At 66.5% G+C, this 54974-nt stretch carries 62 protein-coding genes, 1 tRNA gene and 2 pseudogenes (1 of these 65 cut by a window edge); 51 read left to right on the forward strand and 14 right to left on the reverse strand.

The features are described 5' to 3' along the window. The first annotated feature begins 14 nt into the window (after positions 1-14). The 9 genes from ACILR9_RS07715 (at position 15) to rpoC (ending at position 12212) form a co-directional block, all read left to right on the forward strand. Positions 15-90, forward strand: a tRNA-Trp gene (locus ACILR9_RS07715). Between the two features lie 61 nt (positions 91-151). Beyond that, complete coding sequence (gene secE, locus ACILR9_RS07720) at positions 152-343, forward strand: preprotein translocase subunit SecE (protein WP_395709327.1); 192 nt, start codon at positions 152-154, stop codon at positions 341-343. Position 344: 1 nt separating this feature from the next. After that, on the forward strand, positions 345-881 hold the full coding sequence (nusG, locus tag ACILR9_RS07725) for a transcription termination/antitermination protein NusG (RefSeq protein WP_395709328.1): 537 nt from the start codon (positions 345-347) through the stop codon (positions 879-881). A gap of 210 nt (positions 882-1091) precedes the next feature. Next, a complete protein-coding gene (gene rplK / locus ACILR9_RS07730) occupies positions 1092-1520 on the forward strand; it encodes a 50S ribosomal protein L11 (RefSeq protein ID WP_395709329.1) in 429 nt (142 codons plus the stop codon). Between the two features lie 4 nt (positions 1521-1524). After that, positions 1525-2217 (forward strand): 50S ribosomal protein L1, encoded by a 693-nt coding sequence (gene rplA, locus ACILR9_RS07735; RefSeq protein WP_395709330.1) that lies wholly within the window; start codon positions 1525-1527, stop codon positions 2215-2217. 295 nt (positions 2218-2512) lie between these two features. Further along, positions 2513-3037 carry a 50S ribosomal protein L10 gene (gene rplJ / locus ACILR9_RS07740; protein WP_395709331.1) on the forward strand — a complete coding sequence of 175 codons (525 nt, stop codon included), beginning with the start codon at positions 2513-2515 and terminating at the stop codon, positions 3035-3037. 75 nt (positions 3038-3112) lie between these two features. Then, positions 3113-3487: a 50S ribosomal protein L7/L12 gene (gene rplL / locus ACILR9_RS07745; RefSeq protein ID WP_395709332.1), complete on the forward strand. Its 375-nt coding sequence runs from the start codon at positions 3113-3115 to the stop codon at positions 3485-3487. A gap of 279 nt (positions 3488-3766) precedes the next feature. Next, the gene (gene rpoB, locus ACILR9_RS07750; protein ID WP_395709333.1) at positions 3767-7936 is read left to right on the forward strand and encodes a DNA-directed RNA polymerase subunit beta; all 4170 of its coding nucleotides are present in this window, start codon (positions 3767-3769) and stop codon (positions 7934-7936) included. 85 nt (positions 7937-8021) lie between these two features. Then, positions 8022-12212, forward strand: coding sequence for a DNA-directed RNA polymerase subunit beta' (gene rpoC / locus ACILR9_RS07755; protein WP_395709334.1), 4191 nt, complete (start codon positions 8022-8024; stop codon positions 12210-12212). Positions 12213-12313: 101 nt separating this feature from the next. Here the strand turns inward: rpoC and ACILR9_RS07760 are convergent, their stop codons facing one another. Then, positions 12314-12952, reverse strand: coding sequence for a GNAT family N-acetyltransferase (locus tag ACILR9_RS07760; RefSeq protein ID WP_395709335.1), 639 nt, complete (start codon positions 12950-12952; stop codon positions 12314-12316). 780 nt (positions 12953-13732) lie between these two features. Here ACILR9_RS07760 and rpsL point away from each other — a divergent pair. The 32 genes from rpsL to ACILR9_RS07920 all read left to right on the forward strand — a co-directional run bounded on the left by rpsL (position 13733) and on the right by ACILR9_RS07920 (position 32944). Further along, positions 13733-14104: a 30S ribosomal protein S12 gene (rpsL, locus tag ACILR9_RS07765; protein ID WP_395709336.1), complete on the forward strand. Its 372-nt coding sequence runs from the start codon at positions 13733-13735 to the stop codon at positions 14102-14104. A gap of 17 nt (positions 14105-14121) precedes the next feature. After that, the gene (gene rpsG, locus ACILR9_RS07770) at positions 14122-14592 is read left to right on the forward strand and encodes a 30S ribosomal protein S7 (protein WP_395709337.1); all 471 of its coding nucleotides are present in this window, start codon (positions 14122-14124) and stop codon (positions 14590-14592) included. A gap of 29 nt (positions 14593-14621) precedes the next feature. Further along, entirely contained in the window at positions 14622-16727 is a 2106-nt protein-coding gene (gene fusA / locus ACILR9_RS07775) for an elongation factor G (protein WP_395709338.1), read from the forward strand. 45 nt (positions 16728-16772) lie between these two features. Then, positions 16773-17963: an elongation factor Tu gene (tuf, locus tag ACILR9_RS07780; RefSeq protein WP_395709339.1), complete on the forward strand. Its 1191-nt coding sequence runs from the start codon at positions 16773-16775 to the stop codon at positions 17961-17963. 29 nt (positions 17964-17992) lie between these two features. Further along, positions 17993-18307, forward strand: coding sequence for a 30S ribosomal protein S10 (gene rpsJ / locus ACILR9_RS07785; protein WP_395709340.1), 315 nt, complete (start codon positions 17993-17995; stop codon positions 18305-18307). 43 nt (positions 18308-18350) lie between these two features. After that, complete coding sequence (gene rplC / locus ACILR9_RS07790; RefSeq protein ID WP_395709341.1) at positions 18351-19067, forward strand: 50S ribosomal protein L3; 717 nt, start codon at positions 18351-18353, stop codon at positions 19065-19067. Positions 19068-19089: 22 nt separating this feature from the next. Continuing rightward, entirely contained in the window at positions 19090-19710 is a 621-nt protein-coding gene (rplD, locus tag ACILR9_RS07795; protein ID WP_395709342.1) for a 50S ribosomal protein L4, read from the forward strand. Further along, on the forward strand, positions 19707-20021 hold the full coding sequence (locus ACILR9_RS07800) for a 50S ribosomal protein L23 (RefSeq protein ID WP_395709343.1): 315 nt from the start codon (positions 19707-19709) through the stop codon (positions 20019-20021). Before rplD ends, ACILR9_RS07800 begins: the two co-directional genes overlap by 4 nt. 16 nt (positions 20022-20037) lie before the next feature. Continuing rightward, positions 20038-20871 carry a 50S ribosomal protein L2 gene (gene rplB, locus ACILR9_RS07805; protein ID WP_395709344.1) on the forward strand — a complete coding sequence of 278 codons (834 nt, stop codon included), beginning with the start codon at positions 20038-20040 and terminating at the stop codon, positions 20869-20871. 20 nt (positions 20872-20891) lie between these two features. Next, positions 20892-21170: a 30S ribosomal protein S19 gene (gene rpsS, locus ACILR9_RS07810; protein ID WP_395709345.1), complete on the forward strand. Its 279-nt coding sequence runs from the start codon at positions 20892-20894 to the stop codon at positions 21168-21170. A gap of 4 nt (positions 21171-21174) precedes the next feature. After that, a complete protein-coding gene (rplV, locus tag ACILR9_RS07815) occupies positions 21175-21561 on the forward strand; it encodes a 50S ribosomal protein L22 (RefSeq protein ID WP_395709346.1) in 387 nt (128 codons plus the stop codon). Further along, the gene (gene rpsC / locus ACILR9_RS07820; protein WP_395709347.1) at positions 21561-22280 is read left to right on the forward strand and encodes a 30S ribosomal protein S3; all 720 of its coding nucleotides are present in this window, start codon (positions 21561-21563) and stop codon (positions 22278-22280) included. The genes rplV and rpsC overlap by 1 nt, the downstream gene beginning before the upstream one ends. A gap of 6 nt (positions 22281-22286) precedes the next feature. Further along, a complete protein-coding gene (rplP, locus tag ACILR9_RS07825; RefSeq protein ID WP_395709348.1) occupies positions 22287-22700 on the forward strand; it encodes a 50S ribosomal protein L16 in 414 nt (137 codons plus the stop codon). Between the two features lie 17 nt (positions 22701-22717). Continuing rightward, a complete protein-coding gene (gene rpmC / locus ACILR9_RS07830; protein WP_395709349.1) occupies positions 22718-22909 on the forward strand; it encodes a 50S ribosomal protein L29 in 192 nt (63 codons plus the stop codon). Between the two features lie 10 nt (positions 22910-22919). Continuing rightward, on the forward strand, positions 22920-23168 hold the full coding sequence (rpsQ, locus tag ACILR9_RS07835; RefSeq protein ID WP_395709350.1) for a 30S ribosomal protein S17: 249 nt from the start codon (positions 22920-22922) through the stop codon (positions 23166-23168). 18 nt (positions 23169-23186) lie between these two features. After that, positions 23187-23555: a 50S ribosomal protein L14 gene (rplN, locus tag ACILR9_RS07840; protein ID WP_395709351.1), complete on the forward strand. Its 369-nt coding sequence runs from the start codon at positions 23187-23189 to the stop codon at positions 23553-23555. A gap of 8 nt (positions 23556-23563) precedes the next feature. Further along, positions 23564-23887 carry a 50S ribosomal protein L24 gene (gene rplX, locus ACILR9_RS07845; protein WP_395709352.1) on the forward strand — a complete coding sequence of 108 codons (324 nt, stop codon included), beginning with the start codon at positions 23564-23566 and terminating at the stop codon, positions 23885-23887. An 11-nt stretch (positions 23888-23898) separates the two neighbouring features. Continuing rightward, positions 23899-24441: a 50S ribosomal protein L5 gene (gene rplE / locus ACILR9_RS07850; protein WP_395709353.1), complete on the forward strand. Its 543-nt coding sequence runs from the start codon at positions 23899-23901 to the stop codon at positions 24439-24441. A 14-nt stretch (positions 24442-24455) separates the two neighbouring features. Beyond that, complete coding sequence (gene rpsN / locus ACILR9_RS07855; RefSeq protein ID WP_395709354.1) at positions 24456-24761, forward strand: 30S ribosomal protein S14; 306 nt, start codon at positions 24456-24458, stop codon at positions 24759-24761. A 16-nt stretch (positions 24762-24777) separates the two neighbouring features. Next, entirely contained in the window at positions 24778-25176 is a 399-nt protein-coding gene (rpsH, locus tag ACILR9_RS07860) for a 30S ribosomal protein S8 (protein WP_395709355.1), read from the forward strand. A 2-nt stretch (positions 25177-25178) separates the two neighbouring features. Then, positions 25179-25712, forward strand: a complete 534-nt coding sequence (gene rplF, locus ACILR9_RS07865) for a 50S ribosomal protein L6 (RefSeq protein ID WP_395709356.1) — start codon at positions 25179-25181, stop codon at positions 25710-25712. Between the two features lie 12 nt (positions 25713-25724). Next, positions 25725-26087 carry a 50S ribosomal protein L18 gene (gene rplR, locus ACILR9_RS07870; protein WP_395709357.1) on the forward strand — a complete coding sequence of 121 codons (363 nt, stop codon included), beginning with the start codon at positions 25725-25727 and terminating at the stop codon, positions 26085-26087. Positions 26088-26098: 11 nt separating this feature from the next. Continuing rightward, positions 26099-26689, forward strand: a complete 591-nt coding sequence (rpsE, locus tag ACILR9_RS07875) for a 30S ribosomal protein S5 (protein WP_395709358.1) — start codon at positions 26099-26101, stop codon at positions 26687-26689. Positions 26690-26712: 23 nt separating this feature from the next. Next, positions 26713-26907: a 50S ribosomal protein L30 gene (gene rpmD / locus ACILR9_RS07880; RefSeq protein WP_395709359.1), complete on the forward strand. Its 195-nt coding sequence runs from the start codon at positions 26713-26715 to the stop codon at positions 26905-26907. Between the two features lie 37 nt (positions 26908-26944). Next, positions 26945-27424, forward strand: a complete 480-nt coding sequence (rplO, locus tag ACILR9_RS07885; RefSeq protein WP_395709360.1) for a 50S ribosomal protein L15 — start codon at positions 26945-26947, stop codon at positions 27422-27424. 65 nt (positions 27425-27489) lie between these two features. After that, complete coding sequence (gene secY / locus ACILR9_RS07890; RefSeq protein WP_395709361.1) at positions 27490-28833, forward strand: preprotein translocase subunit SecY; 1344 nt, start codon at positions 27490-27492, stop codon at positions 28831-28833. After that, positions 28830-29480, forward strand: a complete 651-nt coding sequence (locus ACILR9_RS07895) for an adenylate kinase (protein ID WP_395709362.1) — start codon at positions 28830-28832, stop codon at positions 29478-29480. The genes secY and ACILR9_RS07895 overlap by 4 nt, the downstream gene beginning before the upstream one ends. A gap of 120 nt (positions 29481-29600) precedes the next feature. Beyond that, positions 29601-29978, forward strand: coding sequence for a 30S ribosomal protein S13 (gene rpsM, locus ACILR9_RS07900; protein ID WP_395709363.1), 378 nt, complete (start codon positions 29601-29603; stop codon positions 29976-29978). A 19-nt stretch (positions 29979-29997) separates the two neighbouring features. Then, entirely contained in the window at positions 29998-30417 is a 420-nt protein-coding gene (rpsK, locus tag ACILR9_RS07905) for a 30S ribosomal protein S11 (protein ID WP_395709364.1), read from the forward strand. A gap of 115 nt (positions 30418-30532) precedes the next feature. Continuing rightward, positions 30533-31549 carry a DNA-directed RNA polymerase subunit alpha gene (locus tag ACILR9_RS07910; protein WP_395709365.1) on the forward strand — a complete coding sequence of 339 codons (1017 nt, stop codon included), beginning with the start codon at positions 30533-30535 and terminating at the stop codon, positions 31547-31549. Between the two features lie 22 nt (positions 31550-31571). Beyond that, complete coding sequence (gene rplQ, locus ACILR9_RS07915; RefSeq protein ID WP_395709366.1) at positions 31572-31994, forward strand: 50S ribosomal protein L17; 423 nt, start codon at positions 31572-31574, stop codon at positions 31992-31994. Between the two features lie 167 nt (positions 31995-32161). Then, positions 32162-32944 (forward strand): tetratricopeptide repeat protein, encoded by a 783-nt coding sequence (locus ACILR9_RS07920; RefSeq protein ID WP_395709367.1) that lies wholly within the window; start codon positions 32162-32164, stop codon positions 32942-32944. Here ACILR9_RS07920 and ACILR9_RS07925 read toward each other — a convergent pair. The 3 genes and pseudogenes from ACILR9_RS07925 to ACILR9_RS07935 all read right to left on the reverse strand — a co-directional run. After that, a pseudogene (locus ACILR9_RS07925) lies at positions 32868-33971 on the reverse strand (ISAzo13 family transposase); the annotation flags it as partial. The gene ACILR9_RS07920 and the pseudogene ACILR9_RS07925 sit on opposite strands and share 77 nt — an antisense overlap. A 71-nt stretch (positions 33972-34042) precedes the next feature. Next, on the reverse strand, positions 34043-35812 hold the full coding sequence (locus tag ACILR9_RS07930) for an IS1634 family transposase (RefSeq protein ID WP_395708878.1): 1770 nt from the start codon (positions 35810-35812) through the stop codon (positions 34043-34045). A gap of 79 nt (positions 35813-35891) precedes the next feature. Next, positions 35892-36113, reverse strand: a complete 222-nt coding sequence (locus ACILR9_RS07935) for a hypothetical protein (RefSeq protein ID WP_395708879.1) — start codon at positions 36111-36113, stop codon at positions 35892-35894. Between the two features lie 117 nt (positions 36114-36230). Between ACILR9_RS07935 and ACILR9_RS07940 the strand changes: the two genes are divergently transcribed. Continuing rightward, entirely contained in the window at positions 36231-36770 is a 540-nt protein-coding gene (locus tag ACILR9_RS07940; RefSeq protein ID WP_395709368.1) for a hypothetical protein, read from the forward strand. A gap of 24 nt (positions 36771-36794) precedes the next feature. Here the strand turns inward: ACILR9_RS07940 and ACILR9_RS07945 are convergent, their stop codons facing one another. Next, positions 36795-37067, reverse strand: coding sequence for a hypothetical protein (locus tag ACILR9_RS07945; RefSeq protein WP_395709369.1), 273 nt, complete (start codon positions 37065-37067; stop codon positions 36795-36797). On the opposite strand from ACILR9_RS07945, the gene ACILR9_RS07950 reads away from it, so the two are divergent. After that, a complete protein-coding gene (locus ACILR9_RS07950) occupies positions 37066-37308 on the forward strand; it encodes a hypothetical protein (protein ID WP_395709370.1) in 243 nt (80 codons plus the stop codon). The two genes, ACILR9_RS07945 and ACILR9_RS07950, sit on opposite strands and share 2 nt — an antisense overlap. 19 nt (positions 37309-37327) lie before the next feature. Here the strand turns inward: ACILR9_RS07950 and ACILR9_RS07955 are convergent, their stop codons facing one another. Both ACILR9_RS07955 and ACILR9_RS07960 read right to left on the reverse strand, forming a co-directional pair. Further along, entirely contained in the window at positions 37328-38362 is a 1035-nt protein-coding gene (locus ACILR9_RS07955; protein WP_395709371.1) for a cytochrome P450, read from the reverse strand. Between the two features lie 206 nt (positions 38363-38568). Then, positions 38569-40359: an acyl-CoA dehydrogenase gene (locus tag ACILR9_RS07960; RefSeq protein ID WP_395709372.1), complete on the reverse strand. Its 1791-nt coding sequence runs from the start codon at positions 40357-40359 to the stop codon at positions 38569-38571. A 69-nt stretch (positions 40360-40428) separates the two neighbouring features. On the opposite strand from ACILR9_RS07960, the gene ACILR9_RS07965 reads away from it, so the two are divergent. The 5 genes from ACILR9_RS07965 to ACILR9_RS07985 all read left to right on the forward strand — a co-directional run bounded on the left by ACILR9_RS07965 (position 40429) and on the right by ACILR9_RS07985 (position 45352). After that, positions 40429-41202 (forward strand): enoyl-CoA hydratase/isomerase family protein, encoded by a 774-nt coding sequence (locus tag ACILR9_RS07965; protein WP_395709373.1) that lies wholly within the window; start codon positions 40429-40431, stop codon positions 41200-41202. Positions 41203-41252: 50 nt separating this feature from the next. Beyond that, complete coding sequence (locus tag ACILR9_RS07970) at positions 41253-42140, forward strand: FHA domain-containing protein (RefSeq protein ID WP_395709374.1); 888 nt, start codon at positions 41253-41255, stop codon at positions 42138-42140. A 13-nt stretch (positions 42141-42153) separates the two neighbouring features. Beyond that, the gene (locus tag ACILR9_RS07975) at positions 42154-44232 is read left to right on the forward strand and encodes a protein kinase domain-containing protein (RefSeq protein ID WP_395709375.1); all 2079 of its coding nucleotides are present in this window, start codon (positions 42154-42156) and stop codon (positions 44230-44232) included. Next, positions 44229-44774, forward strand: coding sequence for a glycine zipper domain-containing protein (locus ACILR9_RS07980; RefSeq protein ID WP_395709376.1), 546 nt, complete (start codon positions 44229-44231; stop codon positions 44772-44774). The genes ACILR9_RS07975 and ACILR9_RS07980 overlap by 4 nt, the downstream gene beginning before the upstream one ends. A gap of 290 nt (positions 44775-45064) precedes the next feature. Further along, positions 45065-45352, forward strand: a complete 288-nt coding sequence (locus ACILR9_RS07985) for a hypothetical protein (RefSeq protein WP_395709497.1) — start codon at positions 45065-45067, stop codon at positions 45350-45352. Positions 45353-45372: 20 nt separating this feature from the next. Here the strand turns inward: ACILR9_RS07985 and ACILR9_RS07990 are convergent. The 5 genes and pseudogenes from ACILR9_RS07990 to cysQ all read right to left on the reverse strand — a co-directional run. Continuing rightward, a pseudogene (locus ACILR9_RS07990) lies at positions 45373-45648 on the reverse strand (SDR family oxidoreductase); the annotation flags it as partial. 76 nt (positions 45649-45724) lie between these two features. After that, positions 45725-47155 carry an FAD-binding oxidoreductase gene (locus ACILR9_RS07995; protein ID WP_395709377.1) on the reverse strand — a complete coding sequence of 477 codons (1431 nt, stop codon included), beginning with the start codon at positions 47153-47155 and terminating at the stop codon, positions 45725-45727. A 229-nt stretch (positions 47156-47384) separates the two neighbouring features. Continuing rightward, on the reverse strand, positions 47385-48854 hold the full coding sequence (locus tag ACILR9_RS08000) for an FAD-binding oxidoreductase (RefSeq protein WP_395709378.1): 1470 nt from the start codon (positions 48852-48854) through the stop codon (positions 47385-47387). 21 nt (positions 48855-48875) lie between these two features. Beyond that, positions 48876-49853: an L-threonylcarbamoyladenylate synthase gene (locus tag ACILR9_RS08005; protein ID WP_395709379.1), complete on the reverse strand. Its 978-nt coding sequence runs from the start codon at positions 49851-49853 to the stop codon at positions 48876-48878. Beyond that, positions 49850-50644: a 3'(2'),5'-bisphosphate nucleotidase CysQ gene (cysQ, locus tag ACILR9_RS08010; protein ID WP_395709380.1), complete on the reverse strand. Its 795-nt coding sequence runs from the start codon at positions 50642-50644 to the stop codon at positions 49850-49852. The genes ACILR9_RS08005 and cysQ overlap by 4 nt, the downstream gene beginning before the upstream one ends. Before the next feature lie 43 nt (positions 50645-50687). Here cysQ and mtnN point away from each other — a divergent pair, with 43 nt between their 5' ends. After that, positions 50688-51452, forward strand: coding sequence for a 5'-methylthioadenosine/S-adenosylhomocysteine nucleosidase (gene mtnN, locus ACILR9_RS08015; protein ID WP_395709381.1), 765 nt, complete (start codon positions 50688-50690; stop codon positions 51450-51452). 111 nt (positions 51453-51563) lie between these two features. On the opposite strand, the gene ACILR9_RS08020 is transcribed toward mtnN, so the two are convergent. Further along, positions 51564-52448, reverse strand: coding sequence for an S-methyl-5'-thioadenosine phosphorylase (locus tag ACILR9_RS08020; RefSeq protein ID WP_395709382.1), 885 nt, complete (start codon positions 52446-52448; stop codon positions 51564-51566). A 57-nt stretch (positions 52449-52505) separates the two neighbouring features. Between ACILR9_RS08020 and ACILR9_RS08025 the strand changes: the two genes are divergently transcribed. Together ACILR9_RS08025 and ACILR9_RS08030 are read left to right on the forward strand one after the other, a co-directional pair. Then, positions 52506-53348, forward strand: coding sequence for an SDR family NAD(P)-dependent oxidoreductase (locus tag ACILR9_RS08025; RefSeq protein ID WP_395709383.1), 843 nt, complete (start codon positions 52506-52508; stop codon positions 53346-53348). Then, entirely contained in the window at positions 53345-54502 is a 1158-nt protein-coding gene (locus ACILR9_RS08030) for a M23 family metallopeptidase (protein ID WP_395709384.1), read from the forward strand. The genes ACILR9_RS08025 and ACILR9_RS08030 overlap by 4 nt, the downstream gene beginning before the upstream one ends. A gap of 237 nt (positions 54503-54739) precedes the next feature. Here ACILR9_RS08030 and ACILR9_RS08035 read toward each other — a convergent pair whose 3' ends face one another. Next, positions 54740-54974: the end of an ABC transporter ATP-binding protein gene (locus tag ACILR9_RS08035; RefSeq protein ID WP_395709385.1), read on the reverse strand. The gene runs 509 nt beyond the window's last position; the window shows 235 of its 744 coding nt (coding positions 510-744); its start codon lies beyond the right edge, outside the window; the stop codon is at positions 54740-54742.

The following is a 54974-nucleotide window of genomic DNA, read 5'->3' on the forward strand; positions in this document are numbered from 1 at the left end:
CGGCGGCGGCCCGTAGGAGTGTAGCTCAGTTGGTAGAGCATCGGTCTCCAAAACCGAGGGCCGGGGGTTCGAGTCCCTCCACTCCTGCCATTTCCAGAAGTTTTTTGGCCATCTCCAGAAGACCTGGCCATTTTCCAGAAGAACAGATTAGATGGCGATTAATCCGGTAGAATTCGTTCGCGAGGTCCGTGCCGAGGTGGCCAAGGTCACCTGGCCGACCCGGCGCGAGACCATGATCACCACCAGCATGGTCTTCATTTTCGTCGTCATCGCGGCGCTATTTTTCCTGGTGGCCGACAAGGTGATCGGCTTCGTCGTCAAGCTGCTGCTCGGGGTGTCCTGACATGGTTCATCGCTGGTACGTCGTGCATGCCTATTCAGGCTTCGAGAACAAGGTCGCCCAGTCGATCCGCGAGCAGGCCGAGAAGAAGGGCCTGAGCGAGGAACTGTCCCAGGTCATGGTGCCGACCGAGGAGGTGGTCGAGGTGCGGCGCGGTTCGAAGGTGCAGTCAGAGCGCAAATTCTTTCCCGGCTACGTGCTGGTGAAGATGGAGCTGAACGACGAAACCTGGCATCTGGTCAAGAACACCGCCAAGGTCACCGGCTTCCTGGGCGGTGGCGGTCACGGCAAGCCGGTGCCGATCTCCGATGCCGAGGCCGGCCGTATCCTGCGCCAGGTCCAGGAAGGCGTCGAACGGCCCAAGCCGGCGGTCAGCTTCGAGATCGGCGAGCAGGTCAAGGTGGCGGACGGCCCGTTTGCCTCCTTCAACGGCACGGTCGAGGACGTCGACGACGAGCGGGCGCGCCTCAAGGTGGCGGTCTCGATCTTCGGTCGGTCCACCCCGGTCGAGCTCGACTACGCGCAGGTGGAAAAGATCTGAACTTATCCCCATATTGGGGAACAAAATTGGGGTTGTCGCGTTCGGTCGGATTTGCTAGACCGCGCGCCCTTAGGGGCTGGCCTCGCAGGCCGGCCTTTTCTCGTGGTTGCGTCCGAGTACCGAAATCCTTATGGATCAAGGGCTTGGCGCTAGTATCGGGTGCGGGAGGCAGGCCATCGCCGTACCGCGCCGCCCAATGGAGGGGCATGCATGGCCAAGAAAATCCAGGCTTACGTCAAGCTTCAGGTGCCGGCTGGCAAAGCCAACCCGTCGCCGCCAATCGGTCCGGCGCTCGGTCAGCAGGGCGTCAACATCATGGAATTCTGCAAGCAGTTCAACGCGCGTACGCAGAAGATGGAAGTCGGGATGCCGATCCCGGTGGTCATCACCGTGTTCCAGGATCGCAGCTTCACCTTCGTCACCAAGACGCCGCCGGTGTCCTACTTCCTGAAGAAGGCGGCGGGTATCGAAGCGGGCGCCAAGACCGTCGGCACTCAGATCGTCGGCCGCGTGACCAAGGCGCAGGTCGAGGAGATCGCCAAGCAGAAGATGCCCGATCTCAACTGCGACACCGTCGAATCGGCAATGGCCCAGGTCGTGGGCTCGGCCCGCTCGATGGGCCTTCAGGTGGTGGAGTAAGGCCATGGCTATGGGCAAGCGCTACAAGGCCGTGTCGGCCTCCGTCGATCGCGAGAAGACCTATTCCCTCGAGGAAGCGGTCAAGCTGGTCAAGGCCAACGCCAAGGCGAAGTTCGATGAAACGATCGAGATCGCCATGAATCTGGGCATCGACCCGCGCCACGCCGACCAGGCGGTGCGTGGCATGGTCGAGTTGCCCAGCGGCACCGGCAAGACGGTGCGTGTGGCGGTATTCGCCCGCGCCGGCAAGGCCGACGAGGCCAAGGCGGCTGGCGCCGACGTGGTCGGCGCCGAGGATCTCGCCGAGAAGATCAATGCGGGCGAGATCAATTTCGACCGCTGCATCGCCACCCCCGACATGATGGGCGTGGTCGGCCGTCTCGGTAAGGTGCTGGGCCCGCGCGGCCTGATGCCCAACCCGCGCCTCGGCACGGTGACCCAGGACGTCAGCGCCGCGGTCAAGGCAGCCAAGGCGGGCTCGATCGAGTTCCGTGCCGAAAAGGCAGGGATCGTGCATGCCGGCGTCGGCAAGGCCTCGTTCAGCGAGGAGGCGATCGCGGCCAACGTCAAGGCCCTGGTCGGCGCGATCAACCGCGCCAAGCCGAGCGGCGCCAAGGGCACCTTCATCAAGAAGGTGTCGCTGAGCTCGACGATGGGTCCGGGCGTCAAGCTCGACCCGGCCTCCGCGCTCGTCTGAGCGCGGTCGCCAACAGAGTTTTCGAGTTTCCCGCTCCGGCCTGGCCGGTGCGGGAAGGGGCGAACGAGGCCGCGAGGCTTCGGGAACCCCACCTGTCCGAGACCGCCGGTGCCGGCCCTCTCCGGAGGGCTGGCCTAAAGGGGCAACCCGCCAGCGCAGACGGGGGAAAGGGAATCGACGGGCACGCATGTGCCCGCACGCGCCCGAACTTCCGGGGCAGGCGAGCCGGACCGCAAGGTCTGAAACGCAGCCGGTCCGATCCGATGTCCGGGTCGGGCCATAGTTGGAGAAAGCCGTGAATCGTTCGGAAAAGGCCGAAGCGATCGCCGAGCTGAACCAGATCTTCCAGGACGCGAGCCTGATGGTGGTGACCCGCCAGTCCGGCCTCACGGTCCAGGAGGTGACGGACCTGCGCCGCAAGGTCAGGGCAGCCGGCGCTACGTACAAGGTCGCGAAGAACAGGCTCACGCTGCGCGCCCTCGAGGGTACGCCTTTCAAGGGTCTCGGCCCCCTGTTCAAGGGGCCGACGGCCATTGCCTACTCCAAGGATCCGGTCGCGGCGGCGAAGGTCATTTCGGCCTTCGCCAAGGACAACGAGAAGCTGACCATCGTCGGTGGTGGGCTGGGCGCGGAAACGCTGGACGTCGCAGGCGTCCAGGCTCTCGCCACCCTGCCGTCGCTCGATGCTCTGCGCGGCAAGATCATCGGTCTCCTCCAGGCGCCAGCGACCAAGATCGCCGGTGTGCTGCAGGCGCCGGCCGGTCAGGTTGCTCGTGTGTTCAGCGCGTACGGAGCCAAGGACGAAGCGAAGGCGGCGTAGGGGCGCGCTGCGGCAGCAGTGCGTGCTGCGGCATAGGTCTGAGTTATCGAAGTTCGGGATACTAGGAGAAATACGATGGCCAATCTGGAGAAGCTGGTCGAGGAGCTCTCGACCCTGACGGTCCTCGAGGCCGCTCAGCTGAGCAAGATGTTGGAAGAGAAGTGGGGCGTCAGCGCCGCCGCTCCGGTCGCGGTCGCCGCCGCCGGTCCGGCTGCCGCCGCTGCCCCGGCGGAAGTCAAGGACGAGTTCAACGTCATCCTGGCGGCCGCGGGCGACAAGAAGATCAACGTCATCAAGGCGGTGCGCGAGATCACCGGCCTCGGCCTCAAGGAGGCCAAGGACTTGGTCGAGGCAGCGCCCAAGCCGGTCAAGGAAGGCGTGCCGAAGGCGGACGCCGAGAAGCTCAAGGCCAAGCTCGAGGCTGAGGGCGCCAAGGTCGAGCTCAAGTAGGCCCGAGATTCCTCCCCAGCTCTGCTGGGGAGGTGTCGCCGTCATACGGCGACGGAGGGGTCATGAGCCTCATGACCCCTCCGCCCCGTAAGACGGGGCACCTCCCCATATGATGGGGAGGATGAGGATGGGGACGGCGCCTTATCCGAGCGGATCCGACCATCCGGATCCGCTCCGACAAGTGGCCCTCTGCAACGGATGGGGCGAACGGCTGGCGGGCCGGGAGCTCCGAGAAAGCAGCGGGTATTTTCTCCGCCCTTGAACCTTCGAGGACGCAGGATGGCCACGGCCTTCAACACGCGCAAACGGATTCGTCGTTTCTTCGGCCACATCGAGTCTGTGGCGCCGATGCCCAACCTCATCGAGGTGCAGAAGAGTTCGTACGAGAGCTTCCTGCAGCGCACGATCCCGGCGGCCAAGCGCACCCAGTCCGGCCTGCAGGAAGTGTTCCGCTCGGTGTTCCCGATCAAGGACTTCGCCGAGCGCGCCAGCCTCGAGTTCGTCAAGTACGAGTTCGAGGAGCCGAAGTACGACGTCGAGGAATGCCAGCAGCGCGGCATCACCTTTGCCGCGCCGCTCAAGGTGACCCTGCAGCTCGTCGTGTGGGACATCGACGAGGAAGCCGGCTCGCGCTCGATCCGCGATATCAAGGAGCAGGACGTCTACATGGGCGACATGCCGCTCATGACCGACAACGGCACCTTCATCGTCAACGGCACCGAGCGCGTCATCGTCAGCCAGATGCACCGCTCGCCCGGCGTGTTCTTCGACCATGACAAGGGCAAGACCCACAGCTCGGGCAAGTACCTGTTTGCCGCCCGCATCATCCCCTATCGCGGCTCGTGGCTCGACTTCGAGTTCGACGCCAAGGACCTGATCCACGTCCGCATCGACCGCCGTCGCAAGATTCCGGTGACGACGCTGCTGCTCGCGCTCGACAACGACGCGACGGCGAAGAAGCGCGCCGCGGCAATGGCCAAGGGCCAGGTTCTCGATCCGGCCGATGCCCAGGGCCTGTCGCCCGAGGAAATCCTGTCGGCATTCTACGGCCAGCGCATCTACGAGCGCGACACTGACGGCTGGAACACCGCTTTCGACTCCGATTCGATGCGCGGCGTGAAGCTGACGCACGACCTCGTCAACGGCAAGACCGGCAAGCCAATGGCCGAAAAGGGCACCAAGCTGACGCCGCGCCTGCTCAACCGCCTGAAGGAGCAGGGCCTGAAGGAGGTGCGCGTCTCGTCCGAGGAGCTGATCGGCCGCTACGCCGCGCTCGACGTCATCAACGAGAAGACCGGCGAGATCTACGTCGAGGCTGGCCAGGAGATAACCGAGGCGGTGCTCGAGTTGTTCGCCGAGAACGAGATCGACACTCTGCCGACGCTCGCCATCGATCACGTCAATGTCGGGCCCTACATCCGCAACACCCTGGCGGCGGACAAGAACTCGAATCGCGAGGAAGCGCTGCTCGACATCTATCGCGTCATGCGCCCGGGCGAGCCGCCGACGCTCGAGCAGGCCGAGACCCTGTTCCAGGGCCTGCTGTTCGACATCGAGCGCTATGACCTGTCGCCGGTCGGCCGCGTCAAGATGAACATGCGGCTCGGCTTCGAGGGCGTGCCCGACTCGCAGCGCACGCTGCGCCGTGAGGACATCCTGGCGGTGGTCAAGGTCCTGCACGACCTGAAGGACGGCCGCGGCGAGATCGACGACATCGACCATCTCGGCAACCGCCGCGTCCGCTCGGTCGGCGAGCTGATGGAGAACCAGTATCGCGTCGGCCTGCTGCGCATGGAGCGGGCGATCCGCGAGCGCATGAGCTCGATCGATATCGACACCGTGATGCCGCACGACCTGATCAACGCCAAGCCGGCGGCGGCGGCGGTGCGCGAGTTCTTCGGCTCGAGCCAGCTCAGCCAGTTCATGGACCAGACCAATCCGCTGTCGGAGGTTACCCACAAGCGTCGCCTGTCGGCGCTCGGACCGGGCGGCCTGACGCGCGAGCGTGCCGGCTTCGAGGTGCGTGACGTGCACCCGACGCATTACGGCCGCATCTGCCCGATCGAGACGCCGGAAGGCCCCAACATCGGCCTGATCAACTCGCTGGCGACCTACGCCCGCGTCAACCAGTACGGCTTCATCGAGAGCCCCTACCGCAAGGTCGTGGCCAGCCGTGTCACCGACGAGGTCGTCTACCTGTCGGCGATGGAGGAGGGCCGCTACACCGTCGCCCAGGCCAATGCCGAGATCGATGCCCGCGGCAAGTTCGTGTCCGAGCTGGTGCAGTGCCGCAAGGGCGGCGAGTACATCCTCGGCCGTCCCGACACGATCGACTTCGTCGACGTGTCGCCCAAGCAGATCGTCTCGGTGGCCGCGGCGCTGATCCCGTTCCTCGAGAACGACGACGCCAACCGCGCGCTGATGGGTTCCAACATGCAGCGCCAGGCGGTGCCGCTGATCCAGGCCGAATCGCCGCTGGTCGGCACCGGCATGGAGGAGATCGTGGCGCGCGATTCGGGTGTGGCCATCGCAGTCCGCCGCACCGGCGTGGTCGACCAGGTCGACGCCATGCGCATCGTCGTGCGCGCCACCGAGGATGTCGGCCCCAACCGGCCGGCGGTCGACATCTACAACCTGCTGAAGTTTCAACGTTCCAACCAGAGCACCTGCATCACCCAGAAGCCGCTGGTCAAGGTCGGCGACCAGGTGAAGAAGGGCGACATCGTGGCCGACGGTCCGTCGACGCGTGACGGAGAGCTGGCGCTCGGCCGCAACGTGCTGGTCGCCTTCATGCCATGGAACGGCTACAACTTCGAGGACTCGATCCTGCTCTCCGAGCGCATCGTACGCGACGACGTCTTCACCTCGATCCACATCGAGGAAGCCGAGGTCATGGCGCGCGACACCAAGCTCGGCCAGGAGGAGATCAGCCGCGACATCCCGAACGTCGGCGAGGAAGCGCTCAAGAATCTCGACGAGGCGGGCATCGTCTACATCGGCGCCGAGGTCAAGGCCGGCGACATCCTGGTCGGCAAGGTGACCCCCAAGGGCGAAAGCCCGATGACGCCGGAAGAGAAGCTCTTGCGCGCGATTTTCGGCGAGAAGGCGGCTGACGTGCGCGACACCTCGCTCAAGGTGCCGCCGGGCCAGGAGGGCATCGTCGTCGAGGTCCGCGTGTTCAACCGCCGCGGCGTCGACAAGGACGAGCGCGCGCTCGCCATCGAGCGCGACGAGATCGAGCGCCTGGCCAAGGACCGCGACGACGAGAAGGCCATCCTCGAGCGCAGCTTCTACGGCCAGCTCCAGGAAATGCTGATGAATCAGACGGTGGCCGGCGGGCTGAAGGGCCTCAAGGCGGGCACTCGCATCGTCGACAAGGTGCTGGGCGAGTACACGCCGGGCCAGTGGCGCCAGATTGCCGTCAAGACCGACAAGAAGCAGTCCGAGATCGAGGCGCTGAACAAACAGTTCGACGAGTCGATGAAGCGCCTGCAGGACCGCTTCGACAACAAGGTCGACAAGCTGCAGCGCGGTGACGAGCTGCCGCCGGGCGTGATGAAGAACGTCAAGGTCTTCGTCGCCACCAAGCGCAAGCTGCAGCCGGGCGACAAGATGGCCGGCCGCCACGGCAACAAGGGCGTGATCTCGCGCATCATGCCGCTCGAGGACATGCCGTACCTCGAGGACGGCACGCCGGTCGACATCGTGCTCAATCCGCTGGGCGTGCCCTCGCGCATGAATGTCGGGCAGATCCTCGAGACCCATCTCGGCTGGGCCGCGGCAGGTCTCGGCAAGAAGATCGGCGATATGGTCAACGGCGCCCGTGACGCCTCGCTGGTGCAGGTGCGCAAGACCCTGCGCGACATCTACGGCGAGAAGGCCTACAAGGCCGAGATCGCCGACCTCGACGACGAGCGCACGATCGAGCTCGCCCGCAACCTGTCGCGCGGCGTGCCCTTCGCCTCGCCGGTGTTCGACGGCGCGCACGAAGCCGACATCGTCGGCATGCTGGAGATGGCCGGGCTCGACAAGTCGGGTCAGGTCACCCTGGTCGACGGCCGCACCGGCGAGGCGTTCGATCGCCGGGTGACGGTGGGCTACATCTACATGCTGAAGCTCCACCATCTGGTGGACGACAAGATCCATGCCCGCTCGATCGGTCCCTACAGCCTGGTCACCCAGCAGCCGCTGGGCGGCAAGGCGCAGTTCGGCGGCCAGCGCTTCGGCGAGATGGAGGTGTGGGCGCTCGAGGCCTATGGCGCCGCCTACACGCTGCAGGAGATCCTCACCGTCAAGTCGGACGACGTTGCCGGCCGCACCAAGGTCTACGAGGCCATCGTGCGCGGCGACGACACGTTCGAGGCGGGCATCCCCGAATCCTTCAACGTTCTGGTCAAGGAGCTGCGCTCCTTGGGCCTCAACGTCGAGCTGAACCAGTCCGCCACGTGAGTGGCGGACCGGCCGGCCATCCGAACGTGGCCGACCGCCCGGAGTTTTCGCGAATCAAGTCCACCGAACCCCCAGGACTCACACGATGACCGACCTCATCAATGTATTGGGCCAGCCGCAGGGCACGCCGACCTTCGACGAGATCCGCATCTCGATCGCCAGCCCCGAGCGCATCCGCGCCTGGAGCCACGGCGAGATCAAGAAGCCGGAGACCATCAATTACCGGACCTTCAAGCCGGAGCGCGATGGCCTGTTCTGCGCCCGCATCTTCGGGCCGATCAAGGACTACGAGTGCCTGTGCGGCAAGTACAAGCGCATGAAGTTCCGCGGCATCACCTGCGAGAAGTGCGGCGTCGAGGTGACGCTCACCAAGGTGCGTCGCGAGCGCATGGGCCACATCGAGCTCGCCTCGCCGGTGGCGCACATCTGGTTCCTGAAGTCGCTGCCGAGCCGCATCGGCCTGCTGCTCGACATGACGCTGCGCGACCTCGAGCGCATCCTCTATTTCGAGAACTACGTCGTCACCCAGCCCGGCCTGACGCCGCTCAAGTACCGTGAGCTGCTGAACGAGGAGCAGTATCTGCAGGCGCTCGACGACTATGGCGAGGGCTCGTTCGAGGCCGAGATCGGCGCCGAGGCGATCCGCGCCATGCTGGCCGAGATCAACCTCGAGGACGAGCGTCCGCGCCTGCGCGAGGAGCTGCGCGAGACGACGTCGGAAGCCAAGCGCAAGAAGCTGGTCAAGCGGCTGAAGCTTTGCGAGAACTTCCTCGAATCGGGCGCCCGGCCCGAGTGGATGATCCTCGAGCTGGTGCCGGTGATCCCGCCCGAGCTGCGCCCGTTGGTGCCGCTCGACGGCGGCCGCTTCGCCACCTCCGACCTGAACGACCTCTACCGACGCGTCATCAACCGCAACAACCGCCTGAAGCGGCTGATCGAGCTGCGCGCGCCCGACATCATCGTGCGCAACGAGAAGCGCATGCTGCAGGAGTCGGTCGACGCGCTGTTCGACAACGGTCGCCGCGGCCGCGTCATCACCGGCGCCAACAAGCGTCCGCTGAAGTCGCTCTCCGACATGCTCAAGGGCAAGCAGGGCCGCTTCCGCCAGAACCTGCTCGGCAAGCGCGTCGACTACTCGGGCCGCTCGGTCATCGTGGTCGGCCCCGAGCTCAAGCTGCACCAGTGCGGCCTGCCGAAGAAGATGGCCCTCGAGCTGTTCAAGCCGTTCATCTACTCGCGCCTGCAGGCCTACGGCATGGCCAACACCATCAAGGCCGCCAAGCGAATGGTCGAGAAGGAGCGGCCGGAGGTGTGGGACATCCTCGAGGAGGTTATCCGCGAGCACCCGGTGCTGCTTAACCGCGCTCCGACCCTGCATCGCCTCGGCATCCAGGCCTTCGAGCCGGTGCTGATCGAGGGCAAGGCGATCCAGCTCCATCCGCTGGTCTGCACCGCGTTCAATGCCGACTTCGACGGCGACCAGATGGCGGTTCACGTGCCGCTGTCGCTGGAAGCCCAGCTCGAGGCGCGCGTGCTGATGATGTCGACCAACAACATCCTCTCGCCTGCCAGCGGCAAGCCGATCATCGTGCCCAGCCAGGACATCGTCCTCGGCATCTATTACATCACGCTCGAGCGCGAGGGCGAGGCGGGCGAGGGCTCGCTGTTCTCCGACATCGGCGAGCTCGAGCACGCGCTGCACAAACGCTCGCTCTCCATGCACGCCAAGATCAAGGCGCGCCTGGAGGCCTATGACGACAAGGGCGTGCTGGCCAGCCGCGTGGTCGAGACCACGCCGGGCCGCATCCTGCTGGCGCAGATCCTGCCGCGTCATCCCAACCTGCCGTTCTCGCTGATCAACCGCCTGCTGACCAAGAAGGACCTGCAGAACGTCATCGACGCGGTCTATCGTCACTGCGGCCAGAAGGAGACGGTGATCTTCGCCGACCGCCTGATGGGTCTGGGCTTCTACCACGCCTGCCGCGCCGGCATCTCGTTCGGCAAGGACGACCTGGTCATTCCGGCGACCAAGGAGAAGCTGGTCAGCCAGACCACAAAGGAGGTCAAGGAGTACGAGCAGCAGTATCAGGACGGCCTGATCACCTCGGGCGAGAAGTACAACAAGGTGGTCGACGCCTGGTCGCGCTGCTCCGATCGCGTGGCCGACGAAATGATGAAGGGCATCTCGACGCCGCGGCCGGGTCGTCCGGTCAACGCGGTGTGGATGATGGCCCATTCCGGTGCGCGCGGCTCGGCGACGCAGATGAAGCAGCTCGCCGGCATGCGCGGCCTGATGACCAAGCCGTCGGGCGAGATCATCGAGACGCCGATCATCTCGAACTTCAAGGAAGGCCTGTCGGTGCTGGAGTACTTCAACTCCACCCACGGCGCCCGCAAGGGCCTGGCCGACACCGCGCTCAAGACCGCCAACTCGGGTTACCTGACGCGTCGCCTCGTCGACGTGGCGCAGGACTGCATCATCTTCGAGGAGGATTGCGGCACCGAGCGCGGCCTGACCATGCGCGCCGTGGTCGATGGCGGCGACATCATCGAGCCGTTGAGCGAGCGCGTGCTCGGCCGCACGGCGCTCGATGACGTCATCGATCCGGTGAACGGCACGGTCATCTCCAAGGCCGGCGAGCTGATCGACGAGGTCAAGGTCGAGCAGATCGAGAAGGCCGGCATCGAGGAGATGCGCATCCGCTCGGTGCTGACCTGCGACACCAAGATCGGCGTCTGCGGCAAGTGCTACGGCCGCGACCTGGCGCGCGGCACGCCGGTCAACATCGGCGAGGCGGTCGGCGTCATCGCCGCCCAGTCGATCGGCGAGCCGGGCACCCAGCTCACCATGCGCACTTTCCACATCGGCGGCGCGGCGCAGCGCGGCGCCGAGCAGTCGAACGTCGAGGCGAGCCACGACGGCTTCATCCAGGTGCGCAACCGCAACGTCGTGGTCAACAGCGCCGGCGTGCCGGTGGTGATGGGCCGCAACACCGAGCTGGTGCTGATCGACGGCGCCCAGCGCGAGCGCGCCAAGCATCGCGTGCCCTACGGTGCCCGCCTGCTGGTCGACAACGAATCGCCGGTCGCCAAGGGCCAGAAGCTCGCTGAGTGGGATCCCTACACCCTGCCGATCATCACCGAGAAGGCGGGCAAGGCGGTCTATGTCGACCTGGTCGAAGGCGTGTCGATGCGCGAGGTGATCGACGATTCGACCGGCATCTCGAACCGCGTCGTCGTCGACTGGAAGGGTCAGCCGCGCGGCGGCGATCTGCGCCCGCGCATCGCCATCCACGATGCCGAGGGCAACCCGATCATGCTGGCCAACGGCCAGGAGGCGCGCTACCTGCTGTCGCTCGACTCGGTCCTGTCAGTCGAGAACGGGCAGGAGGTCCATGCCGGCGATATCCTGGCGCGTATCCCGCGCGAGGGCGGCAAGAACCGCGACATCACCGGCGGTCTGCCGCGCGTCGCCGAGCTGTTCGAGGCGCGCAAGCCGAAGGATTTCGCGATCATTTGCGACATCGCCGGCCGCATCGAGTTCGGCAAGGACTACAAGAGCAAGCGCCGCATCCTGATCGTGCCGGAAGGCACCGGGGCGGACGGCAAGGAGCTCGAGCCGGTCGAGTACCTGATCCCCAAGGGCAAGCGCATTGCCGTCCAGGAGGGCGACTATGTCGAGCGCGGCGATCTTCTGATCGACGGCAACCCCGTGCCGCACGACATCCTGCGCGTCCTCGGCATCGAGAAGCTGGCCGAGTACCTGGTCAACGAGATCCAGGAGGTCTATCGACTGCAGGGCGTGAAGATCAACGACAAGCACATCGAGACGATCGCGCGTCAGATGCTGCAGAAGGTCGAGATCACCGACGCCGGCGATTCGACCTTCCTGATCGGCGAGCAGATCGACAAGCAGGAGTTCGAGCTCGAGAACGCCAAGCTCAAGCTCGAGAACATGAAGGTCGCCAAGGCCGACCCGGTGCTGCTCGGCATCACCAAGGCCAGCCTGCAGACCAAGTCGTTCATCTCGGCGGCGTCGTTCCAGGAGACCACGCGCGTGCTCACCGAGGCGGCGGTGTCCGGCCGTGTCGACACCCTGCAGGGTCTCAAGGAGAACGTCATCGTCGGCCGCCTGATCCCGGCCGGCACCGGTGGCGTGGTCAACCGCCTGAAGGCGATCGCCGCGCAGCGCGATCGCGCCATCCTCGCCGCCAGCGGCGAGTCCGAGACCCGCGTGCTGCCGCCCATCCTCGAGGAGGAGCAGGCGGCGGACTGAGGCTTTCTACCAAGCCTGAAATCGAGGGCCGTCAGCGTGAGCTGACGGCCCTCATTGCTTCACGCTTCGGGACGCCAGAGCAGGCGAGGACAATCCATGGGTTAGGTAAAGGCCTCGGCGATCGCCTTTGGAACCCGGCCCTTGGCATGGCGGCCCTTCTTCCGGCTCCGCTGCTCGCTGCAGGTCCAACTCTCCCGGGTCAGCAGCCAGACCATGTGCGTGGTCTCGCCGCCGACATGGCGGCCGATCACCAGGTCGACCAGACGGGCCCCCTGGCGCTCCTTGATCCGGCGCGAGGGATGGTTTTCCTGGGCATTGGTCGACCACAGATGCGGCCACTCGAGGTCGTCGAAGGCGTAACCGGTGACGCTGTCCAGCGCCTCCATCATGAGGCCGCGGCGCTGGAACTCGAGATCGATCCAGAAGCCGCACTGGCTGGAGCAGACGCCGTCGTCCGGCTTCAGCCCGATCAGGCCGATCGCCTCCTGCGGCCCGCGCCGGGGAACGATCGCCCAGTGCGAGCGGTCGCCGCGCGCCATGCTGTTGAGGCGGTTGGCGACGTAGCGCGCTGCGCCATCGGCTGGATAGGGCCAGGGCACCTTGGCGTCGAGGTAGCGGACGACCTCCCACTGTGGGAACCGACGCTGGATCGCCGGGACATCCTGGGCGCTGAGCGGACGCAGGGTCAGGCGCTGCGTCTCCAGCACTGGCGTGGGCGGCATCTTCCTGCAGGCGTGCATCTCAGGTCTCGCTTCCATTTGCCGGAGGCGGGACCGCTGCGCAGGGCCCCACCATCGCGGCGGGGCCAGGGGTCTTGTCGCAGTTAGGTCAGAAGACGATCACGCGCACGAAGAGCCCTGCCCCGAAGGTGGTACCTTTGGTGGCCGAGACCCAGCGCGGATCAATGCGCAACATGTTGACTGGATAACCTACAGGGGGCGTGAAGTAAACTGGCTGGCTAACGGCGGGCAAAGTTCCGAGTCGCTTGTGGCCTTGATGCAATGGATGGGCGGACCATGGATGCTCAAGCGACTGCTGGGGGCGGGCCGCTCCAGGGCGCGTCTTCTGTGTGATCGACAATGATCGCGCCGCTGCAGGGGCGCGCCCCCAGCGGATCACAGGAACATGACGCGGGCGTCGATCATGGCATTCTTGTGTCCGTCCCAACGCAACCCCCAACATGTGGTAAAATATTCTTGCGCTCAGGATGACGGCCGCGTCAGGAACGAGTCGTTACGGACACGCCGAGAATAGCCAACGAAATCAATGAGAAATGCGATGCGGCGTGCTTGACGCCCAAGAGCCGCGGCCATATAAGCGCGCCACCTCGTCGAGGGGCTGGTGGTAGGCCAAAAGCCTAAACGCAGCCTGACGTCGAGGACCGCTACAAGTGAGGCCGTTCGGCCGCAGAGTTTTGTTCGCGCGGGGCTGCGCTCTTGCCGCCATGCCCGCGCATTCGCTTTGCACCGTTGCCTCGACGTTGGGTGGACCCGAGACGGCGATTAGGAAACCGGAAGTCGATGCCGACCATTAACCAGTTGATCCGCAAGCAGCGCCACGGCCTCACCGCACGCAACAAGGTGCCGGCGCTGCAGGCCTGCCCGCAGAAGCGCGGCGTCTGCACGCGCGTCTACACGACGACCCCCAAGAAGCCGAACTCGGCGCTGCGCAAGGTCGCCAAGGTGCGCCTCACCAACGGCTACGAGGTGGTGAGCTACATCCCCGGCGAGGGTCACAATCTTCAGGAGCACTCGGTGGTCATGATCCGCGGCGGTCGCGTCAAGGATCTGCCCGGCGTGCGCTACCACATTATTCGCGGCACCCTCGATACGCAGGGCGTCAAGGACCGCAAGCAACGCCGTTCGAAGTACGGCGCCAAGCGTCCGAAGTAAGGCGGGGAGGAGCACACATGTCCCGTCGTCGCGCAGCTGAGAAACGCGAAGTCCTGCCGGACGCCAAGTTCGGCGATGTCGTTCTCTCCAAGTTCATGAACACGCTGATGGAGCGTGGTAAGAAGTCGGTCGCCGAGCGCGTTGTCTACGGCGCCCTCGACGAGATCGAGTCCAAGCTCAAGCAGGATCCGGTGCCGGCCTTCCACGAGGCGCTGGAGAACGTCAAGCCGGCCGTCGAGGTCCGTTCGCGCCGAGTCGGCGGCGCCACCTACCAGGTTCCCGTCGAGGTGCGCCCTGAGCGCCGCCAAGCCCTGGCCATCCGCTGGATCATCCAGGCAGCCCGCGATCGCTCGGGCCACAGCATGAAAGAGAAGCTCTCGGCCGAACTGCTCGACGCCTTCAATCGCCGCGGCAACGCGGTCAAGAAGCGTGAGGACACCCACAAGATGGCTGACGCCAACAAGGCGTTTGCCCATTACCGCTGGTAGCTAGAAGCCCCTTCGAGAAAGCCCCCTCCATGGCTCGCACCACCCCCATCGCGCACTACCGCAATATCGGTATCATGGCGCATATCGACGCCGGCAAGACGACCACGACCGAGCGTATCCTCTACTACACCGGCAAGTCGCATAAGATCGGCGAAGTCCACGACGGCGCCGCGACCATGGACTGGATGGAGCAGGAGCAGGAGCGCGGCATCACCATCACCTCGGCCGCCACGACCGCCTTCTGGAAGACTGAGGCCGGGCCGTTCGCCGGTCCCTCCTTCCGCGTCAACATCATCGACACCCCGGGCCACGTCGACTTCACCATCGAGGTCGAGCGCAGCCTGCGCGTGCTCGACGGCGCCGTTTGCGTTTTCGACAGCGTTGCCGGGGTCGAGCCGCAATCGGAGACGGTGTGGCGCCAGGCCGACAAGTACGGCGTGCCGCGCATCTGCTTCGTCAACAAGATGGATCGCACCGGCGCCAATTTCTGGCGCACCGTCGACATGATCCGCGATCGCCTCGGCAGCAAGCCGCTGGTCACGCAAATGCCGATCGGAGTCGAGGGCGGTTACAAGGGCCTGGTCGATCTGGTCGCCAACAAGGCGATCATTTGGCTCGAGGAGACGCTCGGCGCGAAGTACGAAATCGTCGAGATTCCCGACGACCTCAAGGAGCAGGCCGCCGAATGGCGCCACAAGATGCTCGAGATGGCGGTCGAGCAGGACGATGCAGCCCTGGAGAAGTACTTGGGCGGCGAGGAGCCCGACTACGACACGCTGATCAAGTGCATCCGCAAGGGCACGATTTCTTACGCCTTCGTGCCCGTGCTGTGCGGCTCGGCCTTTAAGAACAAGGGCGTTCAGCCCATGCTCGACGCCGTCATCAACTACCTTCCGGCGCCGACCGACGTGGCCGACGTCAAGGGCGTCAAGATGGGCAGCGACGAGGCGATCACGCTGCCGTCGAGCGACGATGCGCCGTTGTCGGCGCTCGCCTTCAAGATCATGACCGATCCGTTCGTCGGCTCGCTGACCTTCGCCCGTGTCTATTCGGGTGTGCTCGAGTCGGCGACCGGCGTGCTGAACAGCACCAAGGACCGCAAGGAACGTATCGGCCGCATGCTGCTGATGCACGCCAACAACCGTGAGGACGTCAAGGAAGCACGTGCGGGCGACATCATCGCCCTGGCTGGGCTTAAGAGCGTCACCACCGGCGACACGCTGTGCAGCCCCGACCATCCGGTGATCCTCGAGCGGATGGACTTCCCCGATCCGGTCATCGAGCTCGCCATCGAGCCCAAGTCGAAAGCCGACCAGGAGAAGATGGGCCAGGCGCTCGGCCGCCTCGTCCAGGAGGATCCGACCTTCCGCGTCTCGACCGACCAGGAGACGGGCCAGACCGTCATAAAGGGCATGGGCGAGCTCCATCTCGAGATCAAGGTCGACATCCTGAAGCGCACCTACAAGGTTGATGCCAATGTCGGTGCGCCGCAGGTCGCCTATCGCGAGACGCTGGGACGCCGCGCCGAGATCGACTACACGCACAAGAAGCAGAGCGGCGGCTCGGGCCAGTTTGCCCGCATCAAGCTGGTGTTCGAGCCGGGCGAACCGGGCTCGGGCTACAGCTTCGACAGCAAGGTCGTCGGCGGCTCGGTGCCCAAGGAGTACATCCCGGGCGTTGAGAAGGGCCTCGAGGCGTCGCGCGAGACCGGCGTGTTGGCCGGCTTCCCGGTGATCGACTTCAAGGTGACATTGGTCGACGGCGCCTACCACGACGTCGATTCGAGCGTTCTGGCGTTCGAGATCGCCGCCCGTGCGGCCTTCAAGGAAGGCCTGCAGAAGGCGCAGTGCAAGCTGCTGGAGCCGATCATGAAGGTCGAGGTGGTGACGCCGGACGACTACATGGGCGACTGCATCGGCGATCTCAACAGCCGGCGTGGCCAGATCCTCGGCATGGAGGCGCGCGGCAACGCGCAGGTCATCGAGGCCATGGTGCCGTTGGCTAACATGTTCGGCTACGTGAACACCCTGCGGTCGATGACCCAGGGGCGCGCGGCCTACACCATGACCTTCGACCACTACGCGCCTGTACCGCAGGCGGTGGCGGACGAAGTTGTCGCCAAGCTGGCGGGCTGACGCACCGCCGATCGAACCAGGACCGACTGATTAGGGATCAAGACAATGGGCAAGGCGAAATTCGAGCGCAACAAGCCGCACTGCAACATCGGCACGATCGGCCACGTCGACCATGGCAAGACGTCGCTGACGGCGGCGATCACGAAGATTCTGGCGAAGACGGGTGGCGCGACGTACACGGCGTACGACCAGATCGACAAGGCGCCGGAGGAGCGCGAGCGTGGCATCACGATCTCGACGGCGCACGTCGAGTACGAGACGCAGAATCGGCACTACGCGCACGTCGACTGCCCGGGCCATGCCGACTACGTGAAGAACATGATCACGGGTGCCGCCCAGATGGACGGGGCGATTTTGGTGGTGAGCGCGGCGGACGGCCCGATGCCGCAGACGCGCGAGCACATCCTGCTGGCGCGCCAGGTCGGGGTTCCGGCGCTGGTTGTGTTCATGAACAAGACGGACATGGTGGACGATCCGGAGCTTCTGGACCTGGTCGAGCTTGAGGTTCGCGAGCTGTTGAAGAGCTACCAGTTCCCGGGCGACGACATCCCGGTGATCCGCGGCTCTGCGCTGTGCGCACTGGAGGACAAGCAGCCGGAGATCGGCGAGCAGGCGGTGCTGCAGCTGATGGCGGAGGTCGACCGCTACATCCCGCAGCCGACGCGCGACAAGGACAAGCCGTTTCTGATGCCGATCGAGGACGTGTTCTCGATCTCGGGCCGCGGCACGGTGGTTACGGGCCGCGTCGAGCGCGGGATCGTGAAGGTTGGCGAGGAGATCGAGATCGTCGGTCTGAAGGCGACGACGAAGACGGTCGTGACGGGCGTCGAGATGTTCCGCAAGCTGCTGGACCAGGGCGAGGCGGGCGACAACATCGGTGCGTTGCTGCGCGGCGTGGGTCGTGAGGACGTGGAGCGCGGCCAGGTGCTGGCCAAGCCGGGCTCGATCACGCCGCACACCAACTTCGAGGCCGAGGCGTACATCCTGACGAAGGAGGAGGGCGGCCGTCATACGCCGTTCTTCACCAACTACCGTCCGCAGTTCTACTTCCGGACGACCGACGTGACCGGTGTGGTGACGCTGCCGGAAGGCACCGAGATGGTGATGCCGGGCGACAATGCGCGGATGGTGGTGGAGCTGATCCAGCCGATCGCGATGGACGAGGGCCTGCGTTTCGCCATCCGCGAGGGCGGCCGAACCGTCGGCGCCGGCGTCGTCACCAAGATCGTCAAGTAATCCAGGCCAACGGGCGGCGGACGCACACCATGGACAACACTAATATCCGGATCCGGCTGAAGGCATTCGATCATCGCGTGCTCGATACCTCGACCAGCGAGATCGTCAGCACGGCCAAGCGTACCGGCGCCCAGGTGCGCGGGCCGATTCCGCTGCCGACGGAAATTGAGAAGTTCACGGTGAACCGCTCGCCGCACATCGACAAGAAGTCGCGCGAGCAGTTCGAGATCCGCACCCACAAGCGCGTGCTCGACATCGTCGATCCGACGCCGCAGACGGTCGACGCGTTGATGAAGCTCGACCTCGCCTCCGGCGTCGACGTCGAAATCAAGCTCGGCGCCTGATCGGACGACGAGCCGGAAGAACCAGGGAAGAAGGAACAGGACCATGCGTTGCGGTCTCGTCGCCCAGAAGGTCGGCATGACCCGCGTCTTCAACGACGCGGGAGAGCACGTGCCCGTCACCGTTCTGAAGGTGGACAATCTGCAGGTGGTTGCGGTGCGCTCCGAGGAGAAGGATCGTTACACCGCCGTCCAGCTCGGCTACGGCAAGGCCAAGGTGAAGAACGTCAGCCAGCCGATGCGCGGCCACTTCGCCAAGGCCAAGGTCGAGCCCAAGAAGAAGCTCGTCGAGTTCCGCGTCGCGAAGGACGCCGTGCTCGAAGTCGGCGCCGAGCTGGTGCCGAGCCACTTCGTGGCTGGCCAGTTCGTCGATGTCGTCGGCACCACGATCGGTCGCGGCTTCACCGGCTCGATGGTGCGCTGGAACTTCCACGGCCTCGAAGCCAGCCACGGCGTGTCGGTGTCGCATCGCAGCCATGGTTCGACCGGTAACCGCCAGGATCCGGGCCGCACCTTCCCGGGCAAGAAGATGGCCGGTCACTACGGCCACGAGCGTGTGACGACGCAGAACCTCAAGGTGGTCGCGGCCGACGACGAGAACGGCCTGCTGCTGGTGGCGGGTGCGGTGCCCGGCCCGCGCGGCGGCTACATCATCGTCAAGGACGCTTCCAAGCGCGCCCGGCCGAAGGACGCGCCCTATCCGGCCGGCCTGCGCAAGGCCGCTGAAGCTGCTGCCCCGGCCGATGCCGGTCCGGCGGCCTGAGCCAGCACGCAGGAACTGAATCATGAAGATCGCGGTCAAGACCATCGAGGGCGGTAGCGCCGGCGAGATCGATCTCGCCGATGCCGTGTTTGCCGTTCCCGTCCGCAAGGACATCCTGCAGCGCTGCGTGGTGTGGCAGCTGTCGCGTCGACAGCAGGGCACGCACAAGACCAAGGGCCGTTCCGAAGTGACGGCGACGGCCAAGAAGATGTACGCCCAGAAGGGCACCGGCCGGGCCCGCCACGGCAACGAGGCGGCGCCGCAGTTTCGCGGCGGCGGCAAGGCGTTCGGCCCGGTCGTGCGCAGTCATGCCTCCGACCTGCCGAAGAAGGTGCGCAAGCTAGCGCTGCGCACGGCGCTGTCGGCCAAGGCGGCCGAAGGCAAGCTGGTGGTGGTCGAGGCGGCGGCGCTCGCCGAGCCCAAGACCGCCAAGCTGATCGCCAATTTCGGCAGCCTGGGCATTGCCAACGCGCTGGTCATCGCCGGCGCTGAGGTCGACGTCAACTTCGCGCGGGCGGCCGCCAACATCGCCCATGTCGACGTGCTGCCGCAGCAGGGCGCCAACGTCTACGACATCCTGCGTCGCGATACGCTCGTTCTGACCAAGGACGCGGTCAAGCATCTCGAGGAGCGCCTGCAATGAGCGCCAAGCCGGCTGTCGTGTCGCGCGCACGCATGTACGAAGTGATCCGCTCGCCGCTGATCACCGAGAAGACCACCAACGGCTCCGAGCATGGCCAGGTGACGTTCCGCGTCGCCCGCGATGCCACCAAGCCGGAGATCAAGCAGGCCATCGAGGGTCTGTTCAAGGTCAAGGTCAAGGCGGTCAACACCGTCACGGTGAAGGGCAAGAGCAAGGTATTCCGCGGCCGTCCGGGCGTGCGGAGCGACTGGAAGAAGGCGATCGTCTCGCTGGTCGATGGTCACAAGATCGACGTGACCACGGGCCTGTAGGACGGGGGAAAGAGATATGGCTCTCAAGAGTTACAAACCGATCACGCCGTCGCTGCGCCAGCTGGTCATCGTCGATCGCGAAGGCCTGTGGAAGGGCAAGCCGGTCAAGGCGCTGACGCGCGGCAAGCACAACACCGGCGGCCGCAACAACCATGGCCACATCACCAGCCATCACATGGGCGGTGGCCACAAGCGCCGGCTGCGCACGATCGATTTCAAGCGTCGCGCCAAGTTCGGCGTCACGGCGACCGTCGAGCGGCTGGAGTACGATCCCAACCGGTCGGCCTTCATCGCCCTGATCAAGTACACCGACGGCGAGCTCGCCTACATTCTGGCGCCGCAGCGCGTGAAGGCGGGCGACGAGGTGGTGGCCGGCGAGCGTGTCGACATCAAGCCAGGTAACGCGATGCCGCTCGGCAACATGCCGGTCGGCACGATCGTGCACAATGTCGAGCTGAAGAAGGGCGCCGGCGGCAAGCTCGCGCGCTCGGCCGGCAACTACGCCCAGCTGGTCGGCAAGGACTCCGGCTACGCCCAGATCAAGCTCAGCTCCGGCGAGTTGCGCGTCGTGCCGAGCGAGTGCCTGGCCACGGTGGGCGCGGTCTCCAACCCGGACAACCAGAACACGGTGGTCGGCAAGGCCGGACGCAGCCGCTGGCTCGGACGTCGTCCGGTGGTTCGCGGCGTGGCCATGAACCCGGTCGACCATCCGCACGGCGGCGGCGAAGGCCGCACCTCCGGCGGCCGCCACCCGGTGACGCCCTGGGGCAAGCCGACCAAGGGCAAGAAGACGCGCAAGAACAAGGCGACGGACAAGTACATCATCCGCCGTCGCCACGCGACGCGCTGACGGATTGAGGAGACAGGACAGTGGCACGTTCCGTTTGGAAGGGTCCCTTCGTCGAAGGCAGCCTGATCAGGAAGGCCGAGAAGGCGCGGCAGTCGATTCGCAGCGAGGTGATCAGGACCTGGTCGCGCCGCTCGACGATCCTGCCGCAATTCGTCGGCCTGACGTTCGGCGTCTACAACGGCAAGAAGTTCATCCCGGTGAACGTCACCGAGGAGATGGTCGGTCACAAGCTCGGCGAGTTCTCGCCGACCCGCACCTTCCACTCCCATGCGGGCGACAAGAAGGTCTCGAAGGATTAACGCGATGAGCAAGCCATCCGCTCCCCGCCGCGAGGCGGACAACGAGGCCAAGGCCGTGCTGCGCACCATCCGCGTCAGCCCGCGCAAGCTCGACCTCGTGGCCGCCACCATCCGCGGCAAGAAGGCGGCGTCGGCCGTCAACGAGCTCACCTTCTCGAAGAAGCGCATCGCCCAGGATGTGAAGAAGGCGCTGAACTCGGCCATCGCCAATGCTGAGAACAACCACAATCTCGACGTCGATCGCCTGATCGTCGCGGAAGCGTCGGTCGGCAAGAGCCTGTCGATGAAGCGCTTCCACACGCGCGGTCGCGGCCGCGCAGCCAGCGTCGTCAAGCCGTTCAGCCATCTCACGATCGTGGTGCGCGAGCGCGCCGAGGCGGAGGACAAGTAATGGGTCAGAAGGTCAATCCGATCGGCCTGCGGCTCGGCATCAACCGGACGTGGGACTCGCGGTGGTACGCCGAGGGCGGCGAATACTCCAAGATGCTCCACGAGGACATCCACATCCGCAAGATGCTGCGCGAGCGGCTGTCGCAGGCGGGCGTGGCCAAGATCGTCATCGAGCGTCCGGCCAAGCGTGCGCGTGTCACCATCCACACCGCGCGGCCGGGCGTGGTGATCGGCAAGAAGGGCGCCGACATCGAGAAGCTGCGCTCCGACCTCGCCAAGATGACCAAGGGCGAGGTGGCGCTGAACATCGTCGAGATTCGCAAGCCGGAGATCGACGCCACGCTGATCGCCGAGAACATCGCCCAGCAGCTCGAGCGTCGTGTCGCCTTCCGGCGCGCCATGAAGCGGGCGGTGCAGTCGGCCATGCGGCTGGGCGCCCAGGGTATCCGTATCAACTGCTCGGGCCGCCTGGGCGGCGCCGAGATCGCCCGCATGGAATGGTACCGCGAGGGTCGCGTGCCGCTGCACACGCTGCGCGCCGACATCGACTACGGCACCGCCACCGCCTTCACCACCTTCGGCACCTGCGGCGTCAAGGTCTGGGTGTTCAAGGGCGAGATCATGGCGCACGACCCGATGGCGCACGACAAGCGCGCCGAGGAGGCTGCGCCGCAGCGTACGCCGACGCGTGTCGACCGCGGCGAGCAGAGGGACGCGTAATTCGCCATGCTGCAACCGAAACGCACCAAGTACCGCAAGGCCTTCAAGGGCCGTATCCACGGCGCTGCCAAGGGCGGCTTCAACCTCGACTTCGGCTCGTTCGGGCTGAAGGCGATGGAGCCCGACCGCCTGACCGCGCGCCAGATCGAGGCTGCCCGCCGTGCCATCACGCGCCACATGAAGCGTGCCGGCCGCGTGTGGATCCGGGTGTTCCCGGACGTGCCGATCTCGAAGAAGCCGGCCGAGGTCCGCATGGGCTCGGGCAAGGGCGCGCCGGAATTCTGGGCGGCGCGCGTCAAGCCCGGCCGCGTGCTGTTCGAGCTCGACGGCGTGTCGGTGACGGTGGCGCGCGAGGCGCTCGAGCTCGCCGCCGCCAAGCTGCCGATCAAGACGCGCTTCGTCGCGCGCATCGGCGCCTAGGGGAGAAGGAGAGAGCCATGAAGGCCAGCGATCTGCGTCCCCGCACCAACGACCAGCTCAAGGAAGAGCTGGGCAACCTGCGCAAGGAAGCATTCAACCTGCGTTTCCAGAAGGCCAGCGGCCAGCTGCAGAAGACCGCCCGTGCGCGCCAGGTCCGGCGCGACATCGCCCGCATCAAGACGGTGCTGGGCGAGAAGCAAGCGGGTTAAGGAGCCGTATATGCCGAAGCGAATTCTCGAAGGCGTCGTCGTCAGCGACAAGATGGACAAGACCATTGTCGTCAAGGTCGAGCGCCGCGTCCAGCATCCGATCTACAAGAAGTTCATCCGGCGGTCGAAGAAGTACCACGCCCATGACGAGACCAACGCCTTCAAGGGCAAGGTCGGTCAGAACGTGCGCATCCGCGAATGCCGGCCCCTGTCTCGCACCAAGAACTGGGAAGTTCTGGTCGAAGGCGCAAACGCCTAGCGCGACGGAGCGACGATCATGATCCAGATGCGAACCAATCTCGAGGTCGCCGACAATTCCGGCGCCCGTCGGGTTCAGTGCATCAAGGTGCTGGGCGGCTCGCGCCGCAAGTATGCCAGCGTCGGCGATGTCATCGTCGTCTCCATCAAGGAGGCGATCCCGCGCGGCCGCGTCAAGAAAGGCGAGGTCCATCGCGCCGTCGTGGTGCGCACCTCGTTCGCGCTGCGCCGTCCCGACGGCAGCGCCATCCGCTTTGACCGCAATGCCGCGGTCCTCATCAGCAAGCAGGACGAGCCGATCGGCACCCGCATCTTCGGACCGGTGACGCGCGAGCTGCGCGCCAAGAAGTTCATGAAGATCATCTCGCTCGCGCCGGAAGTCCTCTAGGAGCCGCCATGTCCGTCAAGCTCAAGATCAGGAAAGGCGACCGGGTCAAGGTTATCGCCGGCCGCAGCAAGGGCCGAGTGGGCGACGTGCTGCGCGTGCTGCCGACCGAGCAGCGCGTGGTCGTCTCCGGCGTGAACGTCATCAAGCGCCACACCAAGCCGAGCCGGACCGACGCCGGCGGCATCATCGAACGCGAGGCCGCGATCCACGTCTCCAACGTGGCCCTGCTGGATCCCAAATCGGACAAGCCGACGAAGATCGGCTTCCGTTTCCTGGAAGACGGCCGCAAGGTGCGCATCGCGCGCGCCTCCGGCGAGACCATCGACCGCTAGGAGAACGGGCCATGCCCGCGCGACTGCAAGAACGCTACACCAACACCATCCGCGAAGCGCTGACCAAGGAGTTCTCCTACAAGAACCCCTTCGAGGTGCCGAAGCTCGACAAGGTCGTCATCAACATGGGCGTCGGCGAGGCGGTCAATGATCGCAAGGCTGTCGATGGCGCGGTTGCCGACCTGACGGCGATCACCGGCCAGAAGCCTGTGATCACCAAGTCGCGCAAGTCGATCGCGACCTTCAAGCTGCGTGAGGGCATGGCGATCGGCGCCAAGGTCACGCTGCGCCGCGACCGCATGTACGAGTTCGTCGACCGCCTGATCAACATTGCCCTGCCGCGCGTCCGCGATTTCCGCGGGCTCAACGCCAAGTCGTTCGACGGCAACGGCAACTACGCCATGGGCTTGAAGGAGCAGATCGTGTTCCCGGAGATCGACTACGACAAGGTCGACCTGGTGCGCGGCATGGACATCATCATCTGCACGACGGCGAAGACCGATGCGGAAGCGAGAGCGCTTCTGCGAGGCTTCGACTTCCCGTTCGTGAACTGAGGCCGGAGAATCACATGGCCAAGACGAGTTCGGTCGAAAAGAACAATCGGCGCGCCAAGATGGCGAAGCAGTACGCTGCCAAGCGCGCCCAGCTCAAGGAGATGGCGGTCGACGACACGCTGTCGCCGGAGGAGCGCTTCGGCGCGCGGCTTAAGCTCGCCGAGCTGCCGCGCAATTCCTCGCCGACGCGCATTCGCAATCGCTGCGAGATCACCGGCCGTCCGCGCGCGGTGTATCGTAAATTCAAGCTGTCGCGCGTGGCGCTCAGGCAGCTCGCTTCGCTGGGCGCTCTGCCCGGCGTCGTGAAGTCGAGCTGGTAACGGGGGACCGTAGATCATGGCGATGACAGATCCCGTCGGTGATTTGCTGACCCGCATCCGCAACGGCCAGTCGGCGCGCCTCGACAGCGTGACCGTGCCGGCCTCGCGCCTGCGGTCGAACGTGCTCGATGTGCTGCAGCGCGAGGGCTACATCCGCGGCTGGTTCGAGGAAGAGCTGCGGCCGGGCGTCAAGGAGCTCCGCGTCGAGCTCAAATACGACAACGGCCGGCCGGTGATCCGCGAGATCAAGCGGGTCTCGACCCCAGGCCGCCGCGTCTATTCGAAGATCCGCGAGCTGCCGCGTCACTTCAACGGTCTCGGCATCTCGATCCTGTCCACGCCGCGCGGCGTCATGTCCGACGCCGAGGCGCGTGCCGCCAATGTCGGCGGCGAAGTCATCTGCAAGGTGTTCTGACCATGTCGCGAGTCGGCAAGAACCCTGTCCTGGTCCCCGCGGGCGTCACCATCGACCTCAAGGGCCAGCATCTCAAGGCCAAGGGCAAGCGTGGCGAGCTCGAGCTCATGGTGCATGACGACGTGTCGGTCGCCCGCGACGGCGACAAGCTCGTCTTCAAGCCGCGCACCGACAGCCGGCGGGCCCGCACCCAGTGGGGCACCGCGCGCAACCTCGCCAGCAACCTGGTGAAGGGCGTGTCTGACGGCTTCACCATCAATCTCGAGATCAATGGCGTCGGCTATCGCGCCCAGGCCGATGCCAAGATGCTGAAGCTGCAGCTCGGCTACAGCCACGACGTCGAAGTCGCCATTCCTGCCGGCATCCAGATCAAGGCGGTCAAGCCGACCGAGGTCGAGATCACCGGGTCGGATCGTCAGAAGGTCGGTCAGCTGGCGGCGGAAATCCGCAGCCTGCGTCCGCCCGAGCCCTACAAGGGCAAGGGCATCAAGTACTCGACCGAGAAGATCCGTCGCAAGGAAGGCAAGAAGAAGTAAGGCGAGACCACCATGTCCGATCGCAACGCCCTTTTCGCCCGTCGTCAGCGGCGCACGCGCCACGCGCTCCGCCAAGCCGCCGGCGGCCGTCCGCGCCTCAGCGTGTTCCGCTCGGGCAAGCACATCTATGCCCAGGTCATCGACGACCTGAAGGGCGCCACCCTGGCCTCCGCCTCGTCGCTCGACGAAGGGGTCAAGGGCCGGATCAAGACCGGCGCCGACAAGAGCGCGGCGGCCGAGGTCGGCAAGCTGATCGCCGAGCGCGCCATCGCCGCCGGCGTCAAGGAAGTCATCTTCGACCGCGGCGGTTACATGTTCCATGGCCGCGTCGCGGCGCTGGCCAATGCCGCCCGTGAGGGCGGCCTGTCGTTCTGAGGAGTTAGCACATGGCTCGTTCACCCGGTGGTTCCGGCCGTGGCCCGCGCGATCGTGATCGTGGCCGCGATCGCGGTCACGACGAAGAAAATGAACTGAAGGACAAGCTCGTCACCATCAATCGCGTGGCCAAGGTCGTGAAGGGCGGCCGGCGCTTCGCTTTTGCGGCGATCGTCGTCGTCGGCGACCAGCGCGGCCGGGTTGGCCACGGCGCCGGCAAGGCGCGCGAGGTGCCCGAGGCGATCCGCAAGGCGACCGAGGCGGCCAAGCGCGGCCTGGTCCGCATCCCGCTGCGCGACGGCCGCACGCTGCACCACGACGTCAAAGGCCGCTTCGGCGCCGGCAAGGTGACGCTGCGCGCCGCTCCGGCCGGTACCGGCATCATCGCCGGCGGCCCGATGCGCGCCGTGTTCGAGACGCTGGGCGTCAAGGACATCGTCGCCAAGTCGGTCGGCACGTCCAACCCGCACAACATGATCAAGGCGACGTTCGCCGCCCTGCAGCTGCTCAACTCGCCGCGCATGGTCGCGACGCGCCGCGGCAAGAAGGTGGGCGACCTGCTCGGCCGGCGCGACGATACCGTGGTCGAGGCAGCCGCCTGACGGCGGAGCGAAGGAACAGGCACATGGCCAGCGAGAAGAAGATCAAGATCACCCAGACCGGCAGCCCGATCGGCCGCACGGACGATCAGCGCGCGACGCTGGTCGGCCTGGGTTTGAACAAGCGCCATCGCAGCCGCGAGCTCATCGATACACCCGAGGTGCGCGGCATGATCAACAAGGTGCGGCACCTGGTGCGCATCGACGAAGAGGCGAAGTGACCGGCCGGGCGCCGGCGCACGCGCAGGGGACAGGACGATGAGACTGAACGAGATTGCCGACAATCCGGGCGCCCGCAAGCGGCGCATGCGCGTCGGCCGCGGAATCGGCTCGGGCAAGGGCAAGACCGCGGGCCGCGGCGTCAAGGGCCAGAAGTCGCGTACCGGCGTCGCCATCAAGGGCTTCGAGGGCGGCCAGATGCCGCTCTACCGGCGCATTCCCAAGCGCGGCTTCCGGCCGCCGCACCAGAAGCGGTGGCAGGAGGTCAATCTCGGCGCCCTGCAGAAGGCGATCGACGACAACCGCCTCGATGCCGGCAAGCCGATCGATGCCGCCGCCATGCAGGCCGCCGGCCTGTTCAAGAATGCGTTGGACGGCGTCCGCCTCCTTGGCAAAGGCGAGATCAAGACCAAGATCGAAGTGACGGTCGCGGGCGCCTCGGCGTCGGCGATCGCCGCGGTCGAGAAGGCCGGCGGCACGGTCCAACTGCCGCCCAAGCCCGTGGCCGAAGCGGCCTGAGCCCGACAGCGCAGGAGGGACCCACGGGTCCCTGTCGTGTCGTCGTCGTCCACGCGTGAGGGTCCATGGCATCCGCCGCCGAACAACTTGCATCCAACCTGAACTGGGGCGCAATCGGCAAGGCGACCGAGCTGAAGAAGCGCCTGTGGTTCACCGTGGCCGCCCTGGTCGTGTTCCGCATCGGCGCCTACATCCCGGTGCCCGGCGTCGATCCCCACGCCCTGGCCGAGATGTTCGCCCAGAACGCCGGCGGCATTGCCGGCCTGCTCGACGTCTTCTCCGGCGGCTCGATCGGCCGCATGTCGGTGCTGGCCCTGTCGATCATGCCGTACATCTCGGCCTCCATCATCATGCAGATCCTGACGACGGTGGTGCCGTCGCTCGAGGCGCTGAAGAAGGAGGGCGAGGCCGGCCGCAAGAAGATCAACCAGTACACCCGCTACGGCACGGTGATCCTGGCTGCCTTCCAGGCCTACGGCATCGCGGCCGGATTGGAGAGCCAGACCATGGCGGCCGGGCCGGTGGTGGTCGATCCCGGCCTGTTCTTCCGTTTCGTGACCGTGGTCACCCTGGTCGGCGGCACCCTGTTCCTGATGTGGCTCGGCGAGCAGATCACCGCCCGCGGCGTCGGCAACGGCATCTCCCTGATCATCTTTGCCGGTATCGTCGCGGCGCTGCCCAGTGCCATGATCCAGACCTTGGAACTCGGCCGTACCGGCGCCCTGTCCGCGCTGTTCATCATTGCCATGGCGATCGGCGTGGTGGCGGTGGTGGCAGTCGTGGTGTTCGTCGAGACGGCGCAGCGGCGCATCGTGGTGCAGTATCCCAAGCGCCAGGTCGGCAACCGCATGTATGGCGGCGAGGCCTCGCACCTGCCGCTCAAGATCAACACGTCGGGCGTCATCCCGCCGATCTTCGCCTCCTCGCTGCTGCTGTTCCCGGCGACCATTGCCGGTTTTCAGGGTGCCGCCGGCGAGCCGGGCTGGGTGCAGTGGATCTCGACCTACCTGGGTCACGGCCAGCCGCTCTACCTGCTCGCCTATATCGGCCTGATCGTCTTCTTCTGCTTCTTCTACACGACGGTCGTCTTCAACCCGGCCGACACGGCCGACAATCTGAAGAAGAACGGCGGCTTCGTGCCGGGCATCCGGCCGGGCAAGAACACGGCGGAGTACCTCGAGCACATCCTGAACCGGCTGACCGTGATCGGTGCGATCTACCTGTCGGCGGTCTGCATCCTGCCCGAGCTGCTGATCGCCCGCGGTGGCGTGCCATTCTATTTCGGCGGCACCAGCCTGCTGATCGTGGTGTCGGTGACTCTCGATACGGTCACCCAGATCCAGGCGCACCTGCTCGCCCATCAGTATGAGGGCCTCATCAAGAAAGCCCGGTTGAGGGGGCGTCGATGAATATCATCCTGCTGGGGCCGCCGGGGGCCGGCAAAGGCACCCAGGCCCAGCGCCTGCAGAGCGAACAGGGCCTGATCCAGCTGTCGACCGGCGACATGCTGCGCGCCGCCGTGGCATCGGGCAGCGATCTCGGCAAGAAGGCCAAGGGCATCATGGAGAAGGGCGAGCTGGTGCCCGACGATCTGATGGTCGGCCTGATCGAGGACCGCATCGCCCAGCCGGACGCCGCCAAGGGCTTCATCCTGGATGGTTTTCCGCGCACCGAGGCGCAGGCCAAGGCGCTCGACGAGATGCTGGGCAAGGCGGGCAAGAAGCTCGATCGCGTGGTCGAGATGGAAGTCGACGAGACGGCGCTGACCGAGCGCATCGTCGGCCGTTTCACCTGCGCCAAGTGCGGCACCGGCTATCACGACAAGTTCAAGCGGCCCAAGGTCGACGGCGTCTGCGACATCTGCGGATCGACGGAGTTCACGCGCCGCAAGGACGATAATGCCGAGACCATGAAGACGCGCATGGCGGCGTACCGCGCCCAGACCGAGCCCCTGCTGCCCTATTACGGGACCCGCGGGGTGCTCAGGAAGGTCGATGGCATGGCCGCCATGGACGAGGTTTACCGTCAAATCACTGGGGTTTTATCAGGGGCTTGACAAGTCGAAGTTCCGTTGACTCGGGGGCGCGACTCCCTATAATCGCGCGCTTTTCCGGGGCCAGCGAACAAGTTACGGGCGCGCACTGTCGCGCCATAAGTCTTTGAAGGAGTTGGGAAATTGGCTCGTATTGCCGGCGTGAACATTCCGACCGCCAAGCGCGTCGTGGTCGGGCTGCAGTATATCCACGGGATTGGCCAGGCGAAGGCCAGGGAAATCCTGGGGAAAGTGGGGATCGACGAGTCGCGGCGCGTCAACACGCTGACCGACGATGAGGTGATCCGCATCCGCGAGACCATCGACCGCGACTATTCGGTCGAGGGCGATCTGCGGCGCGAAGTCGCGATGAACATCAAGCGATTGATGGACCTCGCCTGCTATCGCGGCCTCAGGCATCGCCGCGGCCTGCCGGTCCGGGGCCAGCGCACGCATACCAATGCGCGCACCCGCAAGGGTCCGGCCAAGCCGATCGCCGGCAAGAAGAAAGTCACGAAGTAAGCTCGAAGGAAGTCGCACTATGGCCAAGCCTGCTGCCGCCGCGAGCGGCGCTGCCGCAACCGGCGCTCGTCCGCGCCGCAAGGAACGCAAGAACATCATCGCCGGCGTGGCGCATGTGAACGCGTCGTTCAACAACACGATCGTCACCATCACCGACGCCCAGGGCAACACCATCTCGTGGTCGTCGTCGGGCCAGCAGGGCTTCAAGGGCTCGCGCAAGTCGACGCCGTTCGCCGCCCAGATGGCGGCCGAGAATGCCGGCCGCAAGGCGATGGAGCATGGCATGCGCACCCTCGAGATCGAGGTGCGCGGTCCCGGTTCCGGCCGCGAGTCGGCGCTGCGCGCCCTGCAGGCGGTCGGCCTCGCCGTCACCGCGATCCGCGACGTCACGCCGATCCCGCACAACGGCTGCCGGCCGCCCAAGCGTCGTCGCGTCTGATTTCAGCCGGGCGACGCCGGGTACGCGTCGTCCGCTCCACTCGATGTACTCACGGGTCCCCGTCGTGCCGTGGCGCGGGATTCCCTGAACCAACCGGTCTAGAGAGGTAGCCCACGTGCTTCAGAAGAACTGGCAGGACCTGATCAAGCCGGAGAAGCTTGTCACCGAAGCCGGCGTCGATTCCGGTCGCACCGCGACCATCGTCGCCGAGCCGCTTGAGCGCGGCTTCGGTCTCACGCTCGGCAATGCGCTGCGTCGCGTCCTGCTGTCGTCACTCCAGGGTGCCGCTGTCACGTCGATCAAGATCGACAACGTGCTGCACGAGTTCTCGTCGATTCCGGGCGTCCGCGAGGACGTCGTCGACATCGTGCTCAACATCAAGGCGATGGCCGTCAAGATGCAGGGCGATCGCGAGCAGCGTCTCTACCTGCGTGCCGTCGGCCCGGGCGAGGTCACCGCGGGCATGATCGAGTTGCCGGGCGACGTCCAGATCATGGATGCCAAGCACCTGATCTGCACGCTCGACGACGGCGCTTCGATCTCGATGGAGCTGATGGTCGCCACCGGCAAGGGCTACGTGCCCGCCGCGGCCAACCGCGCCGAGGATGCGCCGATCGGCCTGATCCCGGTCGATTCGGTGTTCAGCCCGGTCAAGCGCGTCTCCTACAAGATCGAGAACAGCCGCGTCGGCCAGGTCACCGACTACGACAAGCTGTCGATGACGGTCGAGACCAACGGCACGACCCGTCCGGACGACGCCGTGGCGCTCGCCGCCCGCATCCTGCAGGACCAGCTGCAGCTCTTCATCAACTTCGAGGAGCCGCGCGAGGTCCGCAAGGAGGAGCAGCAGGACGACTTCCCGTTCAACCGCAACCTCCTGCGCAAGGTCGACGAGCTCGAGCTCTCGGTGCGCTCGGCCAACTGCCTGAAGAACGACAACATCATCTACATCGGCGATCTGGTGCAGAAGACCGAGGCGGAGATGCTGCGCACGCCGAACTTCGGCCGCAAGTCGCTGAACGAGATCAAGGAAGTCCTGGCCGGCATGGGCCTCCACCTGGGCATGGAAATCCCGGGCTGGCCGCCGGACAACATCGAGGAAATGGCCAAGCGGCTGGAAGAGCCGTACTAGGCCGGTGGAAGGGATTTAGCTCATGCGTCACGGTAATCGCGGTCGGAAGTTCCACCGCACGGCGGAGCATCGCAAGGCGATGTTCTCCAATCTCGCCGGTGCTCTCATCAAGCACGAGCAGATCACGACCACGCTGCACAAGGCCAAGGATCTGCGTCCTATCGTCGAGAAGCTGGTCACGCTCGGCAAGCGCGGCGGCCTGCACGCCCGCCGCCAGGCGATCGGCTTCCTGCGCGACCCCTATGTGGCCGACAAGCTGTTCACCACGCTCGGCCCGCGCTACTCGGCGCGCGCCGGCGGCTACCTGCGGGTGCTGAAGGCGGGTTTCCGCTACGGCGATGCTGCGCCGATGGCCGTCATCGAGTTCGTCGAGCGCGACACTGCTGCCAAGGGCCAGGATTCCGGCCCTTCGGCCGATAAGGCCGAGCAGCAGGAAGCCGCGTAGCCCTCACGGCTCTTACGATTGCAGGACGCCCGGTCATCGACCGGGCGCTTTCGTTTTGGGGCGAAGGAAGAGGATCGCGCGCTGGGACCGCGCGCTCCCAGGGAAGAGGGACCTTGGCCGTCGCAAGAGGTTGCCGGCCGCGGCCGCCTTGTTCATAGAGTGCGCCCATGGCGTGTTCGCAAACCCCGGTCCCCGAGGCGATCTCGCGCAGCATCGTCGCTGGCCGGTACGGCGAAGCGGCTGATGCACTGCGCATCCTGGTGCGGTCGGACCCTTCGGTAGCCGCTCTCGTCGCCCTGGCGTCGATGACCCTCCAGCTGGGCAAGCTCGCGGAGGCAAAGCAGAGTGCGCTCGCGGCCGTCGCGGCCGACCCGCAGGATCACGCCGCGCGCATCATGCTGGCGCGCGTGCGGACGGCGCTGGACGAGCCGACGGCAGCACTGGCCGATTTCCGCGCCGCGCTCCGCCTCGCCCGTCTCGGCATGACGCCTGCCGGGGGTGGGCCGATCGCCGTGCATGCCCATCAGGCGCTGCACAATCTCGAGCAGCTCGTCTATCTGGAACAGGCCGACAACCTTCCGCCGGGGACTCTGCTGCCGGTCCCCGCCGGCGTGAGGGAGACCGCGCAGCGCAAGCTCAACGAGGTGCTCGAGGGCGCCGGCAGCGAGATCCCCACGCTTCCCATGGGGGGCCAGTATGGCCGGGTGCTGGCCGATCCGCCGCTCGTGATGCACGATGAAGCACCACCCGCCCGCTGCCTCAACCCGCGCAACGATTGGGATGAGGTCGTCGGCGCCTTCAGGGGCGAGGGCAAAGGGATCGCCTGCGTCGACAGCCTGCTAAGGGCTTGTGACGAAATAAACGCTTCGAATGTCAAGCGACTGTCCGGTTGGGCTTTGGAACGAAGGTGTAGTTCCAGTCTGGATGGAAGCGGTCGTAGCGAATATTGAGCTGACTGATCTGTTGATCAGAGACCTTGTTGCGTTCTTGGGATAGCTCGTGGCGTCAATGTCGCAGGCGATGGTCAGTCCGGAGGTTGTCGGTGGCGGCGATGAGCTGCACGATGACCTTGTGGGAGAGCAAAGGTTTGGCGCGCCAGTTCTGGGTAATGAAGGCGAACATGCGATGCTCGATGCGGTTCCACTTGCTGGTGCCAGGCGGGTGATGGGTGACGGTGATGGCGAGGCCGGTCTGGTTGGCGAAGTTCTGCAACTCGACTTTCCAGAGGCGGACCCGAGCGCCATTGCTGCCACCGCAATCGGCAGTGATCAGCAGGCGCGTGGCCTTGGGATAGCGCTTGCGCCCCATGCGCCGCCACCAGCGACGAATGCTCTCGACGGCGAAGGTTGCGGTGTCATGGTTGATGCCGACACTGACCCAGCCTTCATTGGCGGCAATGTCGTAGACGCCGTAGGGGACCGCTCGACCCTTTCCCGGGATGACGAAGTCGTGCACGCGCACGGGCTGGGGTCGGCCTTTGCGCCGCAGCTCTCGGCCGGCAGTCCTGAAATCGCCGACCAGCTCCTTCTTCTTGGTGTCGACGGAGATGGCCGGTTGTCGGCACCGCCGGAAACGCTGGACCCGATCGTTGATGTGCTGGAACTGTGCATCGCGGTCAGGGTGCTGCTTGCCCTCGCGGGTCTTGGCGTTGGCTTGCAGGCTGAAGCCGAGGTCCTTGAGCAGGCGGCCGACCAGATTGGCGCTGACCCGGTAGCCCTGATCGGCCAACGCGGCGGCGAGATGGCGCTGACTGCGACTCACCCACAGCAGGTCGGCCTGCGGATCGCCTCGGGTGGCCGAGGCAACCAGATCGAGCAAGGCCTTGCGCAAGCCGGGCTGCTTGAGGGTCGCCGCCTTGCGACCACCGCCGCTGCGGCGGACGCGGCCGTATGGCCATTCGGCCGCTTCCTCGTCGAGCTCCTTCAGGCCGCGCCCGATCGTGCTGCGCGCTATCCCATCTTTCTCAACTGGAGCCATTGTTGAGGGAAAAACCCTTTAGAATCAAAGGGTGGAGCTTGAAGGTCTCCACTACAGAGTGGGGTCCCAGGTTAGGCCGCGGAAGTGGGAGGGGCAGAGATCTTGGGCGGCGGCTGAGGTGGGAGCTCGAGCTTGAGCTGGTGGAGCAGGATCTTTTGATCGGCGTTTGGCTCGGTGTGCCGGGTGATGACGAGGGTGCGTCCGTCGGTGGTAGGGAAGTGAACGTCGAGCATCTTGATGTCGGTGAACTTGTCGAGGACGGCGCGCGGGGTGAGGCCGCCGGCGAGAGTGCGCAGGCGGGCGCGCAGGGTGACGTGCAGGCAGTAAGCGATGAAGGCAACGAAGATGTGTGCCTCGATGCGCTGTTCGAGCTGATGGAAGATGGGCCGCAGCTGGAGATCGTGCTTGAGGTTCTTGAAGGCGGCCTCGATCTCGGTGAGCTGGATGTAGAACTGCCAGAGCTCGGCCGGTTGGCGATCGCCGAGATTGCTGCGCAGAAGATATCGGCCTTCACGCTGTCGGACGCGCCGCAGCTTGCTGCGGTTGAGGGCGTAGCTGAATGAGGCGCCACGCGGTGCCACCTCGACATCGATCAGGCGCCAGGCGGCGGGTGCCTTGGCGCGCGCGCCGCCGAGCTTCATGAGCAAGTCCTGGCGCTTGATCTTCTTCATCGCCGACAGTTCCGTGAGGCGAGCCCACAGCCCTTTGAGCTTGCGCCGGCGCATGGCGCGCTCCTTGTGCACGCGCTGCTCACTGCGGGCGAGCACGTAGAGTTCCGGCTCGTCGGCCAGCAGCTTGACGTCGACGCCCTGGCGCACGCTCTGCCACGGCTTGTCGAGCAGGGCTTTCTCGAGCTTGCTGAGCCGGCCCTTCGGTGTGCCGACCAGGTAGTGGACCGGCGGATCGGCTTGCCGCATCTCGGCCAGGACGGCCTCGCTGGGGATGCCGCGATCCATCACCCAGATGCGCTGCGCCTTGCCGTGCTGCGCCTCGATCTTGGCCAGAAAGTCGCGCAGCGTCGTGCTGTCGGCAGTGTTGCCGGCCAGCACCTCGTAGGCCAGCGGGAAGCCTTCCGGCGTGACCACCAGCGCGATCACCACCTGCACGCAATCACCGCGCTTGTCGCGGCTGTAGCCGTAGCGCCGCTTGTCGGTCTCGTTGTGCGGCGGCGCCGACTCGAAATAGGTGCTCGTCAGGTCGTACAGCAGGACCTCGAACTGCGCCCCGAACAAGTCCTGCCAGCGTTGCCGCAGATGGCTGAACAGGCCCTGCTTATGCTCGAGCAGCTTGTCCAGACAACGATACAGCGCATTCTTCTCGACCAGCGAATAGTCGGCGCCCAGCAGATCGCCCATCGCGCTCTGGCTGAACCACTGTCGATGCAGCCGCCACTCGCTGCCAGGATCGATCAGCCGATAGCACACCAACGTCTGCACGATGTCACACCAGCTCGTGCCCTCGCGCGAGTCTTCCAGGCGATCGGCCCAGAAGCGATCCAGCTCGAGCTCCTCGTAGAGATGGCAGGCCAACCAGCACGCACCCCATTGCCGCGGCCTATGAAGCTCCATCGCATCGAGGCGGACCTGCACACCATGACCACGGGCGTGCTCGGGGACACCGCGATCGGCCGGGAACAGCGCCAGCTGCGTGTGCCGCCGAGCGTCTTCGTCGAACGCATCGACCACCCGACACCAGGCTTCACGCTGACAGTCGTTGATCTCGCCGAGGTACAGCACCGGCCGCTGCACCACCTTGCCGCCGGCGCAGCGCTTGTTCTCGACGATGCTCCAATAGCGATGCTCTTTGCCATCTTTGAAGCGTCGGTTGGCGCGTAAGAACATGATGGGTAGGGATACTACCCCACACAATTAGTACACGAAAGAGACTAGGTCTCCACTACACATGATTGCCAACGCGCGGTCATTGAAATCGCTCACTTTTTTGCTTCTCATCACCCTCGAAATCGATGATTCCGAGGTCCAGTTGAGAAAGATGGGCTATGCCTGTGAGATGCGACACCATCGCGATGCCGCCGCGGCCCGCAGCGCGAGCCTCGCTGGCGGCGAACAAACGAAGCCCTCGCTCATCCAAGTGAGGCGCGACTGCCTCATAGCGCATACGAATGGCGTCCCAGTCGACCACTTCATCAATATATAGCGTTTCTCACCTGATCATGCTCGAAATCCGGGATTCTATTACTGCTTTATACAACCCACCGATCTGATTATTTCGTCACAGGCCCTAACCCCCGATGCCCTGTTGCAGTTGCAGCGCTTCTGCCTGCGTTCGACGGTTTGGCGCAAGCCCTATGCGGCCGGCTATCTCGGGGCAAATCCCGAAACCGGATTCTTCAGCCCCCTGATGCTGCAGATCGCGGCGGAGCTGCGGCAGGCCGTGCCCGGACTGCTGGGTGGGCATCACCTGAGTTATTGGTGGTCGTTCGTCTGTCAGCACCAACGCCCGGGCACCGACGTTCATGCCGATCAGTCCGACGTCAGCCTCAATTTCTGGATCACGCCGGACTCTGCCAACCTGGAGCCCGGAACCGGCGGGCTGGACGTCTGGGACGTCGCCGCTCCCGCCGACTGGACCTTCGAGGACTACAACGTCGGCAGCCGCGACATCCATGCCTTCCTGCGCCAGGAGGGGGCGCGGCAGACCTCGTTCGCCTACGCCGAGAACAGGGCGCTGCTCTTCAGGGGCACGATCTTCCATCAGACCGCTGCCATGCGGTTCGCCGAGGGCTTCGAGAATCGTCGGCGCAATGTCACCATGCTGTTCCGACGGACACGCAGCTAGTCAAATCGTTCGCGGCCCGCGGGATCATAGCGACCGAGGGTCGCGCCGTAGCACGGCGATCAAAAGCGCCGCCATGGCCAAGGCTTGAAAGACAGCCCCCGCAAGATGGGAATACTCCCAGTCTCGACGGAGCATCTCCCAGTTCTCCGGCTGCACCGCCCAGTTGCCGGTGACCCTGTTGGCGGGGAATGTCCAGATCCAAAAGACAGCCTGTGCCGCAATGAGGGCGATCAGAGCCGATGCCGTCGGCCACAACACGCGTGGATTGGTGCGATAGAGCCAGAGCACCGACAACATGCCGGCGACCTCGACTGCAAAGCAGGTAGGCGAGCCTGTTCCAACCGTCGTAAGCGCGCTGCATGACAAAATAGTGCTCGCGTGGCACGTCGATCTTGTTGGGCAATTCGAATGCGTGGGCCAACGCCCCACCCAACGCCAGCGCTGTGGCGAAGAGAGCGACAAAGAAGGCCACGTCCTGCAAAGCCGAGCTTTCGACGCGTTTCACGGGATGTCCAGCTACATGGTGAAGCCGCTGTAGGGCCTGAAGCCGCTGACGGTCAGGCGTTCCACGCGATCGGATAGCGGTTGAAGCCGCGGAAGCGCGCCCGTCCGCCGCGCTCGGGCTCGCCGTCGCGGGCCAGGCCGTCGAAGCGCTCGACCAGTCGGCCGATGGCGATCGTGCCTTCGAGACGGGCCAGCACCGCGCCCAGGCACATGTGCACGCCTGAGCCGAAGGCGAAATGGCGGTTGGGCTCGCGCGCGGCGTCGAAACGATCCGGCTCGGGAAACTGCTCGGGATCGCGGTTGGCGGCGCCGATGCCGATATGCAGGTAGGTTCCGGCCGCCAGCCTTTCGCCGCCGATCTCGAGGTCGGCGGCGAGCCGGCGGTTGCCGAGCTGGTTGGAGCTCTCGAAGCGCAGGCCTTCCTCGATGCAGCTCTTCAGCAGGGCCGGGTTCGCGCGCAGCCGCGCCAGCTCGTCGGGAAAGCGCAGCAGGGCATCGACCGTGTTGCCGATCAGGTTGGTCGTGGTCTCGTGGCCGGCGTTGAGCAGGAAGATGCAGTTCTGCACCAGCTCGTCGTGGCTGAGCCGCTCGCCGTCGATCTCGCCATGGATCAGCGTGCCCAGGATGTCGCTGTCGTCGGCCGGCCGGCGCCGTCGCTCGGCGACCAGCCCGTCGAGATAGGCCGAGAACTCGGCGACCGCGGCGTTGCCTTTTTCCTGGCGCTCGGGACCGGCGACCGGCTCAAGGGCGCCCAGGATGGCCAGCGAATACCTCCGGAACGGCACGCGATCGCCCGGCGGCACGCCCAGCATGTCGCAGATCACCTCGACGGGCAGGCGGAAGGCGAAATCGTCGACCAGATCCATGCCGCCCTTGTCGGCGTGCGCGTCGAGCAGGCCGTCGACCACCGCCTCGATGCGCGGCTGCAGGTTGGCCAGCGCGCGCGGCGTGAAGGCCGCCGCCAGGAGCTTGCGCACCCGCGTGTGCAGTGGCGGATCGTTGAACACCAGGCTGGTCGTATGATGCTTGTAGAGCGGCGTGCCGACGCCGAACTTGGGGCCGAACTCGGCCTTCTTGTCCGACCGCATGCGGGCATCTCGGTAGCACACCGCGACGTCGGCGTAGCGCGAGACGAAGACGCTGCCGTCGGGCAGGCGCTTCAGCGGCGCGAAGCGGCGCAGCGCGTGATAGTAGGGGAAGGGATCGGCGAGGAAGGCAGGCTCCAGCGCCGCCAGGTCGAAGCGCCGGGCAAAGTCGCGGGCCTCGTCCGCCGGCAGCTCGATCAGCCCGCCGCTCAGAGCTGCGCCTCCGTCAGCGCGAACACGGTGCGGCCGGCGGCCTTGAGCGGCCCGAGCTGGGCCAGCGCGGGCGGCAGCACCACCTCGGCATAAAAGCGCGCCGTCACAAGCTTGGCCTCCAGGAAGGCTGGATCGCCGTCGCGGGCCGCCAGCCTGGCTTGGGCGGCGAGCGCGCTCCGGGCCAGCAGCCAACCGCCCAGCGCCGTGCCGGCCAGGCGCAGGAACGGCACCGAGCCGGCGAGGGCGGCCACCAGCTCGCCCTTGACCGATTGGGCAACCCACCTCGTGGCGTCTTCCAGCGCGTCCGCCGCGGTGCCGAGGGCGTCGCGGATGGCCGCGAGATCGTCGCCCGGCGCGCCCGCCATCTCCTGGGCGAGGGCGCGCATCTCGGCCACCAGCGCCAGCATGGTCTCGCCGCCATCCTTGGCAATCTTGCGGCCGACAAGGTCGCGGGCCTGGATGCCGTTGGTGCCTTCGTAGATCGGCAGGATGCGGGCGTCGCGCAGGTGCTGGGCGGCACCGGTCTCCTCGATGAAGCCCATGCCGCCATGGACCTGCACGCCGATCGAGGCGATCTCGTTGCCGAGGTCGGTGAACCACGCCTTGACGATCGGGATCAGCAGGTCGACGCGGTCCTGGGTGCGGCGCGCCTGCTCGCGGTCGGGATGCTTCAGCGCCCCGTCGATGCCGGCGGCCGTGTAGTAGCCCAGCGCCCGCATCGCCTCGATCTGGGCGCGCATCGTCATCAGCATGCGCCTGATGTCGGCGTGATGGATGATCGCCACCGGCTCGGGCTTGGTGCTGCCGTCATCCTTCGATTGCACCCGGGTCTTGGCGAAGGCCGACGCCTGCTGGTAGGCGCGCTCGGCGATCGCCAGCCCCTGGATACCGACCGACAGCCGGGCATTGTTCATCATGGTGAACATGTAGGAGAGGCCGCGGCCTTCCTCGCCGACCAAGTAGCCGATCGCCCCGCCATCGTCGCCGAACGACATCACGCAGGTCGGGCTAGCATGGATGCCGAGCTTGTGCTCGAGCGACACGCAGCGCAGGTCGTTGCGCTTGCCCGGCTTGCCGTCGGCCTCGGGCAGGAATTTCGGCACGATGAACAGCGAGATGCCGCGCACGCCGGCCGGCGCGTCCGGCGTCCGCGCCAGCACGAGATGGACGATGTTCTCGGCCATGTCGTGCTCGCCGTAGGTGATGAAGATCTTCTGGCCGCTGACCAGGTAGTGATTGCCTGTCTTCACGGCGCGGCTTTTGAGCTGCGCCAGGTCCGAGCCCGCCTGCGGCTCGGTCAGGTTCATCGTGCCGGTCCACTCGCCGGCGATCATCTTCGGCAGGTACGTGGCCTTCTGCTCGGCCGAGCCGTGATGGTGGATGGCGTCGATCGCGCCCTGGTTCAGCAGCAGCACCAGCCCGAAGCCCATGTTGGCCGCCTGCCACATCTCCTGCACCGTGGCGGCGAGCAGCCACGGCATGCCCTGGCCGCCGAACTCAGGGTCGAAGGGCAGCGAATTCCAGCCGCCGTCGACGAATTCCTTGTAGATTCCGGCGAACCCCGGGGCCGTCCGCACCACGCCATTCTCCAGCCGGGCGCCGACCTTGTCGCCTTCGCGGTTGAGCGGGGCGAGCCCATTGCCGGCCAGCTTGGCCGCCTCCTCGAGCACCGCATCCACCGTATCGTCGGTGGCGTGCTCGTAGCCCGGCAGGTTGGCGACCTGTTGCAATCCGGCCACTTCACGCAGCGCGAAACGCATATCGGCCAACGGGGCGGTATAAGTCATGGCATCCTCCAGGCCGCAATATGCCGCGCTCGGTCGCTTTTGGCGACCGGCTCGGCTATTTTCGCCGCCATGACCGACGCAGTCTTGCTTGCTATCGACGGCCCCCGGGCCACCATCACGCTCAACGATCCGGCCAAGCACAACCGGCTTGATCCGGCCGGCCTCGGCCTGCTGCGCCGGGCGATCGAGACGGCCGACGCCGACCCCGCGGTCCGCGTCACCGTGCTGACCGGCGCCGGCGAGAAGACCTTCTGCTCGGGCTACGATCTGGGCTCCATCCCGTCGGGCAACGGTGCCCGGCCGGCCGATGGCGAGAACAGCTTCGAGAAGGTCATGGACCGGCTCGAGGCGATGCGCATGCCGACCCTGTGCGCGTTGAACGGAGGCGTCTATGGCGGCGCGACCGACATGGCGCTGGCCTGCGATTTCCGGCTCGGCGTTCGCGGCATGCGCTTCTTCATGCCGGCGGCGCGCTTCGGCCTGCACTACTACCCGAGCGGGCTGCGCCGCTACACCCAGAAGGTGAGCCCGAGCTTCGCCAAGCGTGCCTTCCTGCTGTCGGAGGATTTCACCGACGAGGACCTGCTGCGGGTCGGCTATCTCGACTGGCTGGTCGAGCGCGCCGACTTCGCCAGCCGGGTCGATGAGACCGCTGCCAAGCTGGCCGGCCTGGCGCCGCTCTCGATGTCCAACATGAAGCGGGCGATTGAGCAGTTCGCCCAGGCCGAGCCGGATATCCCCAGGATTCGTGACGGCATCCGCGAATGCCAGACTTCGGAGGACCTCCGCGAGGGGCTGAGCGCCCTGCGCGAGCGCCGGGCGCCTGCCTTCAAGGGGCGCTGATAGTGACGGCAGACGCAAAATCGCCACGAGACTGGTAGACTGAGAAGGTCATGCAGCGCCGTCTGGCCGCCATCGTCCACGCCGACCTCGCCGGATTCACCCGGATGATGGAAGGTGCCGAGACGCGCACCTTCCGCCATCTGAAGTCGGCCCAGATCGAAGTCTGGCGACCGGCGATCGACGCCGCCAACGGCCGGCTGGTCGGAACGGCGGGCGATGCCATGCTGGCGGAGTTCGCCTCGGCTGTCACCGCGGTCAGCGCGGCGATCGACATCCAGGAGCGCATGGCGCGCTTCAACGAGGCGCTGAGCACGGAGCAGCGCATGCTGTTCCGTGTCGGTGTCCATCTCGGCGAGGTCATCGTCGACGACGAGGATCAGAACATCTTCGGCGACGGCGTCAATCTCGCCGCCCGCATCCAAGCGCTGGCCGAGCCCGGCGGTATCGCAGTGTCGCGTGCCGTGCGCGATCTCGCCGAGCTGAAGATGGAATACGCCTTCGTCGATGGCGGCGAGCATCAGCTCAAGAATGTCAGCCGCGCCGTGCAGGTCTACCACGTCCGCGCAGTCAAGGCGGCCTCTACGGTCGGCACGACGACCCGCATCGTGCCGCAGGTCACGCTGCGCTTCGAGGGCACCGATTCGAGCAAGCAACGGCATTCGTTCGAAGTCACCCTCGACAAGCTGATGAGTCGCAGCGGCGGCATGGTGATCGGGCGCGCTTCCGACCAGTGCGACCTCGTGGTCGCACATCCGACGGTGTCGCGGCGCCACGCCAAGCTCAGCCTCGCCGGCGACGCGCTGATGCTTGAGGATCTCGGTTCGACCAACGGCACCTCGCTCGACGGCAAGGCGTTGCGGCAGACCGAACCGGTGACCTTGCGTGCCGGCACCAAGGTGCGGCTGGGCGATGTAGACATGCTCGTACGTCAGCTCTAGAGGCCCGGCGCGCATGAGCGATTCCGACAGCCCATCGAACGATCAATCGTCGCAGACGATTGTCGCGGGGCAGGCCACGTCGCCGCCGGGCGATGTCGACTACGTGGCGCTGAAGCCCGGCCAGACGATCGGGCGCTACGAGATCGTCGCGGTGCTGGGCCAGGGCGGGTTCGGCATCACCTACCGCGCCCGTGACGTCCAGCTCGGACGCGAGGTGGCGATCAAGGAGTACCTGCCATCGGCGCTGGCGATCCGGCAGGACAGCATCACCGTGCTGCCGCGTACGACCAAGATGGCCGACGATTTCGGCTGGGGCCGCGAGCGCTTCGTCACCGAGGGGCGCACGCTTGCCAGCCTGCATCGCGTGCCCGCGATCGTGCAGGTGTTCGACTTCCTCGAAGCTAACGGGACGGCCTACATCGTCATGGAACTGCTCCATGGCGAGACCTTGGAAGACCGTATCGGGCGCAACGGCAAGCTCGGCCCCGAGGAGGTCAACCGCATCCTGTGGCCCCTGCTCGACGGGCTGGAGCAGGTCCACAATGCGGGTTTCCTGCATCGCGACATCAAGCCGGCCAACATCCTGCTCGATGCCGGCGGCAATCCGACCCTGATCGATTTCGGCGCCTCCCGCGCGGCGATGGCCGGCCGCAGCACGGCGCTGACGGCGATCTTCACGCCGGGTTATGCCGCGGCCGAGCAGATGACGTCGGCCAAGCAGGGTCCGTGGACCGACATCTACGGGTTGTCGGCCACGCTCTACCACGCCATCGCCGGGCGGGTCCCGCCGAGCGCCTTCGACCGTATGCTCGACGACGCCTGCGAGCCTCTGGCCCAGATCAAGCCACCCGGCTTCAAGCCGGGCGTGCTGGCCGGCGTCGATGCCGGCCTGTCGGTGGCGGCACGCGAGCGTCCGCAATCGATCGCCGGTTGGCGCCCTATCCTGGCGATGGCCGCGGCGCCGACGGGCGAGTCGACGGTCGTCCTCGGCAAGGCGCCCGAGCCCACGCCGGGGGCAAAGTCCGAGCCGAAATCGGCAGCGAAGTCCGAGGGGCGGCACGTCCCCATCCTGGCCGGATCGCCCGGTGACGCCCCCGCGCCGACACGGCGCACCGGACTGTGGATCGCCGTTGCCGCGGCCGTTCTCATCCTGCTGGGTGGTGGTGGATACTTTGCCGTCGTGCCGCGCGGCCCCGATCCGGCAGTGCTCGAGGCCAAGCGGCTGGCTGAGGAGGCGGCTGCCCGGCAAAAGCAGGCCGAGGAGGAAGCGGCCCGACAGCGCGCGGAGAACGAGAAACGCCAGAAGGCCGAGCAGGAAGCCGCCGAGAAGGATCGCATCAAGGCCGAGCAGGACGCGGCCGAGCGCCGCCAGAAGGCGGCGCAGGAAGAGGCCGAGCGTCGCCAGAAAGCCGAGCAGGATCGTATCAAGGCGGAGCAGGAGGCGGCCGAGCAACGCCGGCTCAAGGCCGAGCAGGATGCCGCCGAGCAGCAGCGCCGCGCTGCCGCCGAGGAAGAGCAGCGCAAGCGTTTCGAAGCCGAGGCGCGCCTGAAGATCGCGGCCGAGATGGCTGCCCAGAAGCGCGCCGAGGAAGAGGCCAGGCGCAAGGCCGAGGAGGAGGCCGAGGCGCGCCGCAAAGCCGTCGAGGACGCCCGCAAGGCGGTCGAGTTCGTCGCCGGCGCGTTCGACCATTTCGGCAAGTCGCTGATGCTGATCGGGCTCAAGGACCGATCCGACGAGGTTCGCCTGCAGGGCGTCGACATCGTCGCCGATCCCGACCTGCATCAGCTCGCGGTCAAGGCGCTGGCGGCCAAGCCCCGCCATCTGCGCTGCCGCCAGACCGACCGGCTGACCGACGGCACGCCGCTCTATCGCTGCCTGATCACGCCGCTCGCCGCCAAGGAGCCGCTGGCCGACGTGCCCGACGCCGACCGCGACGACCTGGCGCTGGCCCTGGTGCGCAATGGCCTGGTTCTGGCATCGTGCGATGCGCCGCGCTCCTATGCGGACGTGGAGGACGAGGCCCGTAGCGGCAAGCGATCCCTGTGGGGTAGAGTTTCTGTTCCCGACTACAAGAAGAGGTGCTCAAGATGACTGTACTGGCAGCCGAATCTCCCGTGCGTGCGTCGTGGCGTAGGATCGCGGTAGCGATGGTGGGCATGGTCGCGGCGCTCGGGCTGGCCACCGCCTGCACCACCAGCAGCGACGGCGGGCCTTCCAATCAGACAATGGGTACCGTGCTGGGTGCGGCAGTCGGCGGCACCGTCGGCGGTCTCGCCTTCGGGTCGGCAGGCGGCATCATCGGTGGCGCCCTGGTCGGCGCGATCGCCGGCAATCTCGTCGGCCGCGCGCTCGACAACCAGGAGCGGCAGCGCCTTGCGCAGGCGACGCAAACCGCCTTCGTTTCCGAGACCAACGTGCCGACGACCTACACGGTCGACCCGGCGCAAAAGTCGAGCACAGCGCCTCCGACAGTCGTGGCGGCGAAGGCCGTTGGGCCGGCGAGCAGCCGCGCCGACGGCAGCACCTGCCGGCCGATCGAGATGTCGGCGACCAAGAACGGCCAGACCACGACCGAGACGACGACCTTCTGCAAGGCGGCCGGCTCGAGCGAGCTCAAGGCGGTCTCGGTCTGATCGCCGCGACGTGAGCTGACTGGACAAACGATCGGGCAGGACCCATCGCCTGATCTTCCCGGCGCACGAGGACTGCTATAGTCCGACCTGGATAGAGCAGGGGTCGGGCATGGCGGGCAATCCCAAGGCGCTGGCGCTGCGCGATCGGCCGGCGAAGGATGAGTTCATCCTGGCGCCCGGCACCTGGCGTCGGGGGTAAACGTGCCGCAGTACCGCGACATGCACGAGCTGATGGGCTTCTCCGAGGTCTGGGACTTCGAGAAGCGCTGGGCGTAGTGAGAGAGGGGCCCGTGAACGGCAAGCAATTCCTCGAGATGCTGGCCCGCCTGCCGCTGCGCGTCTGGCTGCAGGCGATCGCCGGCCTGATCGGCTTCGTCGTGTTGGCGGTGCTGGGCTTTGCCGTGATCGCCGGCGTCGCTGCCATCGTGCTGATCGCCATCCTGGGCTTCAAGGCGCGCGAGTGGATCCGCCGCCTGTTCACCGGCAAGCCGCCGCCGGGCCCGTCCGCCCATGCCGGGCGCAAAGTGATCGACGTCCAGTACGAGATCGTCGAGCGCAAGGACAACGGGCCGAGATGATGGCTACGCTGGGCAACGTCGGCCGGCGTGCCCAGCCGATTGAGCACGATGCCTTTCACCATCTCCGCCCCGCGTGATTTGGTCAGGCTGTTGCCGAGCTCGGTCTCGATCACGCCGGGGCAGATGGCGTTGATCGCGATCTTCGGCCCGAGCTCCTTGGCGAGCGAACGGGTCAGTCCGAGGATTCCAGCCTTGGCCGCCGCATACGAATGTTTGCTGACTGCGCCATTGGAAGCGGAGCGCACTTGGCACACGGCGTCATGACGGTCGCGATGCCGAGACACGCTCCCGGCCATATAGGCTACCGCTGAGCACCAGCGACGGCACCATTCCGTTCTGTGGCGAGCCCAGCGCGTCCTCCCGCCGGCGATACTAGACGCGGATGATCTTGCCCGGGTTCATGAGATTCTGCGGGTCGAGAGCGCGCTTGATGGTGCGCATGGTGTCGAGCTCGATCTGGCTGCGGTAGTGCGCCAGCTCGTCGACCTTGAGCTGGCCGATGCCGTGCTCGGCCGAGATCGAGCCGCCGTGGCTCACCACCAGGTCGTAGACCGCGCCGCTGATGGCAGGGGCGTATGCCAGAAAGCGCGCCTTGTCCCAGCCCGGCGGCGATTGGCAGTTGAAATGCAGGTTGCCGTCGCCGACGTGGCCGAACGGCACCGGCCGGCACTCGGGCAGAACCTGTTTCATTGCCGCCAGTCCCTTGGCCATGAACGCCGGGATCTTGCTCACCGACACCGAGATGTCATGCTTGATCGACGGGCCTTCGCGCTTCTGTGATTCGGCATGGTTCTCGCGCATCGCCCAAAAGGCGCGTGCCTGCGCCTCGTTCTGGGCGATCACGGCGTCGAGCACCTGGCCGGCCTCGAGCGCCTCGCCGAGATAGGCTTCCATCTTTTCCGCCAAACCTGACGTATTGTCGCCGGCGCGGCGGGGCCGCGTCGATGCCCATTCCATCAGCACGTACCAGTCATGACGCTCGGCCAGTGGATCGACCGAGCCCGGCATGTGGTGCAGCACGATGTCGATGCCCTGCCGGCTCATCAGCTCGCACGAGGTGACATTGTCCTCGCTGGCGGCATGCGCGCCGCTCAGCAGCGCGACGGCGGCCTCGGGCGAGGGCACGGCGATCCACGCCGTCGTCGTGTCCTTGGGCCGCGGCCACAGCTTCAGAACCGCCCGCGTGATGATGCCCAGCGTGCCCTCGGCACCGAGATAGAGATCGCGCAGGTCGTAGCCGGTGTTGTCCTTCTTGAGCGCGCGCAGGCCATCCCAGATATCGCCCGCCGGCGTCACCACCTCGAGGCCGAGCACGAGCTGGCGGGCGTTGCCGTAATGCAGCACGTGCACGCCGCCGGCATTGGTCGAGAGGTTGCCGCCGATGGTGCAGCTGCCCTGGGCGGCGAGGCTCAACGGAAACAGCCGGTCGTGCTGCGCCGCCGCCTCCTGGATGGTCTCCAGCACGACGCCGGCCTCGACCGTCATGGTGTAGCCGAGCGGATCGACCTCGAGGATGCGGTTCATCCGGTTGAGCGACAGCACGATCTCGCGGCCGCTCTGGTCGGGCGTGCCGCCGCCCGCCATGCCGGTGTTGCCGCCCTGGGGCACGATCGCGACCTTCTCGGCCGCGCACAGCTTCACCACGGCGGCGACTTCCTCGGTGCTGGCCGGCCGGACGACGGCCAGTGCCGCGCCAAGGTAGTTGTCGCGCCAGTCGGTGAGGTAGGGGTGCTTGCCCTGCGGATCGGTTACCAGCCCGCGGTCGCCGACGATGGCGGCGAGCTCATCGATGAATGGGCTCATCGGGTCACCTGTTTCTTCTCCTCCCCAGCTTTGCTGGGGAGGTGTCGCGTCATACGCGACGGAGGGGTCATGGGCCTTCGCCGGGAGCGCGCCGCTCTGTGGCGCTCTTTCTGTCGATCACATAAGTTCACTCCGCCTTGAGGGACGTGCTCGTGGCCCATGACCCCTCCGTCGGCGTAAGACGCCGACACCTCCCCAGCAAAGCTGGGGAGGAGGAAGAAACAATTGCTCACAGCCGCAGGATCTTTCCCGGGTTCATGATGTTCTTCGGATCGAGGGCGCGCTTCAGGGCGCGCATCGTGTCGAGCTCGACCGGGCTGCGATAGTGCGCCAGCTCGTCGACCTTGAGCTGGCCGATGCCGTGCTCGGCCGAGATCGAGCCGGCCATGTCGCGCACCAGGTTGTTCACGACCCGGGTGATCGCCGGCTCGTGCTGGTTAAGCGTCTGGCGGTCCATGCCCTTGGGCGCGGCGAACGAGAAATGGATGTTGCCGTCGCCGATATGGCCGATCGGCTGCGGCCTGAGGCCGGGCAGGATCTCAAGGGCCGCCTTGACGCCCTGGTCGATGAAACTCGGGATCCTGGAGATCGAGACGGACACGTCGTAGCTCAGCGCCGGCCCCTCGGCTCGCGAGGCCTCGGCGACGCCCTCTCGCAGGCGCCACATGTTGCGCGCCTGTGCCTCGTTCTGGGCGATCACCGCGTCGAGCACGCGGCCGGTTTCGATCTCGTCGGCGAGGAACTGCTCGAGCTTGTCCGACATGCCCTCGGCGCCCTCGGCCCTGGGGCGCGACGACGACCATTCGAGCAGCAGGTACCATTCGGCGTCGGCCTTCAGCGGGTCCTGAGTGTTGGGCAGGTGGCGGACGACCATGTCGATGACGTTGCGGCACATCAGCTCGCACGAGCCGACATTGTCCTCCGACGCCGCGTGCGCCGCCGACAGGATCTCGATGGCGGCCTGCGGGTCGCGGATGGCGAGCCAGGCGGTGGCGACGTCCTTGGGCGCCGGCCACAGCTTCAGCACGGTCTTGGTGATGACGCCGAGCGTGCCTTCGGCGCCCATGAACAGGTGCTTGAGGTCGTAGCCGGTATTGTCCTTCTTGAGCGAGCGCAGTCCGTTCCACACGTCGCCGTTGGGCAGCACCACCTCGAGGCCGAGCACCAGGTTGCGCGCGTTGCCGTAGCGCAGCACCTGCACGCCGCCGGCGTTGGTCGAGAGGTTGCCGCCGATCATGCACGAGCCCTGGGCGCCGAGGCTCAACGGAAAGAATCGGTCGTGGCTCGCCGCCGTGTCCTGCAGGGTCTGCAGCACGCAGCCCGCCTCGACCGTCATGGTGTAGCCGACCGGGTCGACCTCGAGCACGTGGTTCATGCGGCCGAGCGAGAGCAGGATGCCGCTGTGCGTCGGCCACGGCGTGGCGCCGCCCATCAGGCCGGTGTTGCCGCCCTGCGGCACGATGGCGATGCCGTGGTCGTGGCAGAGCTTCACCACCTTCGAGACTTCGTCGGTGTTGGCCGGCCGCACCACCGCCGCCGCGGTGCCGGTGAGCGAGCCTCGCCAGTCGCGCACGAACGGCTCCTTGCCCGGGTCGTCCAGGATCAGCCCCCGCTCGCCGACGATGGCGCGCAGCTGGTCGAGGACCGCAGGCATGACCGGCACGGTGGGGATGCTGGGCGTGACGACGGTATCGGGCATGTTTCCTCCGTTCGGGCGAGACTAGCGCCGGCCGCTTTTGCCGTCATCCGCGGCGGCGCGGCGCAGCCGGTCGTTGATCGCGAGGCCCAGTCCCGTCTCCGGGATGGGCATCACGGCGATGCGGTCGATGCCGGGCCTGTCGAGCGCGCGCATCATGGCAAAGAGATTGGCGGCTGCTTCGGCGAGATCGCCGGCCGGGCTGAGGTTGAACGTCAGCATGGCGCCGGCGGGCGCGTCCGGCCCGAACGCCAGCAGGCCTTCGTCGGCACCGACGCCTGTCGCCCCGAGGCGGACCGGCCGCGCCGGCGCGTAGTGGCTGGCGAGCTGCCCCGGCGATTTGCGCGCCGCGTCGCCGGTCGGCAGCGCGTCGCTCAAGGCGATGCGGCCGATCACGGCTTCGATCGCCTCGCGTGAGACGCCACCCGGCCGCAGGAGAATCGGTGTGTCCCCCGAGAGGTCGAGCACCGTCGATTCGACGCCGACCAGGCACGGCCCGCCGTCGATGATCATCGGCACGCGCGCAGCCAGCGACTCGGCGACGTGCTCGGCACGGGTCGGGCTGATGGCGCCGCTGCGATTGGCCGACGGCGCAGCGACCGGCCGGCCGGCGGCGCGGATCAGCGCCTGCGCCACCGGATGGAAGGGCGCGCGGATCGCCACCGTGTCGAGGCCGGCCGTCGCCAGCAGCGCGATCGTCGAACCTTCTGAGCGCGGCAATACCAGCGTAAGGGCGCCTGGCCAGAACCGTGCCGTGAGCGCGTCGGCCGTATCGCTCCAGCGCACGAGTCGCTGCGCCTCCTGGGCATCGAGCACGTGGCTGATCAGCGGGTTGAACCGCGGCCGTCCCTTGGCTTCGAAGATCGCTGCGACCGCACGCTCGTTGGTGGCATCGCCGCCCAGGCCATAGACTGTCTCGGTCGGAAAGGCGACCAGCTTGCCATCGATCAGCAGCTTGGCGGCAGCCACGATGGTGGCCGCCGTCGGCTCGACAATCCTCACCGGAACGCCTTGCTGCGGGCGATGAAATGCGGGTTGGAGAACTTGGGCTTGCCATAGCCGAGCGGCCGGCCGTCGGTTGTCACCACCTCGCCGCCAGCGGCCTCGAGCACGCCCTGCCCGGCCGCGGTATCCCATTCGTTGGTCGGGCCGAAGCGCGGGTAGATGTCGGCCTTGCCCTCGGCGATCAGGCAGAATTTCAGCGACGAGCCGGCCTGGATCCGGTCGGTGACGGTGAGGCCCTCGCGGCGGAACCAGATGTTGAGGTCGCTGTAGACCGCATGGCTGCGACTCGCGCAGCAGGTCAGCCCGTCGTCCGGCGGCGTGCGCACGGTGATGGCCGCGAAGCCGCCGCCCTTCTCGCACTTGTCGGCGCCCAGGCTCGCCACGCCGCGCCACAGCGTGTCGCTCGCCGGCGCCAGCACGATGCCGAGCGTCGGCCGCCCGTCCTCGATCAGGGCGATGTTCACGGTGAATTCGCCGTTCCTCTTGATGAATTCCTTGGTGCCGTCGAGCGGGTCGACCAGCCAGAACGGGCCGTCGCCGATCACCGGCACGCGGCCGGCCGCCATCTCCTCCTCGGCGACGATCGGCGTGTCGGGCGTCAGCCGGCGCAGGCCGGCGACGATGATCGCCTCGGCGGCGTGGTCGGCGTCGGTCACCGGGCTCTTGTCAGGCTTGTCGCGGACGCCGAGATCGCCGGCATAGATGCGCATGATCTCGCGGGCGGCGTCGCGGGCGAGGTCGGTGCAGGCGGCGCGCAGGTCCGCGGGAGAGGGCAGGGGCTGGGTCACGGAGGTTGCTTTTGGAACGGGCGCCCTTATAGCCCATCGGTCGATGGCAAACAGTCTCCTGGGTGTCCTGTCAGCCTTGCCGGAAGAGCTGGTCCACCTGTCCGACCGGTCAGGCGACCAGACCGAGATCGGCGGCTTGCCGTTCTGGCGCGGCCAGATCGCCGGTCGCGAGGCGGTCTTCGTCGAAACCGGGCCGGGCAAGGTCAATGGCGGGGTCGCGACCGCCCTGCTGCTCGACCGCTTCGATTGCCGGGCGCTGATGCTATGCGGCGTGGCCGGCGGCCTCGATCCGGCGCTCGGCGTCGGCGACATCGTGATCGGCACCAACAACCTGCAGCACGATTTCGGCCTCGACCGCGAGAGCGGCTTCGTCACCATCCAGCCCGGCAGCCGGCCCTCCAGGGGCGAGGACTGGGCGCCTGGCTATCCCCTGGACGAGGCGCTGGTGACGCGCCTGCGGGACGCCCTCGCGGGTGTCGAGCTGGAGCCGCTGCCGCAGACGATCGGCGCTGGCCGGCGCGTCCCCGACATCCATTTCGGCCCGATCCTCACCGGCGACAGCTTCGTCAATTCGGAGACCACCAGGCGGCGCCTGCGCGAACGCTTCGCGGATGCCAGGGCCGTCGAGATGGAAGGCGGCGCCGTCGCCCAGATCGCCCGCCGCTGGGGCGCTGACATCCCGTTCGTCAACGTGCGCTGCCTGAGCGACCTCGCCGGCTCCGACAGCCATCTCGACTTCCGCGCGCTTCTGCCGGTCGCGGCGCGATACGCCTCGCTGGTGGCGCACCGCCTTGCGCCGGTGATTTGAAGTTGTCTCCTCCCCAGCTTTGCTGGGGAGACCCCCAGCACGCCGGCGCGCACCACGATGCTGAGAAAATCGGGGCGGTGCCCGCCCCGATTTTCATAGGAGGAATGTGAGTCAGCTCGTCGCGTGCCCGCCCAGCACGCGCCCGGCGACCGCTTCGAGCTTCTTCATCATGTCTGGCGCGCGCACCTGAGGCGCGGTGATCAGGGCATACTCGAGCGCGCGGTCGCAGCCCGCCGGGCAGGGGGCCGGCCGCGCCGCCTTGAGGCGTGGGGCGATCAGCTTGATCAGGGTCTTGGCCTTCTCGGCGTTCTCGGTCAGCACACGCACGATATCGGCGACCTGCACGTGGTCATGATCGGGATGCCAGCAGTCGAAATCGGTGACCATGGCGACGGTGGCGTAACAGATCTCCGCCTCGCGGGCGAGCTTGGCCTCCGGCATGTTGGTCATGCCGATGACGTCGCAGCCCCACGAGCGATAGAGCTTCGACTCGGCCAGGCTGGAGAATTGTGGGCCTTCCATTGCCAGGTAGGTGCCGCCGAACTTCAGCGGGATGCCGGCTGCCTGGGCGCAGTCGCGCGCCGCCTCGGCCAGGCGGTTGCAGGTCGGATGGGCCATCGACACGTGGGCCACCAGGCCCTCGCCGAAGAAGCTCTTCTCCCGCGCGAAAGTCCTGTCGATGAACTGGTCGACGACCATGAAATGGCCGGGCGGCAGGTCCTCGCGCAGCGAGCCGCACGCCGACAGCGAGAGCAGGTCGGTGACGCCGGCGCGCTTCAGGGCATCAATGTTGGCGCGGTAGTTGATCGTGGTCGGCGAATGCCGATGGCCGCGACCGTGGCGCGGCGCGAACACAAGGTCGAGGCCGTCCAGCGTGCCGGACAGGAACTCGTCCGACGTCTCGCCGAACGGCGAGGCGACGCGCCGCCAGGTCGCGCGCTCAAGGCCGGCAATCTCGTATATACCGCTGCCACCCAGGACACCCAGCACCGTCATCTGCCTCTCCTTGCTGGCGCTGGTGTATCATTCCCGCCGAAACGGTTGGGAGAAATCATGGGCAAGCTCGACGGCAAGATCACCATCGTCACCGGCGCGACCAGCGGCATCGGCCGGCGCACGGTCGAGATTTTCGTGCAGGAAGGCGCCAAGGTGGTGGCGACCGGCCGCCGCGAGGAGCACGGCCGCTCGCTCGAGGCGGCGCTGGGCAAGGACAAGTGCCTGTTCGTCAAGGCCGACGCCACCCAGGAGGCCGACGTCGAGGCGATGATCGCCGCCTGCCTCGGCCGCTGGGGCCGGCTCGACTGCCTGTTCAACAATGCCGGCGGGCCGGCGCCAGTGGGCGGCATCGAGACCATCCCGGTGGACGGCTTCGACGTCGCCATGGCGACCCTGGTGCGCTCGGTCATGCTCGGCATGAAGCACGCCGCGCCGGTGATGATGAAGCAGGGTTCGGGCAGCATCATCAACAACGGCAGCGTCGCGGCGCGACGCGCCGGCTACTCGACCTCGATGATCTACGGCGCCGCCAAGGCCGCGGTCGTGCATCTCACGGTGTGCGCGGCCATGCAGCTCGGCGAGAAGAACGTGCGCTGCAACTCGATCTCGCCGGGCGGTATCGCCACCGGCATCTTCGCCAAGGCGCTCGGCCTGCCGCCCGACAAGGCCGACAGCTACGCCGAGGCGATGAAAGCCGGTTTCGCCAAGAACCAGCCGATCCCGCGCGCCGGCCTGACCGACGACATCGCCCACGCTGCGGTGTTCCTGGCGTCGGACGACTCGACCTTCATCAACGGCCATGACCTCGTGGTCGACGGCGGCATCGTTGGCGGCCGGCTGTGGACGCCGCACCAGGAGGGCGTCAAGGCGATGCGGCAGGCGTTCGGCGTCGACGCATGATCAGGTGTCTTCTGCTCGCCGCAGTCGCCCTGTGCCCGGCGGTGCTGCCGGCCCTTGCCGCGGAGCCTGTCCTGACGCCACTCGTCGGCCAGGTGATTGCCGCGCCGCGGCCGGTGCTCGGCTCGGACCAGCGGCGCCATCTTGTGTACGAGGTGCAGCTCGGCAATGTCACGGCAGGCACGCTCGAGGTGCAGGCCGTCGAGATTGTCGACCAGGGCGGCAAGGTCGTGCATCGGCTCGACCGCGACGCCGTGGCCCGGCGCCTGTCGGTCGGCGGACGGCGCGGCGCCGAAGCCGCCGATCTCCTGTTCGGTCAGTTCGGTGTCCTTTTCCTGCACGTGGCGCTCGGCAAGGATGACGCGCTGCCGCGCACGCTCAGTCATCGCATCGCAATTCGTTTCATGCCGGCCAACATCGATCACGTGCTGACGATTGCCGAGACGGCGGTGAACGATGCGCCTGCCGTGGTTCTCGGGCCGCCGCTCCTCGGCAAGGGCTATATCGCCGGCGACGGCTGCTGCGACAGCATTCGCCATGTGCGAGCGCTGCTGCCGCTCGACGGCCGCTTCACGCTCGCCCAGCGCTTCGCCATCGACTGGGAGCAGGCCGATGCGCAGAACCACCTGGTCAGCGGCGATACCAGGACGCTCACCAACTACACCATCTTCGGCAAGGACGTGCTGGCCGTCGCCGACGGCACGGTCGTTGCCGCGCGCAACGACCTGCTGGAGCAGGTGCCGGGGGCGTTACCGAGGAACCTGCCGCTCGACCAGGCCGACGGCAACTTCGTGGTGCTCGATATCGGCGGCGGCGCCTACGTGCTGTTTGCCCACATGCAGCCGGGCAGCGTCACGGTGACCGCGGGGGCCCGCGTCAAGCGCGGCGACGTGCTGGGCAAGGTCGGTAATACCGGCAATAGCCAGGCGCCGCATCTGCACCTGCATGTCATGGACGGGCCGTCGCCATTGCTGGCCAACGGCCTTCCCTACGTCATCGACGCCTTTACCCTGACCGCCATCGACCACGCCGGCACGGCCGATTTCGACAAGGCCGAGGCCACCGGCTCGCCGCTTACGCTGACGCCTGTGACGCCGCCGCAAGTGATGAAAGGCATCCTGCCGCTCGACCTGACGGTCGTCGAGTTTTCGAAGTAGGTGTGTCTTCCTCCTCCCCAGCTTCGCTGGGGAGGTGCCCCGTCATACGGGGCGGAGGGGTCGTGAGCCTCAGTCCCGCTGCTCATGACCCCTCTGTCCGCGATGACGCGGACACCTCCCCAACAGAGTTGGGGAGGAAAAATGAGCGGGCGCCCATGGACGAATGCCCTGCCCGATTACAGGGGGGAGAATGAGATGTGTCCATTCCTCCCCCAGCTTCGCTGGGGAGGAGAATGATCACGCCAGCGGCGGGCTGACGTCCTGGCCGAAATAGGCGTGCTCGAGGCGGTTGGGCAGGTCGGGCTCGTCGGTCTTGGCTTCCAGCACGATCGAGCCGCGGGCCAGGGCGTAGACCCTATCCGCCAAATTCAGCGCCTTCTCGATCAGCTGCTCGACCAGGAGCACGGCGGTACCGGCATCGCGCAGACGGGCTGCCGCGGCGAGCACGCGGTCGACCAGCACCGGCGAGAGG

It is taken from the genome of Reyranella sp. (assembly GCF_044224635.1).
Lineage (GTDB): Bacteria > Pseudomonadota > Alphaproteobacteria > Reyranellales > Reyranellaceae > Reyranella.

Coding starts and splice junctions, on each gene's coding strand:
- secE (WP_395709327.1), top strand. CDS start 152: ATGGCGATTAATCCGGTAGAATTCGTTCGCGAGGTCCGTGCCGAGGTG.
- nusG (WP_395709328.1), top strand. CDS start 345: ATGGTTCATCGCTGGTACGTCGTGCATGCCTATTCAGGCTTCGAGAAC.
- rplK (WP_395709329.1), top strand. CDS start 1,092: ATGGCCAAGAAAATCCAGGCTTACGTCAAGCTTCAGGTGCCGGCTGGC.
- rplA (WP_395709330.1), top strand. CDS start 1,525: ATGGCTATGGGCAAGCGCTACAAGGCCGTGTCGGCCTCCGTCGATCGC.
- rplL (WP_395709332.1), top strand. CDS start 3,113: ATGGCCAATCTGGAGAAGCTGGTCGAGGAGCTCTCGACCCTGACGGTC.
- rpoB (WP_395709333.1), top strand. CDS start 3,767: ATGGCCACGGCCTTCAACACGCGCAAACGGATTCGTCGTTTCTTCGGC.
- rpoC (WP_395709334.1), top strand. CDS start 8,022: ATGACCGACCTCATCAATGTATTGGGCCAGCCGCAGGGCACGCCGACC.
- ACILR9_RS07760 (WP_395709335.1), bottom strand. CDS start 12,952: ATGCACGCCTGCAGGAAGATGCCGCCCACGCCAGTGCTGGAGACGCAG.
- rpsL (WP_395709336.1), top strand. CDS start 13,733: ATGCCGACCATTAACCAGTTGATCCGCAAGCAGCGCCACGGCCTCACC.
- rpsG (WP_395709337.1), top strand. CDS start 14,122: ATGTCCCGTCGTCGCGCAGCTGAGAAACGCGAAGTCCTGCCGGACGCC.
- fusA (WP_395709338.1), top strand. CDS start 14,622: ATGGCTCGCACCACCCCCATCGCGCACTACCGCAATATCGGTATCATG.
- tuf (WP_395709339.1), top strand. CDS start 16,773: ATGGGCAAGGCGAAATTCGAGCGCAACAAGCCGCACTGCAACATCGGC.
- rpsJ (WP_395709340.1), top strand. CDS start 17,993: ATGGACAACACTAATATCCGGATCCGGCTGAAGGCATTCGATCATCGC.
- rplC (WP_395709341.1), top strand. CDS start 18,351: ATGCGTTGCGGTCTCGTCGCCCAGAAGGTCGGCATGACCCGCGTCTTC.
- rplD (WP_395709342.1), top strand. CDS start 19,090: ATGAAGATCGCGGTCAAGACCATCGAGGGCGGTAGCGCCGGCGAGATC.
- ACILR9_RS07800 (WP_395709343.1), top strand. CDS start 19,707: ATGAGCGCCAAGCCGGCTGTCGTGTCGCGCGCACGCATGTACGAAGTG.
- rplB (WP_395709344.1), top strand. CDS start 20,038: ATGGCTCTCAAGAGTTACAAACCGATCACGCCGTCGCTGCGCCAGCTG.
- rplV (WP_395709346.1), top strand. CDS start 21,175: ATGAGCAAGCCATCCGCTCCCCGCCGCGAGGCGGACAACGAGGCCAAG.
- rpsC (WP_395709347.1), top strand. CDS start 21,561: ATGGGTCAGAAGGTCAATCCGATCGGCCTGCGGCTCGGCATCAACCGG.
- rplP (WP_395709348.1), top strand. CDS start 22,287: ATGCTGCAACCGAAACGCACCAAGTACCGCAAGGCCTTCAAGGGCCGT.
- rpmC (WP_395709349.1), top strand. CDS start 22,718: ATGAAGGCCAGCGATCTGCGTCCCCGCACCAACGACCAGCTCAAGGAA.
- rpsQ (WP_395709350.1), top strand. CDS start 22,920: ATGCCGAAGCGAATTCTCGAAGGCGTCGTCGTCAGCGACAAGATGGAC.
- rplN (WP_395709351.1), top strand. CDS start 23,187: ATGATCCAGATGCGAACCAATCTCGAGGTCGCCGACAATTCCGGCGCC.
- rplX (WP_395709352.1), top strand. CDS start 23,564: ATGTCCGTCAAGCTCAAGATCAGGAAAGGCGACCGGGTCAAGGTTATC.
- rplE (WP_395709353.1), top strand. CDS start 23,899: ATGCCCGCGCGACTGCAAGAACGCTACACCAACACCATCCGCGAAGCG.
- rpsN (WP_395709354.1), top strand. CDS start 24,456: ATGGCCAAGACGAGTTCGGTCGAAAAGAACAATCGGCGCGCCAAGATG.
- rpsH (WP_395709355.1), top strand. CDS start 24,778: ATGGCGATGACAGATCCCGTCGGTGATTTGCTGACCCGCATCCGCAAC.
- rplF (WP_395709356.1), top strand. CDS start 25,179: ATGTCGCGAGTCGGCAAGAACCCTGTCCTGGTCCCCGCGGGCGTCACC.
- rplR (WP_395709357.1), top strand. CDS start 25,725: ATGTCCGATCGCAACGCCCTTTTCGCCCGTCGTCAGCGGCGCACGCGC.
- rpsE (WP_395709358.1), top strand. CDS start 26,099: ATGGCTCGTTCACCCGGTGGTTCCGGCCGTGGCCCGCGCGATCGTGAT.
- rpmD (WP_395709359.1), top strand. CDS start 26,713: ATGGCCAGCGAGAAGAAGATCAAGATCACCCAGACCGGCAGCCCGATC.
- rplO (WP_395709360.1), top strand. CDS start 26,945: ATGAGACTGAACGAGATTGCCGACAATCCGGGCGCCCGCAAGCGGCGC.
- secY (WP_395709361.1), top strand. CDS start 27,490: ATGGCATCCGCCGCCGAACAACTTGCATCCAACCTGAACTGGGGCGCA.
- ACILR9_RS07895 (WP_395709362.1), top strand. CDS start 28,830: ATGAATATCATCCTGCTGGGGCCGCCGGGGGCCGGCAAAGGCACCCAG.
- rpsK (WP_395709364.1), top strand. CDS start 29,998: ATGGCCAAGCCTGCTGCCGCCGCGAGCGGCGCTGCCGCAACCGGCGCT.
- rplQ (WP_395709366.1), top strand. CDS start 31,572: ATGCGTCACGGTAATCGCGGTCGGAAGTTCCACCGCACGGCGGAGCAT.
- ACILR9_RS07920 (WP_395709367.1), top strand. CDS start 32,162: ATGGCGTGTTCGCAAACCCCGGTCCCCGAGGCGATCTCGCGCAGCATC.
- ACILR9_RS07930 (WP_395708878.1), bottom strand. CDS start 35,812: ATGTTCTTACGCGCCAACCGACGCTTCAAAGATGGCAAAGAGCATCGC.
- ACILR9_RS07950 (WP_395709370.1), top strand. CDS start 37,066: ATGCCGGCGACCTCGACTGCAAAGCAGGTAGGCGAGCCTGTTCCAACC.
- ACILR9_RS07945 (WP_395709369.1), bottom strand. CDS start 37,067: ATGTTGTCGGTGCTCTGGCTCTATCGCACCAATCCACGCGTGTTGTGG.
- ACILR9_RS07955 (WP_395709371.1), bottom strand. CDS start 38,362: ATGCGGTCGGACAAGAAGGCCGAGTTCGGCCCCAAGTTCGGCGTCGGC.
- ACILR9_RS07960 (WP_395709372.1), bottom strand. CDS start 40,359: ATGACTTATACCGCCCCGTTGGCCGATATGCGTTTCGCGCTGCGTGAA.
- ACILR9_RS07965 (WP_395709373.1), top strand. CDS start 40,429: ATGACCGACGCAGTCTTGCTTGCTATCGACGGCCCCCGGGCCACCATC.
- ACILR9_RS07970 (WP_395709374.1), top strand. CDS start 41,253: ATGCAGCGCCGTCTGGCCGCCATCGTCCACGCCGACCTCGCCGGATTC.
- ACILR9_RS07975 (WP_395709375.1), top strand. CDS start 42,154: ATGAGCGATTCCGACAGCCCATCGAACGATCAATCGTCGCAGACGATT.
- ACILR9_RS07980 (WP_395709376.1), top strand. CDS start 44,229: ATGACTGTACTGGCAGCCGAATCTCCCGTGCGTGCGTCGTGGCGTAGG.
- ACILR9_RS07995 (WP_395709377.1), bottom strand. CDS start 47,155: ATGAGCCCATTCATCGATGAGCTCGCCGCCATCGTCGGCGACCGCGGG.
- ACILR9_RS08000 (WP_395709378.1), bottom strand. CDS start 48,854: ATGCCCGATACCGTCGTCACGCCCAGCATCCCCACCGTGCCGGTCATG.
- mtnN (WP_395709381.1), top strand. CDS start 50,688: ATGGCAAACAGTCTCCTGGGTGTCCTGTCAGCCTTGCCGGAAGAGCTG.
- ACILR9_RS08020 (WP_395709382.1), bottom strand. CDS start 52,448: ATGACGGTGCTGGGTGTCCTGGGTGGCAGCGGTATATACGAGATTGCC.
- ACILR9_RS08025 (WP_395709383.1), top strand. CDS start 52,506: ATGGGCAAGCTCGACGGCAAGATCACCATCGTCACCGGCGCGACCAGC.
- ACILR9_RS08030 (WP_395709384.1), top strand. CDS start 53,345: ATGATCAGGTGTCTTCTGCTCGCCGCAGTCGCCCTGTGCCCGGCGGTG.